Origin of the sequence: Ferrimicrobium sp. (genome assembly GCF_027319265.1) — a bacterium.
GTDB lineage: Bacteria > Actinomycetota > Acidimicrobiia > Acidimicrobiales > Acidimicrobiaceae > Ferrimicrobium.
Window position 1 is genome coordinate 1 of record NZ_DAHVNP010000028.1, and the last position, 57,671, is coordinate 57,671.

Annotated in this window: 55 protein-coding genes, 1 tRNA gene and 1 pseudogene (1 of these 57 running past the window's edge); 23 read left to right on the top strand and 34 right to left on the bottom strand. The window is 57.1% G+C overall.

The genetic code is table 11. The features are described 5' to 3' along the window. From M7439_RS02945 to M7439_RS02955, 3 genes are all read left to right on the top strand, one after another. Positions 1-250 (top strand): hypothetical protein (locus M7439_RS02945; RefSeq protein ID WP_308464376.1); only part of this gene is annotated, 250 nt, incomplete at its 5' end. Next, positions 238-900, top strand: a complete 663-nt coding sequence (locus tag M7439_RS02950; RefSeq protein WP_308464377.1) for a hypothetical protein — start codon at positions 238-240, stop codon at positions 898-900. The genes M7439_RS02945 and M7439_RS02950, both read left to right, overlap by 13 nt. A gap of 22 nt (positions 901-922) precedes the next feature. Beyond that, entirely contained in the window at positions 923-1,135 is a 213-nt protein-coding gene (locus tag M7439_RS02955; RefSeq protein WP_308464378.1) for a hypothetical protein, read from the top strand. Between the two features lie 110 nt (positions 1,136-1,245). Here M7439_RS02955 and M7439_RS02960 read toward each other — a convergent pair. The 6 genes from M7439_RS02960 to M7439_RS02985 form a co-directional block, all read right to left on the bottom strand. Then, positions 1,246-1,323 (bottom strand) — tRNA-Pro (locus M7439_RS02960). Between the two features lie 76 nt (positions 1,324-1,399). Continuing rightward, positions 1,400-2,515 carry a methyl-accepting chemotaxis protein gene (locus M7439_RS02965; RefSeq protein ID WP_298346706.1) on the bottom strand — a complete coding sequence of 372 codons (1,116 nt, stop codon included), beginning with the start codon at positions 2,513-2,515 and terminating at the stop codon, positions 1,400-1,402. Positions 2,516-2,569: 54 nt separating this feature from the next. Further along, positions 2,570-3,484 (bottom strand): MBL fold metallo-hydrolase, encoded by a 915-nt coding sequence (locus tag M7439_RS02970; RefSeq protein WP_298346707.1) that lies wholly within the window; start codon positions 3,482-3,484, stop codon positions 2,570-2,572. A gap of 318 nt (positions 3,485-3,802) precedes the next feature. Beyond that, positions 3,803-5,323 carry an acyl-CoA carboxylase subunit beta gene (locus M7439_RS02975; RefSeq protein ID WP_298346709.1) on the bottom strand — a complete coding sequence of 507 codons (1,521 nt, stop codon included), beginning with the start codon at positions 5,321-5,323 and terminating at the stop codon, positions 3,803-3,805. Positions 5,324-5,359: 36 nt separating this feature from the next. After that, on the bottom strand, positions 5,360-6,724 hold the full coding sequence (gene der / locus M7439_RS02980) for a ribosome biogenesis GTPase Der (RefSeq protein WP_298346711.1): 1,365 nt from the start codon (positions 6,722-6,724) through the stop codon (positions 5,360-5,362). Further along, positions 6,717-8,108, bottom strand: a complete 1,392-nt coding sequence (locus M7439_RS02985) for a DUF512 domain-containing protein (RefSeq protein WP_298346713.1) — start codon at positions 8,106-8,108, stop codon at positions 6,717-6,719. The genes der and M7439_RS02985 overlap by 8 nt, the downstream gene beginning before the upstream one ends. A 76-nt stretch (positions 8,109-8,184) precedes the next feature. Here M7439_RS02985 and ispH point away from each other — a divergent pair, with 76 nt between their 5' ends. After that, a complete protein-coding gene (ispH, locus tag M7439_RS02990; RefSeq protein WP_298346715.1) occupies positions 8,185-9,243 on the top strand; it encodes a 4-hydroxy-3-methylbut-2-enyl diphosphate reductase in 1,059 nt (352 codons plus the stop codon). A 148-nt stretch (positions 9,244-9,391) separates the two neighbouring features. Here the strand turns inward: ispH and M7439_RS02995 are convergent, their stop codons facing one another. After that, on the bottom strand, positions 9,392-10,090 hold the full coding sequence (locus M7439_RS02995) for a 1-acyl-sn-glycerol-3-phosphate acyltransferase (RefSeq protein ID WP_298346716.1): 699 nt from the start codon (positions 10,088-10,090) through the stop codon (positions 9,392-9,394). Beyond that, entirely contained in the window at positions 10,090-10,734 is a 645-nt protein-coding gene (locus M7439_RS03000; RefSeq protein WP_298346971.1) for a d(CMP) kinase, read from the bottom strand. The genes M7439_RS02995 and M7439_RS03000 overlap by 1 nt, the downstream gene beginning before the upstream one ends. Positions 10,735-10,927: 193 nt before the next feature. Here M7439_RS03000 and htpX point away from each other — a divergent pair, with 193 nt between their 5' ends. Together htpX and M7439_RS03010 are read left to right on the top strand one after the other, a co-directional pair. Next, on the top strand, positions 10,928-11,887 hold the full coding sequence (gene htpX, locus M7439_RS03005; protein ID WP_298346718.1) for a zinc metalloprotease HtpX: 960 nt from the start codon (positions 10,928-10,930) through the stop codon (positions 11,885-11,887). Position 11,888: 1 nt separating this feature from the next. Beyond that, complete coding sequence (locus M7439_RS03010; protein WP_298346720.1) at positions 11,889-12,458, top strand: hypothetical protein; 570 nt, start codon at positions 11,889-11,891, stop codon at positions 12,456-12,458. Positions 12,459-12,878: 420 nt separating this feature from the next. Here the strand turns inward: M7439_RS03010 and M7439_RS03015 are convergent, their stop codons facing one another. Continuing rightward, entirely contained in the window at positions 12,879-15,317 is a 2,439-nt protein-coding gene (locus tag M7439_RS03015; protein WP_298346723.1) for a bifunctional diguanylate cyclase/phosphodiesterase, read from the bottom strand. A gap of 186 nt (positions 15,318-15,503) precedes the next feature. Further along, positions 15,504-16,414 (bottom strand): annotated as a pseudogene (locus M7439_RS03020) (IS1595 family transposase); the annotation flags it as partial. Positions 16,415-16,790: 376 nt separating this feature from the next. Here M7439_RS03020 and M7439_RS12995 point away from each other — a divergent pair. Together M7439_RS12995 and M7439_RS03030 are read left to right on the top strand one after the other, a co-directional pair. Beyond that, positions 16,791-17,168, top strand: a complete 378-nt coding sequence (locus tag M7439_RS12995; protein ID WP_374045743.1) for an S-adenosylmethionine decarboxylase — start codon at positions 16,791-16,793, stop codon at positions 17,166-17,168. 150 nt (positions 17,169-17,318) lie between these two features. Further along, complete coding sequence (locus M7439_RS03030) at positions 17,319-18,119, top strand: hypothetical protein (RefSeq protein WP_298346729.1); 801 nt, start codon at positions 17,319-17,321, stop codon at positions 18,117-18,119. A 438-nt stretch (positions 18,120-18,557) separates the two neighbouring features. Here the strand turns inward: M7439_RS03030 and M7439_RS03035 are convergent, their stop codons facing one another. After that, positions 18,558-19,325, bottom strand: a complete 768-nt coding sequence (locus tag M7439_RS03035) for an SDR family oxidoreductase (RefSeq protein WP_298346730.1) — start codon at positions 19,323-19,325, stop codon at positions 18,558-18,560. Between the two features lie 325 nt (positions 19,326-19,650). Between M7439_RS03035 and M7439_RS03040 the strand changes: the two genes are divergently transcribed. The 3 genes from M7439_RS03040 to M7439_RS03050 are packed head-to-tail and all read left to right on the top strand — an operon-like array spanning position 19,651 to position 21,156. Next, positions 19,651-20,298, top strand: coding sequence for a class II aldolase/adducin family protein (locus tag M7439_RS03040; protein ID WP_298346732.1), 648 nt, complete (start codon positions 19,651-19,653; stop codon positions 20,296-20,298). Continuing rightward, positions 20,295-20,690 carry a carboxymuconolactone decarboxylase family protein gene (locus M7439_RS03045; protein ID WP_298335783.1) on the top strand — a complete coding sequence of 132 codons (396 nt, stop codon included), beginning with the start codon at positions 20,295-20,297 and terminating at the stop codon, positions 20,688-20,690. The genes M7439_RS03040 and M7439_RS03045 overlap by 4 nt, the downstream gene beginning before the upstream one ends. Beyond that, the gene (locus M7439_RS03050) at positions 20,680-21,156 is read left to right on the top strand and encodes a MarR family winged helix-turn-helix transcriptional regulator (RefSeq protein ID WP_298346734.1); all 477 of its coding nucleotides are present in this window, start codon (positions 20,680-20,682) and stop codon (positions 21,154-21,156) included. The genes M7439_RS03045 and M7439_RS03050 overlap by 11 nt, the downstream gene beginning before the upstream one ends. A 90-nt stretch (positions 21,157-21,246) precedes the next feature. On the opposite strand, the gene aroA is transcribed toward M7439_RS03050, so the two are convergent. The 9 genes from aroA to M7439_RS03100 form a co-directional block, all read right to left on the bottom strand. After that, positions 21,247-22,557, bottom strand: coding sequence for a 3-phosphoshikimate 1-carboxyvinyltransferase (aroA, locus tag M7439_RS03055; protein WP_298346736.1), 1,311 nt, complete (start codon positions 22,555-22,557; stop codon positions 21,247-21,249). A gap of 8 nt (positions 22,558-22,565) precedes the next feature. Further along, a complete protein-coding gene (gene aroH, locus M7439_RS03060; RefSeq protein WP_298346738.1) occupies positions 22,566-22,928 on the bottom strand; it encodes a chorismate mutase in 363 nt (120 codons plus the stop codon). A gap of 10 nt (positions 22,929-22,938) precedes the next feature. Next, positions 22,939-23,544, bottom strand: a complete 606-nt coding sequence (locus tag M7439_RS03065) for a pseudouridine synthase (protein ID WP_298346740.1) — start codon at positions 23,542-23,544, stop codon at positions 22,939-22,941. 98 nt (positions 23,545-23,642) lie between these two features. Beyond that, positions 23,643-24,263 carry an SMC-Scp complex subunit ScpB gene (gene scpB, locus M7439_RS03075; RefSeq protein ID WP_298346741.1) on the bottom strand — a complete coding sequence of 207 codons (621 nt, stop codon included), beginning with the start codon at positions 24,261-24,263 and terminating at the stop codon, positions 23,643-23,645. Beyond that, positions 24,256-24,957 carry a hypothetical protein gene (locus tag M7439_RS03080; protein ID WP_298346743.1) on the bottom strand — a complete coding sequence of 234 codons (702 nt, stop codon included), beginning with the start codon at positions 24,955-24,957 and terminating at the stop codon, positions 24,256-24,258. Before M7439_RS03080 ends, scpB begins: the two co-directional genes overlap by 8 nt. Continuing rightward, complete coding sequence (locus M7439_RS03085) at positions 24,954-25,442, bottom strand: GNAT family N-acetyltransferase (protein WP_298346745.1); 489 nt, start codon at positions 25,440-25,442, stop codon at positions 24,954-24,956. Before M7439_RS03085 ends, M7439_RS03080 begins: the two co-directional genes overlap by 4 nt. Beyond that, complete coding sequence (locus M7439_RS03090) at positions 25,439-26,686, bottom strand: (Fe-S)-binding protein (RefSeq protein WP_298346747.1); 1,248 nt, start codon at positions 26,684-26,686, stop codon at positions 25,439-25,441. The genes M7439_RS03085 and M7439_RS03090 overlap by 4 nt, the downstream gene beginning before the upstream one ends. Continuing rightward, positions 26,683-27,846 (bottom strand): FAD-binding oxidoreductase, encoded by a 1,164-nt coding sequence (locus tag M7439_RS03095; RefSeq protein ID WP_298346749.1) that lies wholly within the window; start codon positions 27,844-27,846, stop codon positions 26,683-26,685. The genes M7439_RS03090 and M7439_RS03095 overlap by 4 nt, the downstream gene beginning before the upstream one ends. Continuing rightward, positions 27,840-29,303 carry an FAD-linked oxidase C-terminal domain-containing protein gene (locus M7439_RS03100; RefSeq protein ID WP_298346751.1) on the bottom strand — a complete coding sequence of 488 codons (1,464 nt, stop codon included), beginning with the start codon at positions 29,301-29,303 and terminating at the stop codon, positions 27,840-27,842. Before M7439_RS03100 ends, M7439_RS03095 begins: the two co-directional genes overlap by 7 nt. 78 nt (positions 29,304-29,381) lie before the next feature. Here M7439_RS03100 and M7439_RS03105 point away from each other — a divergent pair, with 78 nt between their 5' ends. From M7439_RS03105 to M7439_RS03135, 7 genes are all read left to right on the top strand, one after another. After that, on the top strand, positions 29,382-30,125 hold the full coding sequence (locus M7439_RS03105; RefSeq protein ID WP_298346753.1) for an SDR family NAD(P)-dependent oxidoreductase: 744 nt from the start codon (positions 29,382-29,384) through the stop codon (positions 30,123-30,125). Between the two features lie 184 nt (positions 30,126-30,309). Continuing rightward, the gene (locus tag M7439_RS03110; RefSeq protein ID WP_367184994.1) at positions 30,310-31,374 is read left to right on the top strand and encodes an HD domain-containing protein; all 1,065 of its coding nucleotides are present in this window, start codon (positions 30,310-30,312) and stop codon (positions 31,372-31,374) included. Positions 31,375-31,556: 182 nt separating this feature from the next. Further along, entirely contained in the window at positions 31,557-33,065 is a 1,509-nt protein-coding gene (locus tag M7439_RS03115) for a class I adenylate-forming enzyme family protein (RefSeq protein WP_298346756.1), read from the top strand. 45 nt (positions 33,066-33,110) lie between these two features. Next, positions 33,111-34,115, top strand: a complete 1,005-nt coding sequence (gene pyrB / locus M7439_RS03120; protein ID WP_298346758.1) for an aspartate carbamoyltransferase — start codon at positions 33,111-33,113, stop codon at positions 34,113-34,115. Positions 34,116-34,461: 346 nt separating this feature from the next. Then, positions 34,462-35,712 carry an NAD(P)/FAD-dependent oxidoreductase gene (locus M7439_RS03125; RefSeq protein ID WP_298346760.1) on the top strand — a complete coding sequence of 417 codons (1,251 nt, stop codon included), beginning with the start codon at positions 34,462-34,464 and terminating at the stop codon, positions 35,710-35,712. 18 nt (positions 35,713-35,730) lie between these two features. After that, entirely contained in the window at positions 35,731-36,048 is a 318-nt protein-coding gene (locus M7439_RS03130) for a TusE/DsrC/DsvC family sulfur relay protein (protein WP_298346761.1), read from the top strand. A gap of 28 nt (positions 36,049-36,076) precedes the next feature. After that, entirely contained in the window at positions 36,077-36,544 is a 468-nt protein-coding gene (locus M7439_RS03135) for a DsrE/DsrF/DrsH-like family protein (RefSeq protein ID WP_298346763.1), read from the top strand. 466 nt (positions 36,545-37,010) lie between these two features. Here the strand turns inward: M7439_RS03135 and M7439_RS03140 are convergent, their stop codons facing one another. From M7439_RS03140 to M7439_RS03180, 9 genes are all read right to left on the bottom strand, one after another. Next, complete coding sequence (locus tag M7439_RS03140; protein ID WP_298346765.1) at positions 37,011-38,339, bottom strand: GGDEF domain-containing protein; 1,329 nt, start codon at positions 38,337-38,339, stop codon at positions 37,011-37,013. Positions 38,340-38,618: 279 nt separating this feature from the next. Then, positions 38,619-39,818 (bottom strand): 3-oxoadipyl-CoA thiolase, encoded by a 1,200-nt coding sequence (gene pcaF, locus M7439_RS03145; RefSeq protein WP_298346767.1) that lies wholly within the window; start codon positions 39,816-39,818, stop codon positions 38,619-38,621. Between the two features lie 2 nt (positions 39,819-39,820). Next, positions 39,821-40,246, bottom strand: coding sequence for a hydroxyphenylacetyl-CoA thioesterase PaaI (paaI, locus tag M7439_RS03150; protein WP_298346769.1), 426 nt, complete (start codon positions 40,244-40,246; stop codon positions 39,821-39,823). Beyond that, entirely contained in the window at positions 40,243-40,854 is a 612-nt protein-coding gene (locus M7439_RS03155; RefSeq protein ID WP_298346771.1) for a TetR/AcrR family transcriptional regulator, read from the bottom strand. Before M7439_RS03155 ends, paaI begins: the two co-directional genes overlap by 4 nt. A 3-nt stretch (positions 40,855-40,857) precedes the next feature. After that, entirely contained in the window at positions 40,858-41,664 is an 807-nt protein-coding gene (locus M7439_RS03160; protein WP_298346773.1) for an enoyl-CoA hydratase-related protein, read from the bottom strand. Then, positions 41,654-42,139 (bottom strand): MaoC/PaaZ C-terminal domain-containing protein, encoded by a 486-nt coding sequence (locus M7439_RS03165; protein ID WP_298346775.1) that lies wholly within the window; start codon positions 42,137-42,139, stop codon positions 41,654-41,656. Before M7439_RS03165 ends, M7439_RS03160 begins: the two co-directional genes overlap by 11 nt. 25 nt (positions 42,140-42,164) lie before the next feature. Beyond that, the gene (locus tag M7439_RS03170) at positions 42,165-42,926 is read right to left on the bottom strand and encodes an enoyl-CoA hydratase/isomerase family protein (protein WP_298346777.1); all 762 of its coding nucleotides are present in this window, start codon (positions 42,924-42,926) and stop codon (positions 42,165-42,167) included. Between the two features lie 22 nt (positions 42,927-42,948). Continuing rightward, positions 42,949-43,824: a 3-hydroxyacyl-CoA dehydrogenase family protein gene (locus M7439_RS03175; protein ID WP_298346779.1), complete on the bottom strand. Its 876-nt coding sequence runs from the start codon at positions 43,822-43,824 to the stop codon at positions 42,949-42,951. Next, entirely contained in the window at positions 43,797-44,789 is a 993-nt protein-coding gene (locus tag M7439_RS03180; RefSeq protein ID WP_374045744.1) for a hypothetical protein, read from the bottom strand. Before M7439_RS03180 ends, M7439_RS03175 begins: the two co-directional genes overlap by 28 nt. 185 nt (positions 44,790-44,974) lie before the next feature. On the opposite strand from M7439_RS03180, the gene M7439_RS03185 reads away from it, so the two are divergent. After that, positions 44,975-46,024, top strand: a complete 1,050-nt coding sequence (locus tag M7439_RS03185) for a 2Fe-2S iron-sulfur cluster binding domain-containing protein (protein WP_298346781.1) — start codon at positions 44,975-44,977, stop codon at positions 46,022-46,024. A 428-nt stretch (positions 46,025-46,452) separates the two neighbouring features. Here the strand turns inward: M7439_RS03185 and M7439_RS03190 are convergent, their stop codons facing one another. Next, entirely contained in the window at positions 46,453-47,316 is an 864-nt protein-coding gene (locus M7439_RS03190) for an alpha/beta hydrolase (protein WP_298346783.1), read from the bottom strand. 96 nt (positions 47,317-47,412) lie between these two features. Between M7439_RS03190 and M7439_RS03195 the strand changes: the two genes are divergently transcribed. The 4 genes from M7439_RS03195 (at position 47,413) to M7439_RS03210 (ending at position 52,981) form a co-directional block, all read left to right on the top strand. Beyond that, positions 47,413-50,364 (top strand): proline dehydrogenase family protein, encoded by a 2,952-nt coding sequence (locus M7439_RS03195; RefSeq protein WP_298346785.1) that lies wholly within the window; start codon positions 47,413-47,415, stop codon positions 50,362-50,364. A gap of 88 nt (positions 50,365-50,452) precedes the next feature. Further along, the gene (locus tag M7439_RS03200; protein WP_298346787.1) at positions 50,453-51,781 is read left to right on the top strand and encodes an MFS transporter; all 1,329 of its coding nucleotides are present in this window, start codon (positions 50,453-50,455) and stop codon (positions 51,779-51,781) included. A gap of 13 nt (positions 51,782-51,794) precedes the next feature. After that, the gene (locus M7439_RS03205; protein ID WP_298346789.1) at positions 51,795-52,205 is read left to right on the top strand and encodes a PPOX class F420-dependent oxidoreductase; all 411 of its coding nucleotides are present in this window, start codon (positions 51,795-51,797) and stop codon (positions 52,203-52,205) included. Further along, positions 52,202-52,981, top strand: a complete 780-nt coding sequence (locus M7439_RS03210) for a Sir2 family NAD-dependent protein deacetylase (RefSeq protein WP_308464380.1) — start codon at positions 52,202-52,204, stop codon at positions 52,979-52,981. The genes M7439_RS03205 and M7439_RS03210 overlap by 4 nt, the downstream gene beginning before the upstream one ends. A 376-nt stretch (positions 52,982-53,357) precedes the next feature. On the opposite strand, the gene M7439_RS03215 is transcribed toward M7439_RS03210, so the two are convergent. The 4 genes from M7439_RS03215 to M7439_RS03230 form a co-directional block, all read right to left on the bottom strand. Next, positions 53,358-54,881, bottom strand: coding sequence for a class I SAM-dependent DNA methyltransferase (locus tag M7439_RS03215; protein ID WP_298346795.1), 1,524 nt, complete (start codon positions 54,879-54,881; stop codon positions 53,358-53,360). A 165-nt stretch (positions 54,882-55,046) separates the two neighbouring features. Next, complete coding sequence (locus M7439_RS03220) at positions 55,047-56,177, bottom strand: DUF3048 domain-containing protein (RefSeq protein ID WP_298346797.1); 1,131 nt, start codon at positions 56,175-56,177, stop codon at positions 55,047-55,049. Positions 56,178-56,215: 38 nt separating this feature from the next. Further along, positions 56,216-57,154, bottom strand: a complete 939-nt coding sequence (locus M7439_RS03225) for an EAL domain-containing protein (protein ID WP_298346799.1) — start codon at positions 57,152-57,154, stop codon at positions 56,216-56,218. Beyond that, positions 57,154-57,671: the end of an EAL domain-containing protein gene (locus M7439_RS03230; protein ID WP_298346801.1), read on the bottom strand. Its footprint extends 622 nt past the window's final position; only the last 518 of its 1,140 coding nucleotides appear in the window; the start codon falls outside the window, past its right edge; its stop codon occupies positions 57,154-57,156. Before M7439_RS03230 ends, M7439_RS03225 begins: the two co-directional genes overlap by 1 nt.

Below are 57,671 nucleotides of genomic sequence, written 5' to 3' on the forward strand. Positions count from 1 at the left end.
CAGGCAGGCTCAGGAGTGGGCATCAAAATTCTCTAGGCAACGACCCGAGGATATCTGGCTCGCGGAATGGGTAGAGAGATTGTCCCTAGCCCTGGCATCTGATGACGGACTCGCTGATCTCTATGCCCTCATGCTGTCTCCTGAACAGCATGGGATTGACATGCGAAGCAGTTCCCCATTCGCTGGGGTACTCACACAAAGCGAGCGCACCGCGGTTCTGCGCGCTTTTGAGAGCGAATGGGCAGCATGACCGACGACGAGTTGGAGCACCTCATTCGGTCATCCGGGGCGATTCTTGGCGATGGTGAAGTGCTAATCATCGGAAGTCAATCGATACTCCCGTGGTTACGCAAATACGCTGGGCATCCGCCACGGCAATGGGCAGATGTCTTCACAATGTCGAGTGAAGTGGACATCATCCCTATCGACAACAACGAGTGGAAGTCCGATCTTATCGACGGCACCATAGGTGAGAGTTCGTATTTCCATCAGACCTTTGGGGTCTATGCGCAAGGCGTCTCGCTCGAGACGGTGAGGGCTCCAGTTGGATGGCAATCACGATGCTACCCGTTGCTTAATGCAAACACTGGAGGTGTAGTCGGTCGTTGCATGCACCCCATGGATCTCTTCATTGCTAAAACCATAGCCAATCGCCCGAAAGACGGGCCCTTTCTCGATGCCATGATCGAGTACAGCTTGGTGAAACTGGAAGCGCTACTCCATAATGTGGCTAAAGTTCCGGAGTTGAGCGAGGAAGAAATCGAGACCTGGCAAGCCCTCATAGTGGGTAGGTTCAAGAGAAGCGAGAATCGCCGGGCGGCCCTAAATTCACAAGTAGTGCCGGTTCCTAGTGGGAACATTCCAGACAATCGCAACACCAGCCCATCTCAAAGACTCTAGATAACGAAAAACGGAGACCTCCATGAACGTCGAAATACGAGACAACAAGCTCTACATCGAAATTGAACTCGATACACCTACTCCATCATCGTCTGGCAAGACGTTGGTGGTGGCCAGCACGCATGGCAATACTGTGACCTCGGCGATGATAAATGGCAAGCCGGGGAGCGTTTGTAGAGACCTTCCGGGAGCGACTGCGCGAGGCTACGGACAAGATGGATCAATTTTTCGGTGATTTGTAAGTCACGCAGACCTCTAGCCGCTGTGAAGTGACTTTACAAGTGACACACATTGAGGGCTGTTTTCACCCAGAGGAATTTTTATAGCCGTTGAACTGCCATAATCTGGTCGGGCTGGGGAGATTTGAACTCCCGACCTCTTGACCCCCAGTCAAGCGCGCTAACCAAGCTGCGCCACAGCCCGTGCGCCCATTCTACCGAACGCACCGCGCCAGAAGGTCGTCGAACACAATCCTTCTCACGTTCGATCAAGATCAGATCTACTCACGTACCCCGAACCGTCGTTTTGACCCCTCACCAGCATCCTCTGTTGCTGCCAGAATACCAGACAGTCGATTCGAGATCTCCATGGTCGCCTCTTCCTGCTGCTCAGTGGCACTATTGATGCGAAGAAGCATCTCGCGCACTTGTCGATTCGCGGTAAGGATATCCTCTAAGGCAATCGCAGCCGCTTCTGCGTTGGTTGCGCCACGCAAGGCTTCTTGAAAACTCTCCTCGAAGCCTTCACCGACCTCAATTGTTCCAGAGCGCACCTCGGCCACTCGATTGGTGATTTCGGACGCGGCACCTCGTGCTCGACTCGCCAACTGGCGAACCTCATCGGCGACTACCCCGAATCCCCGACCAGCCGCACCAGCGCGGGCAGCTTCAATCGCCGCGTTCAAGGCGAGGAGATTTGTCTGATCTGCAATACTTTGGATAGTAGACACCATGGCGTCAATCAGCTTTGTCTTCTCGGAGAGGCGTGCTAACGTGACCGAGGTCTCGGTCATGCGCCGCGAGATCTCATCGATTGTCCCTTTTGCCGCAAAAAAAACATCCCGACTTTCAGCGGCTCTCCCATTCACCGAGTCTGCGGCTTCCTTCACGACGCGGGTGTTTGCAGCTACCTCACCAGCGGTCACTGAGAGTTCCTCCACCGCAGCGGCGATCTGACTCACTGCTTCTGTGACCACCGAGGATCGGTGTTGATCCGACTCACGGCGTCGCTGATCGTCGCGCGTACGAGTGGTTACTTCACGCCACTGTACAAGAAAATACTCATCCGATCTGCTCTCAGCGTTGCGGACAAGGTGGATCCTGGCCACGAACGCTCGTCCCTCAACGTTGTAATCGAGCTCAACGTGATCGAGCGTCTGCGTCGTGCGCAGACGCTGCAGCTCCCGGCGAGCCCGATCAGGATGTTGAAAAAGTTGATGCAGCTCCCCAGCTCCGCCAACGGAACTCAGTCGCAGCTGTCGCTCGGCATAGGGAGTCACATACGTGATGTGCGCGTCGCTATCAGGAGTCGCGAGTGCAACGAGCACCTCAAGGTGGTCAAGCACCTCCCTTTCTGGTACACTCGAACGCCGTAGGCCAGCAAAAGCTCTTCCCATGTGAGCTTCATCGGCACAATTGCGATGAGCTTGACCCAGACCGACTATCTGCTGTTAGGCAAAACAGGCCAACGGGCCGCCGTGATAGGCAATCATCGCCCCGAATGCAGCCACCACATCTACCGACCCTCCAGGTGGTGTCCCCGTCAACTCAGCCATAGCCCGGTACAGATTGCCAACGATACGCTCAGGGTCATGCCAGTCGGCGAATTCACCCAAGTCGACACTTTTGGCGGCCTCCAACGGCTGAACACCAGCCTCGATGGCCTGACCCGCCACTTGTTCGACAAATCTGAGGTAACGTTCGATATCCCTAAACACATCCATACCGCACGGTTCGCCATGCCCAGGAATGACCGTTTGCACATCGAGGGAGCGCAAGGTTTCAAGGGAGTGAAGCCAACCTTGGACCGAACCCATCAGGGCAAAAGGAGTACCACCGTTGAAGGCGAGATCGCCAGCGAACAGGATGCGGTCATCCGGGAAGTAGACGACGCAGTCACCGAGCGTATGTGCTGGATGTCCAAGGTGTCGAAGTTCTACTCGGTGTTCGCCCATCTGCAATGCTAGTTCCGAAGCAAAGGTAAGATCAGGAAGCCGAAGCTCGATATCTCCCCAATCTACTGGCGTAAACAATCCCGGTGGCGGCACCGCAAAACCATTGGCCATCTCCTCGGGGACCGTCACGTGGCTCACCAGAAAGCTTGGATCGATCGTAGCATTTCCGTTCGTGTGATCACCATGGTGATGAGTGGCCACCATCCCAGTACGGTCGCCAACCCCAAGTCGACGAGCTTCACCAAGGAGCGCCTCCGTGCGCGCCACCGTAGCTGCAGAATCGATGAAGTAAGAAAGCTTATGATCGGGGATGATTCCCGCGTTGTTGAGGTACCAAGATCCATCACGTTGGATGTAGGCAAAAATCCCATCGCCAATCTCAAGTGTCTGGGTTTCAAATGCGTGAATCATCGAAGCGCCTACGAAACGAGATCCATGATCGCCGTCAACACACACCCGCGCAGCCCATCGCTACACTCCAAGTCGTCGGCCAACCAACTAGAGCACATGGTGAAGCCAAAGAATCAGCTGGATAAGACGATATGTCAAGTACAACACCGTAGCAACAATCAAGAGCTTGAAGTGCCAAGGCTTCTTCTTAGGCGCCGCGATAACGGTGCCACAGCCCGGACAGTGTCCCTCGCGGTCGATCTCCTCTGAGTCTTGAAATCGCTCACAATTCTCGCACCACGGCATACTGTGAGTCTACCAGCTGCTGCCGACCAACCCCTAGACCGGAGGTACGCCGTGCCTTCGACCGGAGAAGAACCGATCCCGTCGACTGGCTCGTTCGAATCGCGCGATAAGTTCTTGCCGCAAGAAACGCCCTTCGATGATCGCATCGATTACCAGGTCACTCGCCAATCGAAGAAGGTCAACGTCCTTCTCATACTCCTCGCGCTTGACGCGTACGAACTCAGCACGCTCTTCGGGATCCTCGATACTAGCAATCTTGTTGTAGTAGACAGCGTTCACGGCGGGCTCCGGCCCCATCACAGCGATGGCAGCTGATGGTAATGCAATCGTGGCCTCAGGAGAGAAGCCTGGACCGCACATCGCGTAGAGTCCGGCCCCGTAGGCTTTGCGCACGATCACCGAGATCTTGGGCACCGTCGCCTCGGCCACCGCGGTGATCATCTTGGCACCGTGGCGAATAATCCCCTGACGCTCTACCTGGGATCCGATCATGAATCCCGGAACATCCGCCAAGAATAGCAAGGGGATATTGAAGGCGTCACAGTTCCAGATGAAGCGAGCTGCCTTGTCGGCTGAGTCTCCAAAGAGGACTCCTCCCTTAGACATCGGGTTATTCGCCACAATCCCAATCGCTGCACCGTTAAGACGAGCGAAGCCCACCAAAATTTCAGTCGCAAACAAGGGTTTTATTTCGAAGAAACTCCCGGCATCGACGAGGGAGTTGATCACCACATGCATGTCATAACCTTGCTGGGCCTGAGACGGAATCATCGAGTCATCAAACTCAGCAACCGGATCCACGGCCTCCTCAAGTGGTGGATCCTCCTCATAACTCGTTGGGAGATAGGAGAGATAGGCGCGAGCCGCTATGAGCGCCGCCTCATCATCGGCTACGAGGTTGTCACCACACCCAGAGACCGAAGCATGCATCCGTGCTCCGCCCATCTCTTCGAGGGTCACCCTCTCCCCGATCACGACCTCCGCCATTCGCGGTGAGCCAAGATACATCGAAGCGTTCTTTTCGACCATAAAGACCACATCGCAGAAGGCAGGGATATAGGCGCCGCCCGCGGCAGAAGGGCCGAAAAGACAACAGATCTGGGGCACCCTGCCGGAGAGACGAACCTGGTTGGCAAAAATACGTCCTGCACCACGACGGCCAGGGAAGAGGTCTACTTGATCGGTAATTCGCGCACCCGCAGAATCCACGAGATAGAAGATCGGCAACATCTCGGCATAGGCCAACTCGGTAATCCGGATGCTCTTTTCGACGGTGCGTGCACCCCAAGAGCCAGCCTTAACCGTCTGATCATTGGCCATGATTGCGACCGGCCGCCCATCGATCGTACCAGTACCGGTGATCACACCATCAGCTGGCAGCCCAGGATCACGCTCGTTGGCAAAGAGGCCATCCTCTCGGAACGAACCCTGGTCGACGAGTAACGAGATACGCTCCCGGGCATGCAATTTTTCTGCCTTCCGCAACTTCTCCTCGACCAAGCGCGGCCAGCCATACTTGATCTGTTCCGCCCGCTCCGTTATGCGTTCATTCATGCTGCTCCCACCTGTATGACCAATCCGCGATCTAGGCTAATCCCTGCGTCGAACCCGCAACTTGACCGGGGTCGAACCCAGGTTATATCGATCACGAATTCGATTCTCTAAGAACTTTAAGTACGAAGCCGTGAGCGGTTTGCTCGCAAACAACGTAAACGTTGGTGGCTCCGTCGCCCCTTGCACAATGTAGAGTATTCGACCCTCTCGCGGTGGATTTGCCCCTTGAAGCGAGCGCAAGAATCGATTGAGCTCACCGGTGGGAACTCGCGATCGATAGGCAGTCTGGGCCTCAAAGATCTTCGGGAGCAACCGATGCACTCCCTTGCCGCTCTGTGCCGATATCCGCATCGGCTCCACCCCAGTCAGGAAGGATAGCCGGTCGCTCACCTGCGCGTTGACCATCAGTCGTGCGTCATGGTCGAGTAAGTCCCACTTGTTGAGCACAAGAACGATCGGCGAACCCGAAAGATCGATACGCTCCGCAAGACGTTGATCCCAGCCGGTGACGCCTGTCGTGGCGTCCACCACCAAGATGGCTACGTTACAACTATCGATGGCCCGGAGGGTGCGGACCATCGAATAATACTCCGTCGCCTCGGCATATCGTGATCGTCTGCGCAGTCCAGCGGTATCAAAAAACCGTACGGGTCCCATCTCTGTCTCGATCACCGTATCGATGGTATCGACGGTGGTTCCGGGTCGATCGTAGACCACCGCTCGCTCTTGTCCCACCACACGGTTAAACAACGTTGACTTACCAGCGTTTGGTCGACCGACGATCGCCACCGTCAGTTCGAGTGCCTCCAGCCGCACTGCATCAGTGAGCGGCAACTCCTCTTGCTCCTCGACCTCGTTGAGATCATCCAAGAGCGGCATCTCACCAGGGTCGGTGGTAGCAAATCCACCAGTGCGCTCACCGAGTAGATCAAGAAGATCGCCCGTGTTCCGCCCATGCATAGCGGAAATCGCCAGCGGATCCCCAAAACCTAACTGTAAAAACTCATAGATCTGTGGTTCATACCGATCATGGTCGACCTTGTTCGCGACAAGAATGGTCGAGCCTGGACGCCGGTGCAGCATCTTGGCGACATCGAGGTCCTCTTCAGTGACACCTGTGCGGACATCGACTAAGAAGAGTACGATATCGGACTCTCGCACCGCTCGTTCTGCCATCTGCGATACCTTCTGGTCGAGATCATCGCCCTTGTCAAGCCAGCCACCGGTATCCATAAACTCAAAAGTTCGACCTCGCCAGTTGGTTTCACCAACCTTCAAATCGCGCGTGACCTTGGCGCGCTCCTCGACGACCGCAACTCGCCTCCCCACCATACGGTTGAATAGAGAGGATTTTCCGACGTTTGGACGCCCCACGATCGCTACCTTGGTGACCTCAGCCACGGGAACCTCCAATCAAAGGGAAGGCCAGCCCCTCAAGGGCCGCCGCCAAAGAAGCACCATCCGTTGGTACCACCTCAACCTCGCGGGGCAATTCACGTGCATCGAGGCCATCGATAAATCTTCCCTCGCTGAGACAGATATCCGGCAACAGTAGTCGATCCACATCCACATCCGCGATAGCTCGAGCGACATCCTCACCACTCATGAGCCCAGTCACCGCAATATTGCCCCCAAAGAATTCGTTGCGCACCTCTATGACATCAACTGGCAGATGTCCGCCATCTGAGAGTATCCGTTCGAGCGCAAGTTTTCCATACACCGAGGTGATGATCGCCATCGACAGCGAGCCCTTTGTACGACGCTCCCCAAAACCCTTCGAGCGAAAGCGGACCGAGCGGTAGCCGAGGGCTGGAGCTCCATCGATGGAGGCAAAAAACCCCGAATGACTCACCGCCTTCGATCGTTCGCGAAGGAGGAATTCGCGTTCAAAAGCCCTTGTCACCCCTACCCCATTCTCTAGTTGCTCGAAGTTCTCATAGGTCGACGGAATCGGAAACTCCACTTCACCTAAGAGATAGAACTCGTCCGAACAGTAAAACAGCGTTTTCCCAAGCATCGCCCGGGCAACGGCTGCATACTCCTCGACGGTCGCAATAGCTTCTTGCGCCTCTGTCTTGGTCATCGGACGCATTCTTGGTTCCTTGGTATACTTCGAGACCCCCAGCGGCACGACGCCGACCGAGGCCAGTTTTGGGAACTGCAACAAAATATCGGTCAACGTTGCACGCAGATGGTCCCCGTCGTTGATGTCCGGTGCAAGAACAATCTGCCCATGGACAGTGACACCTGCATCAAGAAGATGCTCCAACCATCGAAGGGAGGTTGCCCCACGCCGGTTGCGCAACATCTCCGACCGCAACAAGGGGTCTGTGGTATGGATGGAGACATACAACGGACTCAACCGTTCGGTGATAACACGTTCGAAATCGGCTTCAGTAAAACGAGTTAGTGTCGTAAAGTTGCCGTAGAGGAAAGAGAGTCGGTAGTCATCGTCTTTGACATAGAGCGTACGCCGGAGGCCCTTTGGAAGTTGATAGATAAAACAAAATTCACAGTGATTGTCACAGGTTCGGACCTTATCAAAGAGAGCATCTGAGATCTCCATACCAACTAACGTGCCCGCAGGCTTGTCGATCGGGAGCTCTAGTTCAAGACCGGAACGCTCGATGGTGACGATAGGATCCGGGCCATCGACAAGCTGCTGATAGTCGATGATATCCCTCGGAGGGACACCATTGACTGCGACGAGGGCATCGCCGGCGACGACCCCTCCTCGCTCCGCGGGGGAGCCTGGAGAAACACGGAGAATCGAGGGGTGAGGCATACAGGACCAGCCTAAAGGGTGCGACTCGGTTTCAACGGCAATCCCAGGTGTTTCGATCCCGCCTAGACTGAGGAGAGTGAGGGTAGAAAAGGTCATTTTGGCATCCCCGCGTGGATTCTGCGCAGGCGTCGAGAAGGCGATCAACGCCCTGGCTTGGATGGTCCGTATCTTCCCACCCCCCATCTACTGTTATCATGAGATTGTTCATAACAAGCTGGTAGTCGAGACCTTCACGAGAGTCGGCGTCATCTTCGTCCAAGACATCGCCGATGTCCCCAAAGGTTCGCCGATCATGCTCAGCGCACATGGATCAGCCCCGGGGGTCATTGAGGATGCCCGTAGGCAGGATGGAACCGTGATCGACGCGGTCTGCCCACTGGTGACCAAGGTCCACCACGAGATTCGCACGCGTGCCAAGAAGGGGTATCGTATTGTCTACATCGGCCATCGCGGTCATGAAGAGGCGGTCGGTGCTATCGCTGAGGCACCAGGCTCGGTTGACTTCGTTGAGACAAGCGCCGACGTCGATGCACTCGCCAAAGATGATCGCCCGATCGCCCTATTGGCACAAACCACCCTTGCGGTTCCGGAGTGGAGCGCACTGGCCGACCAAGCAAAGGAGCATCTTGGCGAGGTGTGGATGCCAGGTCGCTCGGATCTGTGTTATGCGACCACCAACCGACAAGCTGCGGTTAGCGCCATTGCTCCTCGCGTCGATACCCTCATCGTGATCGGCTCCGAGAACTCATCGAACACGCGCGCACTTGAGCGAGTCGCCAGGAGTCATGGCGTCGCCAACGTGCTGCGGATCAACTCAGAGATGGAACTACCTGACGATCTGACTGGGATCGTCGGCATCACCGCCGGTGCCTCGGCGGCTGAGGATGTCGTCGCGCGCGTCGTCGATCGGCTTGCGCCAGTTGAGGGCTGCGAGGTCGTCACCTCAACCGTCGAGGAGGAGTTCTTCCCAGCTCCACCCGAATTACGAGAGTTACTCAGCGGACTCACCGCGGCAGCGGCGCTCCTTCTTGACAAAGACCTACCACCTGAGGTTGGACGACACGACTCCGCCCGCGATGCGCTTGAGGACCTTACCAATGAGCCCGCTTGGTCGCCCGAACGATCACCCACCTAGGTCATAGGATCCGTACCAGCGGCGGCCTATCGATCGACGCCTTCCATGGTCAACCCTCAGCCGCATGATGCCCATGCTCGATGACCACAGGCGTCCAACGGTCGCCGGGAGATCTTGCCACGTCCTCGCTGCTCCCCCTAAGCGTTTTCTAGAGCGTCGAACGCAGCCGGACCCGCTCATGCTCAGCCTGAGTGCGCAGTCGATTCAACTCCGACCTCAGCTGTTCGGTCAGTCTGGTAATCTCCGAGCGGCGTACCCTCGCGGTGGAGACGTTGCCCGAACGCACTGACAGCGGCATCAGCGAGGCACCCACCTCGATCGCGATGGGTGCAGGATAGATGAGCCTGGCGCCCACCGGCATCGCCTGTTCAGAACCAGCAATACCGACAGGGACAATGGGCACCATGGCCTTGAGTGCCAGATAGGAGGCTCCCTCTTCGAGATCCTCCACCATGGCACCTCTACGGCGTGTTCCCTCAGGAAAGACCACGAGACTCGATCCAGAGAGGAGCGCTGCCTGGGCAATCTCCACCGCATCGCGGTCGGTGCCGTCCCGGTCAACAGGAAAGCCACCGAGAAGCCGCAAAAGTTTGGCGAAGATCGGATTGGAAAAGATGCCCGATTTAGCCATGTACGTCATCGGATCACGGGTGATAGAGCCGACCAACAGCGTATCGATATTCGAACGATGCGTGGGTGCCAGGATATAGGGAGGCTTTGGCATCGGAGTCTCATAATGCACCGTCGCCAACCAGAAATGGCGATTCCAGCCCTCCACGGTTCGCTGTGCCCCCTGATAGAAGCGCCGCTCGAAGGCAGATGGTGCGATGTAGCGCGTTCGATCCATTAGCTTGGGGCCTCGACAGAGGCGCGCTCTGACTGGAGAGCCACGAGGCGAGCCATGCGCTCGACCAGGACTTCGATTGGTTCATCCGAGTTATCCACCAGAAATGCGTCACGAGCCATCCTCAACGGCGCATCACGACGTACTGAGTCCTTTCGATCGCGATCGATCAACTCCAACCCCTCCTCCGGCCGCCGCTCGATGCGGATCTGTTGGCGCGCGACAAGATAGAACTTGCAGATCGCCTCGGGCCATACTACCGATCCGATATCACGACCCTCCACGACGCACGAGCCGAGGCTACTGATCTGCGCCCGCTCCAGCTCCAAGATACGCCGTCGTACCGTAGAGTCCGCTGCGACCAGTGAGAGGATCTGCTGGACCATCGGTAAACGCAGCTCCTCGCCGAGATAACCGTCATCAAGCAGAGCACGATCCCCTTTGACGGTGATCCGGTGATGATCAAACCAATCCTCCACAGAACCGGGCTCCAATCGATCTTCGCTGAGGACAGGCGCCAGGCCCCAGGCGGCGACCCGAAAAAAAAGTCCTGTCGACAACATCGGCACAGCAAGACGTTCTGCGAGCCGCGAAGCGATAGTCGACTTTCCTGAACCCCCTGGTCCGTCGATGGCAACAATTGCCATCGTCACTATGACCAGACTTCCTGAATACGTCGGCCAGAACCCACTTCTACCTTTCGCCTACCAGCTGCTAGAATAGCAGGAAGAGAGCTGGTGAGGCACCTCTTCGTCAAGGATGAAGCGGAGCTTCTCGTTGGTTGTGTGAGCAAACCTACTGCAGGTGAACGGAAGGCGAAAGATCCAAGAAAGGTGATCAATGGCGGAATCTCGATATGTAAAGGATAGAGGGTTAAGTGCTCGCATGGCATTCACGATCTTTCTTCTTGGGCTCGTCTACGTTCTCTTTTTTGGGCTCTTGATCGCGGTTGGTGTTGGCGCCATCACGGTCGTGATCATCGCCGTCGCCCTGCTCGTGGCGCAGCTCTACTTCTCAGACCGCATTGCGCTCTTTGGGATGCATGGTCACATCGTCACCCAGGAACAGGCACCCGAGCTTTACCAGATCGTTGCCCGACTCACCACTTTGGCCGACATGCCGATGCCAAAGATCGCCATCTCTGAACTCGACGTCCCCAATGCCTTCGCCACCGGACGGAGCCCCAAGAACGCAGTGGTGTGTGTCACCCGTGGCCTGATGCGTCGACTACCCCCGCAAGAGCTCGAGGCCGTCTTGTCGCATGAACTCAGCCATATCGCGCATCGGGACGTTGTGGTGATGACGATCGCTTCCTTCCTCGGCGTACTCGCCGGCCTGCTGACCCGATTGATGTTCTACTCTGAAATCTTTGGTGGCATGATGGGAGGAGGCTACGGTGGCGGGCGTGGCCGTGGAGGAGGTCGTGGCAACGGTGGGGGAAATATTATCGCCATCGAGATGACGATCATGCTGATCTCGGCAGTCGTGTATGCCATCAGTTTCTTGCTCATCAGTGCTCTCTCTCGCTATCGCGAATTAGCCGCTGACCGCGCAGGAGCCATCCTGATTGGGCGCCCAGCAGCCTTGAAATCAGCGCTTCTCCGCATCTCTGGAACAATGGGGCAAATCCCTACCAAAGACCTGCGCACCGCACAGGCCTTTAACGCCTTTTTCTTCACCCCAGCCATCAACCCCCGCAATCCATCGCTCGCCTCTGGACTCTTTGCCACCCACCCCAGTATCGAAAAGCGCATCGCACAGCTCGACGAACTCGATCGGGAACTCGGGAAAGCGGAATAGCGTGGGTTTCTTTGCTACCATTTTGGGTAAATCCAAGCAGGTCAATGCAAACCTTGACTCAATCTTTGCCCTGTCGAGTGCCGCCATCACGCTCCAAGTGTCAGCGAACCTTGTACCCACCATGCAGGCGGCCGTGGTCTTCAAGCCGGCCTCCGGGGCGGCGTTCGCCAACACCGAATCCGAGTTCCAAGACGTTCTCAAGGAGATGTCCGACGTCAAGATCTCACTCTCAACCGACTCCTATGGATACCGTTGGGTCGTGATCAACGGCGACGACCTGGAGACCGTCGTAACCGCCTCTCATGCAGTGAACCGCAGTCTTGAGGACCACGGCTTCTCACCGCAGCTCCTCTGTTCGCTCTACCCCTTTCAGGACACGAAGGATCAGAGCATGGTCTACTGGGTCTATCTCTATAAGCGTGGAACGTTCTATCCCTTCGTACCCCTCGCTCACGAACGTCGCGACAACGAAAAGGAACTCTCCCTGAAGGCAATTGTCGGTACCGACCTCCCAGTGGAGACCGACATACAGCGGTGGTTTCCTCTTTGGGATATACCGATTCACCCCTAGCACCACATCAGTCCAAAACCGTAGCTATCGCTCACGCGGGATCACCATCACTTTGAATCGATGGCGCATGCTCGCATCATTCTCATGGCGCGTGACCGCTCCCTCAGGAGGACGAGTCGACCGAGCGCATCACAGTACAGCCAACCGCGGCGATCCACGGGCCCAGCGATCCCTGGCACACGGACTGTTTCAGGTTAACAACAGTGACGAAATTCCTTTTAAGGGCCCTCGCCGCCGGTCTGCCTAGTTCCAGACTCACAATCTGCGTTGATGTCCCTGCCGCACTACTGCCCTCCACCACCAAGTAATTCGTAGGTAGAATACCGATGTTACTGCCGTCATGACCACTACTCCTTGAGCAACCATACCGAAGACAAAACAGCGGTGATGGATCAGGTAGATACGATCGACAGGTGCAGACTAAGCAGATAATCCACCAGAACGATTGAATACGCTATGTTTATCTACCAGTCTCACGAGTTCCTCTCGTGGCACTGGTTTTGAATACAGATAGCCTTGCATGTACTCGCAGCCCAGCTCAGCCAACCGTCGGGCCTGTTGTATGGTCTCAACACCCTCTGCGATAACATCCATGTTGAGCCCATTAGCGATAGCGATGATAGCTGTCACCAACGTATCTGATACCGATACACCGCCACCGAGCGTCTCAACGAACGACCGATCAATTTTAAGCAAATCGACGGGTAACGTCCGCAAGTACGCTAGAGAAGAGTATTCAGTCCCGAAATCATCAAGGGCAACACGCACCCCTCGACTGCGTAACTTCTGTAGTTGCCCATCCGTCATCGTAAGATCACTCATGAGCGATGATTCAGTGATTTCGACACAAACTGCCTCACCGTCGAGGCGCGACTCCCTCAAAGCAGCGACCAGCAAAATGTCAATCCTATCCCTGCGGAACTGTTCGACCGAGAGGTTGACGTTCAGACGTGCACGTGCGAGAGCTGGGTGAGATGCTCTGATGGTGACGAGGTCTTTAACCGCGTTGACAAGAACCCATCTACCAATGTCAATGATCGCGCCGGTCTGTTCAGCGAGCTTGATGAACTGGTCCGGGGCCAGAACCCCATGCTTTGGGTGGCGCCACCTGACGAGAGCTTCAACGGCCACAATAGTATTTGACTTCATGTCGACAATAGGATGATATACCAGGAAGAGTTCTTCTTGGCGAACCGCGTTATGCAGATCGACTTCGAGATCCGCATGGGCCTCTACTGACTTACGAATACTATCAGTGAACACCGCAATGGAACTGGGACTGCTGGACTTCGCTTCATACATTGCAAGATCCGCATTCTCTATGAGTCTCTGGACATCCAATGTGGAATCGATGGTAGCGATCTCTATCCCCACCGCAGCTGAGATACGATAGACCGACTGATGGACATTGATCGTCCTCCCAAGTGCTTCGGTGATGTTCGCAGCTATCGTTATCGCATCTGATGCGTCAGCAATATCTCTTTCGATGACGACAAACTCATCGCCGCCCATTCTGAACACTGCGCCAGTTTTACTACAGGAGGCTTCTAGACGCTGCGCAACTTCACGTAATACAGCATCACCACCGCTGTGACCCAGCGTATCATTAAGCATTTTGAAACGGTCGAGATCAATAAAAAAAATAGCAATTTTAATACCATAATAACGGCTATTAGCCTCATCAACAAGCGCACTAATATATTCATCAAGGTACTTTCGATTACCAAGCCCGGTTAAATAGTCATGAGTGGATTGATAGTGGAGCCGCCGCTGGGCGTCATCTGACTCTCCCAGTGCGGAAGACAATCTGATGAGCGCAAGGAGTGCGACCACAAAAGCCAACCCACCAAGTATGTTCCGAGTGAAAGTAGTCTCGTTAGGAGCAAGCAAGAGAATTGGCATCGCGAGAAAACTCACCCCTATTATGACTAGTCTTGGAATGAGACGAGGATTACGGTTTACAGATGATGGTTCTGTAAGTGTATGTACAGTAGGATCGACCGTCATTAAGATGAATGTCAATAATGAAACCGAATACGGTAGGTTCATTAATCCGAAGGAGAGATTGATCCGATGAACCTCATCCAGCAAATAGAGAGCGTCTCCAATGAACATCGAACACATCGTAAGTAACAATAAGACATCAGTGGTTGTCAGCCGCCTCTGTAGCAGCAGCTCAATTCGCACCGTCAAGGATACCAAGACGGCCGACAGAGTAGGGTATATTGCCAGCACGATGATCACTCGAAGTGAAATATGTTGGTTAGCCAGTGGACTGATAATAAAAGCCCATGCGATTCCGAATATCAGCACTCCGGTCATGAGGGTTTCGATGATCGCACCATTGCGATTTGCTTTCGGTCCCTCCTGTATTTTAAGAATCCCACTCAACACGATCACTAGGAGCACGTATCCTGAGAGGGAGACCACGCTGGGCAACCAAGGCCGATTCGGCGTGAGATTACCGAAGGAGTGCAAGAGTGCCCGTAACGCGGATCCGATCATGAACATAACGAGCGATGTTGCTATGAGCACCCAGACCCATACTTGGTTTGGTCGGTAACGCAGTACATACCGGATGATACTGGCTAGCGTAACGATTCCTAAGAGCGTATAGGCAAGTGTCATTTCAATGTGGAGGAATTCGAGAGATTCGATCAGCACCCATAGGGTGATGAAACCCAGGGCAGCAGGCCGCTTCAGGAGATTACGGGCCTCGTCAGAAACCAGCGACTGGGGATACTTGCGGGCGATCCATTGCGGAAGCTTTGCATGAGGGTCTTCGCCAGTCGCTTGATGCTGTCTTGCAATGGGGCACATAAGTATTCCATCGGCAGCCTGCGTCAGGCGCTTAAGCAACCCTTCAGCGTCCTTGCACTGCCGATGCTCTCCTGAAGTCCATGGTCAACAAAACCCCGTCGTTCTGCGTATGCTATTGCACATAAGGGATATCCATCTGAGCCGGCTCCTGGTCAGGGGGCCGATCTCCAGGGGTGTTCTGCGTGAGGCCGGTCGAAGGTCGGCGGATGCCCTCGTCTCCACGGCGGCACCTTCTTCGACTTGGAGCTGGCGGTAGCGCACCGGGTCGTGGTCGACAGCGAGCTCGAGCAGTCGGTAGAAGAGGAGCCCCCGACTCGTCAAGCGTCGGCGATTGAAGCGCAAAGACCCGCTCGTTGAGGTAGTTCGAGAGATAAGCCTCGTCGAAGCGACCCTGATGAGTGCTCGCGAGCCACCGTTTGGCGAGCGAGGCAACCCGATGCACACCCGGGAGCACGACGTGGGCGGGCTGCCCACTGCGCTTGACATTGATCGGCTTGTGGACGTAGCGGTCTCGGATGGCTGGCGGATAGCTCGACCAGGTATCAGTGACGATCAACGATCCCTCTTCGACGTTCTCGGTGACGAAACGCTCGAACGAGGCCGCAGACGCGTCGGTGAGTACTTCCATGCGGCACCGACCGAACCCTCGGAGCTCGACGGCCACGCCGACCAGGACCTTCTTGCCCTTCTGCTGGCCGCCACGAAGCCCGGGCTCTTCGCCACCGAAGTAGGTCTCGTCAACTTCGACGGTGCCGGTGAGCCGGTCGCGTCCGGGACGGACAAGCACCGAGCGGAGTCGGTGCAACATCGCCCAGGCCGTCTGGTAGGCGCCGAACTCAAGGATCCGCTGCAGGCTCTGTGCCGAGACCCCGTCCTTTACCGTCGCGAACTGCCAGCACACCGTGAACGGCGTCGGTCGAACAGCGTACCTGCCGTCACGGCCGTGCGCCGGTGGCAGCTGGCGCACTTGAAGCCCCCCCGGCCACGACCCAGTCACTCAGGTTCTCGCACTGCGGGCAGACGAAGCCCTCCGGCCAGCGCAGCCACGCGAGGTAGTCAGCATCGGTCTCGAACCACGACTGGAACTCGCCGGTCGAGCGTGGGTAGTGCACTCCCGCTTTGCGATGGGCGACCATGGCTCCAACATAGTCCACTCAGATGGATATCCCTTTTGCACATATACCGTTACGGCTCCGACCAGGGTGACAAACTCCTCATGTGCAGCCAGTCCCTACCTGCACTAGAACTGACCCGCAGAGTTCGGGTAGGCCACGGGTACTGTAGTCCTGCCATTGGGTTCTCCGCTTCGCGAAGATCGAAGCCACCTGGGCAAGGACGCCAGCAACCGACTCACCCTAGGTGCAATCAGCCCCGATTCCACACATAATGATTTCGTCAGGACTGTCAGACACTTTACGCATCAAAGCGGGATCGCTAATCAATTGCTGGAAATCGACAGGACGGGAGACTGGCCTGTAGGTAAAGGCATCAACCAACCACTAGGGTTGGCACATGGTGTTAGCGCAAGACGAAAGCCATGGGAACGAACACATCGATCTAGCCCCTTCGATTTACCGGCAGCGACTGGTAATAGAAGGCCGCAGAGAGCTGCCAATCGGCGATAAGGATATCCAAGAGTATCTCTCGCGCCTCTCGGACGTATGTGGAATGACCCTTCTCATAGATCCCGTAACTCATAGATCCGACCGTTTTGGTTGGGCCGGCTGGGTGCATTGGGAAACCTCCGGCGCCCATTTCTATGCATGGGAGACTCCGCTGGTTTTTTTTAGCGTGGACATTTATACCTGCTTAGCATTCGAACCGAGTACGGCGGTCAGCTTTACGAAGTCCTACTTCGACGCTACCCATATTACATCTAGAGCGTTCTAAAGCGACCATACATGAATACATATATCTAAACTAACTCACTAACCACTATGAATGGGCATCTGACCTTTTACGACAAGAACTTCGGTGGGAATTGAATGCGATATTAACGGTGAACTTTAGGAGCATCCAAGAACTACTACGGAGTCATACATGATTGAACCTACCCCTTTCAGTGTAAACCTGTTTACTACTAATGATCCACGTGTCAAGCCCGCCTTAGAGCTCGAAGCATTAGTATTTCTTCGCGAATTTGGCAACACTTCCAAGGAACTGAATGAGGAATATGGTCCATACGAGAACTATAGCCTCATTTTGTGCGTGACGGATAACTTGACCAATATGATCGCGGGAATGGCGAGAATCATACTGCCTAACGATGCTATTGGCCTCAAGACGCTTAACGATATCGCCCGACAGTGGCCTGAGTTGTATAATGATTCATACTTCGCGGAGCTCTTCCTGTCAACAGATGATCACTGGGACATAGGCACCGTAGCCATTGCTGTTGGTTATCAAGCACCACTAGCTGCAGGTCTCGTGAGCCTAGGATTATATCAGGCAATCACGCAATTAGCTCAGTACTGTCGAGTTGATAGCCTGATCGCATTGCTTGATAGCAAGGTATATCGCATGACGAGATGGAAGTTTCATTCCCCATTTTTGCCGATCCCTGGGGCAAAGGCAAAGCCATACTTAGGTTCTGCAGCCAGTTACCCAGTCTATAGTTGTATAAGCGATTGGGGCGCGCGCCTCAAAGTAAAAGACCCCGCGATCTACGAGATCATCTACGGTGGCACGGGAATAGAAGCTGCTATGTCTCCAATGTCTATTGAGTATGGTGTTTCCCTTATCCAGAACATTGGCTTGATCGTTGATGTGCGTGCCACGACGCCGGATGAGCTGAATATTGCTCCAACACCGATCGTTGATTTATTAGATCCGATACGCTAACGGGAAAACTTTCCATCTCAGTACCTTGCAATACGATGGTAAACTCCAAAAAGCGCTATTTCGTGAGTTATATGGGTGTGACTGAGGCCTCTTTGAGTAAACGGAAAGCCCCTCATGGCACCTCCTCTTCATTTGGAGGCAGCGGTCCATCGATGCCGTTGAGTTTCGCAAGTAAAGGTGCGACAGTTTTAGACTCTTCCATGAGCAAGGTACCATGGTCGTTACATCAAGGCTGCCATTGCCTGACAGTGAATACCGTGAGCAATCCCAACTTGTCCCATGGCGAGTTACACCGAAAACAACAACTGTACTAACGAGAACGCTGGCCCGAACTCTAGCTTCGACGAGAGAGAGCAATATCAGTATCGACGAAACCATCGCTGAACAGCGGAACAAAGCACGTAGCCGTACACCAGATCCACAGAAAAGAACCACGAACTAGAGCAACCCTCTCGTCGCTCCACCATCAACCGCGATCGCCTGGCCAGTGATATAGCCCGCCCACTTTGAGCACAGATACGCGACGAGGTGGCCACAATCATCTGGATCACCGAAGCGACCCATCGGTACTCGCGAGAGCATCCGATCAAGATCGACCCCGGCCTCCTGGAGGGCGACCAGGCGTTGTGTCGCATGAAGTCCGGGAAGGACTGAATTCACCGTCACATCAAAATGTGCCAACTCGAAAGCCGCCGCCTTCAGGTACGCAAGGAGACCGGCTCGCGCCACGTTGGAGGGCATCATCTCCGGATCAGGCTCGCGCACGACATACGAGCTGATTGAGATAATTCTCCCGAACCGACGTGCCCTCATCAATGGGGCTGCCGCTTCCACCAGCTCGATCATCGGTGCGAGTACCAACTCAACGCCCTCATGGAGTTGATCCACTGGCATCGCGCCTAGCGAGGCGTTCTTGGGACCTCCAGCATTCAGCACAAGGATGTCCATATGACCGTGGACATTGAGAAACTGCCGAAGCAACTCTTGCGGTCTCCCAGAGACAGTCAAATCCACGGGTAGATACTGCGCCCCGCGGCCCAGCAGTGAAACCGCCCCCTCGCCAATCTGCTCATCGCGCGCGGCAATCACCACCTCGGCACCCTCTTCCAGCAAAGCTGCGGCCACACTGAAACCAAGGCCGCGAGTTCCACCTGTTACCAGCGCCTTCGCCCCCTTTAAGCCAAGATCCACTACTTCCCTCCCCATCGTCGCGTCCTCTTGGTGACTGCTCGGGCATACGCACGACGATCACCCACCACACCTCCACCACACCTAGCTCCAGCACGGCAGGTGAAACCGGTGGCGCGCCCTAGGCCCACAACCGCTCAGGAACAACTACTGCCCAACCGCTCATCTACCCCAACGGCGCGGCGACAACTGATCCCCCGTTATAGATCGCTACGCCAAGCCTATACCATCGAACTCCCCATGACTGGCCGACCCGCGACTGCGATGAAGGGCCGGAGAAACGGATTGGATAGTGTAGTATTTACTACACAATAACTTGTGAACAAACAGAAAGAAGAGTCCCATGACCCAGCAAGCCGAAAGTATCGTACGTGCCGCCAAGATTCTCTTTGAGAACGGAGTGATGTCCCATACGGGCCACGCCAACCTGTCAGCTCGACTTGGGGACGATAGCATGTTGCTCACCATCGACGGCCAGGTCCGCAACCTCACTGCCGATCGAGTTGCGACCGTTGGACTCGACGGCGTCGTCCGCGAAGGCGATCTCGATCCAACCAACGCTGAGATCATCGCCATGCACTCCGAGATCTATAAACTACGAAGCGATGTTGGAGGCATTATCCACACGCATTCGCCGAGTCTCCTAGCATTCGCAATGGCCAATCAGGCACTCCCCTGCCGCTACGAAGCGCTTCTACGATGGGGCCAGTCCGTCGACGTACCCGTCGCCGCCTGGGCACCGCGTGGATCAGACAAGTCAGTCTCAGCCATCATTGACCAAGCCAAGGCTCACCCCGAGACGAAGGCGGTCATCCTCGGAAACCACGGCGTCTTGGTGTTCGCTAGCGATCCTGTTGCAACCGCACAACTCCTCACCGTTCTCGAAGAGGCGGCCGAAGCAGAGCTGGCGGCAATTGAACTCGGCGGCGCACAATCATTGCCCGAATCAGCCCTGGCTGCTATTCGTGAGTCGATGGCGAGAGTTCGATGACGACACCAGATGTTGCCGCCATTGAGGCTAGTTATCGTGCGTTGACTGGGACCGTTCCTCCCTCTATTGCAGACCGGATACGCATCGCGCGCCTGGCCGATCGGGATGAGAGCATCGTCAGCATCGAAGCGTTGCGAGCCCAGTTGATCATGGACAATCCGCTCGACTCCAAGACCGCGCAGCTCGTTCACTTCGCCCAGCTTCTCGTCCTTGGTGAACACGATGCGGCGACGCTCCACGCTGGTGCCGCCCGTAAAGCCGGGGCGACCCTCAAAGATCTCCTCGGTGTCGTCGAGCTGGCGCTCATCACCGCTGGAATGCCTGCCTACAGCAGAGGCATCGCCATCCTTGCAACCATGTTCCCAGGAGACCAGCTCGAACATGGTGGATGACCTTGGATTCCGACTCGCGAGGGTCGCCCGGCAGTTACGAACGCAGTGGGGAGAGCGGCTGGGAACGCTAGCCCTCAACCAACCGCAGGCGGCGATTCTGCGAACCTTAGCGGGAACTCCGGGCCTCGGGCTTCGCGAGCTCAGTCGAATGATCGGTGCTGATCCCTCAAACCTGCGGCGCGAGATCGAGCGGCTCGCCAAACGCGATCTGCTCGTTGTCGATACTCCACAGCACGTTGGTGTCAAGGCCACGCTCTCCCTCACGACGGCTGGGAAACGGCTGGCCAACGAGACCGAACAACTGGCTCGCACCCAGATGGCATCCACGATAGACCAACTCTCCCTTGCCGATCAAGCTGCACTGACTCGCGTCATCGCCCAGCTCGAGGTGCTCACCGGTATCGCCGAACCAACTCCAGAGGACGAGAAAGGCTCACGATCAACCTCTGGAGTCGGAGCTGGTTGACCGTTGTGATTGGGACCACTTGATCACAACGGCCCGGTAGTCTCGCTCCATCCTCCATCGCGGCAGCTTCGCCTCATCAAGGTAGTTCTCCTAGCCCAACTCGATCGTCGTCGATGAGAGCGCTTCGAGGTCGCGAAAGAAGCCAGGGTAGCTCGTCGCCACCGTCTCAACCCCGTCAATCTCCGTCGTCCCACCGGCCAACATACCCAGTATGGCGGCGGCCATCGCGATACGATGATCAAGCTTGGCGCCCACCCGACGCTGCCCAGCGCCTAATGAGCCAGGTTGGAGTCCTCCATGGACGACCAATCCGTCAGTTAACTTTTCCACTGTAACTCCAAAGGACGTCAACAGCTCGGCGGTCGTCTCGATCCGGTCTGTCTCCTTGATGCGGAGTTCGCCCGCATCATGAATGGTGGTCAGACCACTGGCAAAAGCGGCGGCGACGCACAGGATTGGGATCTCATCGATGAGGCTTGGGATGATCGAACCGCCGACCTCGACACCCTCGAGCGAGGAACCCTGCACTCTCAGGCGCCCATGCTCACGGGTCAAGTGAGCACCCATATGCTCAAGCACCTCAAGGAATCCGGTCCGTGTCGGACCAAGATACATCTCCTCAACATCGAGGTCGGCACCTGGCGTGCAGGCAGCCGCCACAACAAAGAAGGCAGCGGCAGATGGATCGCCCGGTATACGGAGTGAAAAAGGCGACGGTTGCGCGGGGCCCACGATGGTGACGCCGTGCACTTCGCCGTCCTCCGCAAAATCCTCGACAAGATCAATACCGGTCAGTTCAAAGAGCTCCTCCGTGTGTGGCCTGCTCAACACGGGCTCAACTACGGTGACTGGTCCATCGACTCCAAGTGCAGCAAAGAGCAGCGCCGACTTCACCTGCGCAGAGGCCACTGATAGATGAACGGTCCCTGACACTAGCCCCCCACCACACACCATCGCTGGCAGATAGCTGTCACCATTTCGAGCCGAGATTGTAGCTCCAAGCTGGCGAAGCGGATCAATCACGCGCCCCATGGGTCGTTGTCGCAGAGAGGCATCCCCAGTAAAAAAGGAGAGGCCGGGGACCAACGTGGCGACCCCAATCCCTAGGCGTGCACCGGTGCCAGAGTTCCCCAGATCGAGTATCCGATCGGGCTCGATCAGACCCGTGCGACCGGAACTCTCGACCAAGGTCGCCGACCCATCAACCCGCAACGACGCACCGTATCCCTCGATCATTGAGGCGGTGGCGGCCACATCGAGGGCGGTGCTGAGGTGGTCAAGGCGCGATACACCCTGGGCCAGCAACGCCAGCAAAAGAGCTCGATGACTGATCGACTTATCGGGTGGTGGCCGGAGGCTGCCGACAAGGCGAGGCTCGGCAGAGAAGATCCGCGCCTGCACCGTTAGCTCTAAGCCGGGAGGTCGTCACGGAGCCCTATGGCCCCGTGCAAATAGACATGATGAAAAAGCCGACGATCACGATCATCCTCGACGTGCATCATCACTCGAACACAACGCGTCACAGCACCCACTATCGTCAACTCCTGCGCACACATCAGCGGGACATCACCAAATCCAAGTGCCCTCGCTGCAGCGGCAGGAAACATCGAGTGCAGATCCGAAGTGGCCGTGAAGAAGATACTGATCAACTGGTCCTTGTCGAGCTGATTGCGTTCGAGCATGGCACTCACAAGTTCACGCACGTTTTTGTCTATCGCTTCGGCGGTGTCGGCGTCCACCGTCGTCGCACCCCGTACTGCTCGCACACCCATGGCTGACAGGTTAGCGGGCCAACCGGCCGCCGGTGCGCAGGGCGATCAACTCGTCTGTGGTGATATCACGTGATTGGCCAGGCGCCAAAGAGGGATCCACAAGCGTCCCGATGCGGGTGCGAACCAAGCGCGTCACCTCAAATCCACACGCCGAGAGCATGCGACGTATCTGGCGGTTTTTACCCTGTTTGAGAACGATCCTTAAGGTCGTGTTTGAGAGCTGACCAACCCGCTTGGCGACCAACAACTCACCATCGACTTCGATCCCACGGCGCAGTGCTCCGAGCAGATGTGGGGTGGCCTTCCTATCGATCGCAACCAGATACTCCTTCTCGACACCACCTCGTGGATGCATCAAATACTCCGCCAGCGGGCCGTCATTCGTGAGGATCAACAAACCCTCACTCTCGGCGTCCAGACGACCTACTGGGTAGATTCGGCTGTCACATGGCACAAGATCCACCACGGTTGGCCGACCATGAGGATCCTTGGCGGTGGAGACCACCCCAGGTGGCTTATTCAACAGCTTATATTCGAGCGCCTCCGCGATACCGACCGGCGCGCCATCAACGCAGACTGCGTCAGCCGTGACTACCCGACAGCCAAGCCTGGCCACTTCTCCGTTTACCGTAACCCGCCCTGCCTCGATGATCTCCTCCGCGGCACGCCTAGAACCATAACCCCTCGTCGCTAGGACCTTCTGGAGTCGATCCCCTACCGGTTCCGTCGTGACTCCTCAAGCACCTCGACAAGCTCCGCTGATGGGACGAAATCGGCAAGCGCAGGAAGACTCGCGAGATTCTCGAGTCCGAAGCGCTCAAGAAACAACTGCGTGGTCTGGAAGAGGATGGGTTCACCGACACGACCACGCCGTCGATCACCTTCAATGAAGCCGCGATCAATAAGCAGCCGAATCACTCCATCCGAACTGACCCCGCGGATCTCTGAAACCTGTGCCCGTGACACCGGTTGCAGATACGCGACGACCGCTAGCGCCTCCATTGCAGCGCCTGACAGCGCTGGACTCTGTTCTTCGGATAGAAACCGACCAAGTACGACCGCTAAATCAGGTGCGGTCTTGAGCACGTAGCCATCGGCAACCTTGACCAACCTGGTCGCACGGTCATGTGCAACCAGATCGCGTTCCAAATAGTCAAGGGCGCGTTCCACCTGACTCTTCTCGAGTTCGAGGAAATCAGCCAACTCGGAGAGGGTAATCGGACCAACGCCAAGCGAGAGCAGTCCCTCGATGGTCCTCGCCACCACCGGCAACACTACTTCGGCGGCATCGATCCCCGCAGCATCGACTCCTAAGGGGAGCAGGTGATCAACCAAGGGTCCGCACCATCTCGGCCACCAAGCCAAGGCGCTCTCCATCAATGACACCGACCTCGATATCGGTACCGACCTGGCGCAACGCAACTGCACCAAACGCATGGGCTTCAAGCAAAATCACAAAGCTCACTATAATTTCGACACCTGATCCATCGGCAATCATGGCCGAGAATGATGTCATCCGTTCAAGCCGGTCCAAAAACTTCAGACCGATGGCCACAACATCGACCGAGGAGCGCATCAGTGGCGTAGGACCAACCTCCGCATTCATACTCGCCCGTGCCAAGGCACGAGCTATCGCCTCACCGAGGCCCGAGGATGGCAGTACCATCTCCTCTCGATCATCAACCAGATCGGCCGCCTCGAGTGCGACCGGCAATGATTCCGCGGTCCTCTCAAGGCGGGTACGCATCGCCTTGGATGCAGAGGCATAGATCGCCTTTTCGACCAAGCCAAGCAAGACTCCCTCAAGTGCTCGGTCGAGCTCCTCATCCTCGATAACCTCATCATCGTCACGATCGAGGAGCCAATGCATCTTCATCCTCATCAACCAGGTACCAGCTACCAATTCGAGACTGAGTTCGTCGAAGTCGTCGATAGCGAAGAGCTGCTCAAAGAGCGACGCCAACCGTAGATCAGCAAGGTCAAGCATCTGATTACGTACGCGATCAAGACTCTCGGTAAGTCGACTCATGATCGCCTTTGCACCATCAGTACGTGAGGCCCAATCCCCTCAATCACAAAAACCTCTCCAACGACCTCGAAACCATAACGTTCATAGAGGCTACGCGCTGCAACACGGGCATGACACCAGACGGGCGTCACCGACGTAGATCGCGAGGTGGCGCTCTCTTCCTGGGTACCAGTAGCTTCGTGAACGACTTGGAGCAGGCGCAGGAGGATACTTGTTCCAACTCCTCGCCCCCGGTAGGCTTGCTCCACCGCCATCCCACGCACCCGATAGCCCGGCACTCCATCGAGCGGCTCTGGCAGCAGACTTCCGGCACCCACCACCCTGGTGCCGAGACGGGCGAGTGCGTGTATCGCGAGTGGATCATCGTCTCCCGAAAAGTGAGCCGTCGATGGATCAAGGCCGGCTCGAAGAATGCGAGCCCGTAGCTCCAGCACCTCAGGGGAGAGGCGGCCAAGATCGACGGTCAACTCCGCTGAACCGGTCAAGCTTCAAGCGCCTGGGCCAAGAGGACGATCGGATGGAGCACCTCCACACGATCACCGAGCAACGAGTTCAGCTGAATGGCACAACCAGGGTTTGCCGAGACCAGGAGCCCGACCTGGGTGCGCAGGATCGCATCTCGTTTCGCCTCGCCGACTTGGCGTGCAAGCGCCGGCTGGCTCACGGAGTACAATCCTCCCGCCCCACAACAGTTGGGTCCCTCAGTGAGAGCAAGCTCGAGCTCGGGGATGCGACTCAGTACCGACGGTCCGGCCGAACGAACCCCCTGCGCGAAGGCGAGGTGGCAGGGTTCGTGATAGAGAATTTTGCGCGACAGCGGTCGATAGTGGGCAATACTCGTGAATCGATCCAGGAACTCCATCACATCGACCACCTTTGCCGCGAACGCATCGGATCCGTCCTGATGTTCGAGCAGCTCCCCATAGTCCTTCATCATGGCGCCGCATCCCGCGGAGTTGGTGATCACCGCATCGATATGGGTAAGGTCGAATGTCTCCATCAGCGCCCGTGCCCCATGCTGTGCTGGTTCATGCTGGCCAGCATGCGAGGCGAGCGCTCCACAACACCCCTGCCCCCTGGGAACAACGACCGAGATACCCTCGGCGTTTAAAACCTTCACAGTCGCAGCGTTGACCTCGCTGAACAGTACCGACGCGATACACCCTGTGAGCATGACGACCCGCGCACGCTCGTTCGGAACCAGCGAGGTGAAGGTGGTCACTGGCGACGCCGCACGGATGGTCGCCGCCTGCTGCACCAACGCCTGCACCCGCGGCAGATGGGCGAGCCCAGGACGCAAGAAGGACGATCGCACCACCCCACGGGCAAGTACTTGAGCGCTCGGGGCCAATCCCGCAAAACGTTGTGCCTTTGAAAAACTTCTCACCACCAACGAACGCCCAAGTAGTTCGCGCTGAGATCGGCCGACATTCACCACCCGGCGGGCCCGGTCGATCAGCTCGTCATAACGAACCCCGGAAGGACACGCCGGGACACAGGCCTCGCATCCAATACAGCGATCGATGTGTAGTCGGAGAACGTCAGTGACCCTGTTAGTGCGCGCCGCCTCTGCAAGGAGCCAAATCCTCCCACGAGGGGAGTCGTTCTCCATCGCCGTCACCGCATACGTCGGGCAAGCAGCTAAGCAGAAGCCACAGTGTACACAGGTCGCACTGAGCTTGGCGATCGCTGTAAACTCCTCGGTGAGCGACGGGGTTCTTGTCGTCATGATCGGTAAAACCTTCCGTATGGATCGAATGCCATGGCAATACGATCGATCAAGAGCTGCGCAGAGATGGTCGCTGCGGTGCCGACTTCGGAGTCATCGGTGACATGCCGCACAGCTGTGGCCAGCGTGCGTGACCAAGTCTCGTGAGCGAGTATCCCGTGTGGATGCCACGCACGGGCCTCCACAGCACCAGCACCGAGTACTCCTTGGAGGTTGGCTAATCGGTGCTCCTGGTGCTCCGGCTGGACGGAGATCTCCGCCACGCCCGCGCCGACATGAGCGACAAGGGCGACAAGGGCGGGCCCCAACGTTGCCCTGATCGTAGGGAGCAGATCAAGCATCGCCGTACTGCGCGCGGAGAGTGCAAAAACCATCCCCCCCTCCCCCGGGAGCTGAAATCCCCTGAGGCGAGACCAATGAGCCACCGATTCAGCTTCACCGAGGATCATGGTTGAGCTACCCGAAACCGCACGCTCCAACCGCTCGATGCGTTGGTCGATCACCTCGTGACCACCTTCGATCAGACCGGAGAGCGTATCGTCTACAAGGTCGAGAGCGCTCAGCTCAACATGGGCACCCATGAGTGCGATGATGACATCGCGGAGCCGATCTGGCCGAGTGGTGACCAGCAGCGTCCGTTGTGTCTCTGGCAACGGACGCGTACGGAAGATCACCTCGGCGATAATCCCGAAACGACCGCGGGAACCGGCAAAGAGTTTTGCCAGGTCATAACCGGCAACATTCTTAATGACCGTCGAACCGCTATGGGCAACGCTCCCATCAGCCAGGACTACCGTCATCCCGATGATCTGATCGCGGATGCCGCCGTACCGGTGGATGAGGCCACCTCGCGCACCTGTGGCTACCATCGCGCCAACAGTACCGACCCCTGGAGGATCTACCGCTACCCGTTGACCGACAAGAGCCAGCTGATCTTGCAGTGTGGCCCAGGTGACACCAGCCCCTACCGTCACAGAGAAATCATCGACCCGGTGCCCAATACCCGCAAGCGAAGTCGTATCGACCACGGTCAACCCCTCATGATCGCCTGACAGATTAGAGCCAAGTCCCCGAACGACTACTCGACGGCCCGGGTCCAACTCCTTCAACCATAGGCCGAGTTCCTCGACTGAGGCAGGGGCGATCTGCTCTGTCACCATCGCTCCCCCAAACCAGCCTCTTCGAGCGCATGAGGCTGATAGCGACCGGGACGCTCACCGCACAGACGTGGGGTCGGTAGCAACTTCCCCCGGTTACACATCCCGCTCGGATCGAACGCAGATCGCAGCCGTTCAAAGGTGGTCAAGTCCTCAGTTGAGAACATCTCCGGCATGTGACAGACCTTATCGACGCCAATCCCATGTTCACCCGTGAGGGAACCACCCTCCTCAAGACAGAGCGCGAGGATCTTTGCCGCCACCTCCTCCGCCAGAGCCTCCTGCCCTTGGACCGAAGGATCGTACGTGACGAGTGGGTGCAGGTTGCCATCACCAGCGTGGAAGACGTTCAGAATCGCGAGGCCCGACTCGGTGCCGAGATCTCCAATACGTCCGAGGACCCGTGGAAGCGCCGATCTCGGCACTACTCCATCTTGGACAATGTAGGCCGGTGCCACACGACCTGCCGCGGCGAACGCGGCCTTCCTTGCGAGCCACATCAACCCACGTTCCTCCTCATTGGCCGCCTCCCAGACGTGGGAGGAGCCATGGAGTTCCAGCAGTGCGCGTACCGCAAGAAACTCGTGTGCCACTTCATCAATCTCCCCGTCGAGTTCGAGCAACAGGCAACTCTTTGCCGTCGTGTCGAGTCCGGCACCGGTGGCGATCTCGCAGGCAACGATAGCAAGTTGATCCATCATCTCGATGGCAGCAGGGGTGATCCCTCGCGAAACCACATCGCTCACCGCCTCCGCCGCCGCAGCCACCGAGTCAAAATAGGCCAAAAATGTACGGCGGGTCTCGGGGAGGGGGAGAAGTCGACACACGATCCTCGTCACAATTCCGAGCGTCCCCTCAGAACCGATCACTACACCCCGTAGATCTGGTCCAGGTCCATCCATTCCCTCACTGCCAAGCCACAGCAACTCGCCAGTTGGCAAGAGCAGCTCTAGGGCCAACACATGATGGGTGGTGAAACCATACTTGAAGCAGTGGGCTCCTCCTGAATTCTCGGCAACGTTCCCTCCGATGCTACAGGCGATCTGGGAGGATGGATCTGGCGCGAAGTAGAGGCCGTAGAGCAATACCGCCCGCGAGAGTTCAAGATTAACCACTCCTGGTTCGACGACTGCAACGCGAGAAAATGGGTCAATCTCAAGGATGCCTTTTAAGCGGGAGGTGACCACCAACACCCCTTCTTCGTCAGGGAGGGCCCCACCAGAGAGGCCCGTACCGGCTCCTCTGGCAACCCAAGGAAGACCTAACGCGATGACCTCACGGACACACGCCACCAGCTCAAGACGATCAGCTGGTACGACGACGAGTGCGGGAACCGCCCGATGACTCGTGAGTCCATCGCAGCTATAGGCTTGCCGTTCCCCAGCCTCTAGAATGAGCGCAACTGGGTCAACAACGCCGCGAAGCCTATCGATAAGGAGATCGATGCGCGAAGCTACCACGTTGTTCCCTCTCTCTTTCTGGGCTTTGTCGCGAGGAGTGCTGCCCACCTTGAAAGTATAGAACGAAAGGAATTCTCTATGAAAGCCATGATTACCGGCGCAAGCTCTGGCATCGGCGAGGCCATCGCCGCCAACCTCCACGATCTCGGCTACGAGCTCATCATTACCGGTCGCCGAAAGGAGCGTCTCGACGACCTCGCAACGCGTCTTGGTGGTGATCGAGCCACGGTTCGTACCCTCGATGTCACCGATACCGCTGCCATTGAAGCCCTCGCCGGGGAGGTCGGTGCGGTCGACGTCCTCGTCAACAACGCAGGTGGGGCCCTGGGACTCGCGAGCGCCCAGGAGTCAGAGCTTTCGGATTGGCTGACCATGATCGCCACCAACGTCACCGGGCTGACGGTGCTGACACATGCATTCTTGCCAGCGATGGTGGAGCGTCGTAGTGGCATCATTATCAACCTCGGCTCGGTCGCCGGTGAATATCCCTACCCGGGTGGGAACGTCTATGGTGCCGCGAAGGCCTTCGTTCGTCAGTTCAGCCTCAACCTTAAAGCCGACCTCGCCGGCACCGGTGTACGCATCACTGATATCGAGCCAGGAATGGTCGGCGAGACCGAGTTCTCTCTCGTCCGCTTCCACAACGATGCCGAGCGTGCCTCGAGTGTCTACGACGGGATGCAGGCACTCACCCCCGCCGACATCGCCGATCTGGTTCGCTACATCGTCACCCTTCCACCGCACGTGAACATCAATACCGTCTCGCTCATGCCAGTTGACCAAGGATTTGGTGCCTTCAACATCACCCGACACTCGTCGTAACCGAGCCACATGCTCCACACGCCGCTCATCTGCCATGCTCACAGGCGCTGTGGTCGCGCCTGTCATACCCAGGCACCACACTGACAAGAGGAGCGGTCACCGCAGCGAGAGCAGATGTGACAAGGAGGACCCGATGACCACAACTAATTCCCACCGAGACCATCAGGCAGAATGGCTCGCCACCATGCACGGCAACCGTACTGCGGGTAACATCATCACCGCGCATGAAACGCCGATGTCGATCGAGACCACCCTCGCCGACCGACGCAGGACCGAAGAGCATCAGGCCGCGACGCTGAGCAGTGGAGCCACCCTCGCTCATGAGGCAGGAAATCGACCGCAACACGAGGAGCCCGATGTCCTTCGAACCTGCTTCGAGCGCGATCGAGACCGCATTCTGCATTCCAGTGCATTTCGACGTCTCGCTGGCAAAACGCAGGTCTTCATCTTCCCTGCAGACCATCAACGTACCCGCCTGACCCATGCCTTAGAGGTATCGCAGGTGGCAGTCGCCATCGCTCGTCGGCTCCGTCTGAACACCGACCTCACTGAGGCAATTGCCCTTGGCCATGACTGTGGACACGGACCGGGTGGGCACGCCAGTGAGGTCGCTCTTGAACCCTTCTTGCCGGACGGTTTCGATCATGCACCCTGGGGTGCGTATGTCACCCTAGCCCAACTGAACCTCTGCCAAGAGACCACCGATGGAATCGCGAACCACTCTTGGTCAAGACCAAAGCCCATGACCCCAGAGGCGGAGATCGTAGCACTCGCAGATCGCATCGCCTATTGCGCTCATGACCTCGAAGATGCGATCGATGCTGGCCTCCTCCAAAGAAGCGCCGTCCCTGCGGATCTCACGCAACTCATTGGGCCCCACCGCACCCAGCAGCTCGACTACTTTATCACCGATGTCATCTGGACCTCAGTCCATCACGGCACCATCGGCCTCAGCACGGAGGCTGGAGAGGCGTTAGCGATGCTACGCGCCTTTAACTACACCCATATCTACACCACCCAGGCCGCTGAGCGCCAGAGTAAGGCCGTGATCGCGGTACTGCGTTCGCTTACCGACTATCTCCTGGAACACCCGGCAGCATTGCCACAACGCGATCAGTCGCTCTCCGTCGAACACCAGGTGGTTGCCTACGTCGCTGGCATGACCGATCGCTACGCCTTCCGACTCGCTCGTGACCTGCTGCACTGGCCAGCGAACCGGTTGCCATTGGGGATCGACCTGAGTAGTTAGCGCTCAATGATCTCACTTCATCCACCACAAGGTTCATAGGTGCTCCCAGCCTCTTTGGCTGACAGGACAGCAGCGCAGAAACCAGAGATCGCAGAGGGGAGCAACTATCAGAGTCGACTCGTCAATCGATTAACCTTTCGTTGAAAAGGAGCGACAGGGGTCGCCGAGTTTGAGGGGAAGAGATGCATTCATTTCAGGATCCACTGCGGCGTGGGGCAAGTGTGGCGCCACAGAAGGACGCTATCGTCTGTGGAGGAGAACACCTCACCTTCCACCAACTCGACCAGCGAGTACACCAGCTCAGCGCTGTACTCCAGCATTTTGGCCTTCGTCCAGATGACCGGGTCGCCATTATCGCAAACAACTGTCATCGCTATCTTGAGGTCTACCTTGCAGTTCCCTCAAATGGCTTCGTCTTGGTGCCACTCAGTACCCGCTCAACCAACGCCGAAGTGGTCTTCGCGCTCTCTGACGCCGATGTCAAGGTCGTCGTTACCGACCGCGACCTTGGCCCCCTTCCGCCGTGCGTGGAGCAGGTTATTACGATCCCTGAGCACTATGACGAGTTGGTGAGCAAGGCCACCCCTGCCCCCTTTCTTAGCCAGCCCAACGAGGAGACGCTGGCAGGGTTGTTCTATACCGGAGGTACCACTGGAAGATCCAAGGGGGTCATGCTCACCCATGGCAATCTGCTCGCAAACGCATGGACCGCCATCGCCTGGACACATCTGACCGAGGACGATCGATGGCTCGTCATGGCACCAATGTTCCACGCTGCCGGTACGTGCCTGGTCCTTGCCTCACTATGGCTCACAGCGACCCAAATCATGCTGGGCTCCTTCTCGCCCACCCAGGCACTCGACATCATCGAGGGTGAACGAGCCACTGGAACGCTTGCCGTACCAACCATGATGCTCGCCATGAACGACACGATGGCCACCTCGCCTCGCGATGTCTCCTCATTGCGATTGCTGAGCCACGGTGCCTCCCCAGCCCCCCTTGAGATTCTCAAGGCAAGTCACCGGTACTTTCCCGAAGCAGAGATGCTCCACCTCTACGGTACTACCGAGACCTCGCCGATCGCATCGATCTTCCCCCACGAGGAGCGACATCTGACCGACGCACTGGCGGGCTCGATCGGCGTGCCTGCCGTCGGCGTCGACCTCACCGTACTCGACCCGGACGACCAGGCGCTCGGGCCTGGTGAAGTAGGCGAGATCGCCATTCGAGGTAACAACGTGATGAAGGGTTACTGGAACCTGCCAGTGGAGTCACAGCAGGCCCTTCGCTCCGGCTGGTACCACACTGGTGATCTCGGATTTCGAGACTCGACTGGATACTTCTTCCTCATCGATCGGCTCAAGGACATGGTGGTCACCGGGGGCGAGAACGTCTACACCATCGAGGTTGAGGATGCGCTCTATCGTCATCCCAAGGTGCAAGAGGCTGCCGTCTTTGGTGTGCCCGACCCCAAGTGGGGAGAGGCTGTTCATGCCGTCGTCGTCCCACGGGAGGAGGTAAGCGCCGAGGATCTCTTAGCCTTCCTACGCACACAGATCGCTGGGCACAAGCTTCCGAAGAAAATTGACCTTCGCCAAGAACCATTACCAAAATCTGGAGCCGGGAAGATCTTAAAACGTGATCTTCGCGAACCTTTCTGGGTCGGCCACACCACTCGGATCGGCAACTAAAGTGGCCGAGCAACATCGCCCACCTCATCAACGAAGGAGTCAGCTTTGGAGTTCCTAGGTAGCCACCTCCTCTCGGTGGATCAACTCTCCAGAGAGGATGTTGAACTGGTCATCACGGTTGCTCAACGCCTGGAGCCAGTTGCGCGACGCAGAAAAATCACCCGCGCCCTCGAAGGAGCCGTCTTGGCGAGTCTCTTTCTTGAAGCAAGCACACGAACACGGCTCAGTTTTGGCAGCGCCTTTTCCCGTCTCGGAGGCGCCGTACGCGAGACCGTCGGTCTGACGTTCTCCTCCATGGCCAAGGGGGAATCGATCGCCGACACCGCGAGGGTCATCAGCGGTTATGCCGATATCATGACCATTCGGCACCCAGAGGCAGGGTCCGTTGCCCAGTTCGCTCATGCTTCGTTGGTGCCAGTGATCAATGCAGGTGATGGTGCCGCCGAGCACCCGACCCAGGCGCTGCTCGACATCTACACCATCGAGGAAGAGTTTGCCGCCCGCAACAAACGCTTGGACGGTTCACATATCCTCTTCGTGGGTGACCTCAAATATGGACGCACCGTTCACTCGCTCATCAAGCTCCTCAGTCTCTATGACAAGATGACCTTCACGCTCTTGGCACCTGAGCTACTGTCGATGCCCGACCCCATCGTCGAGCTCGTCCAAGCGCGTGGACACCACGTCATCCAGCGAAACGCATTGCCGGTTACACCTGAACAGGTGGACGTTGTCTACACCACTCGCATCCAACGCGAACGTCTCCAAGGAGAACAGATCGAGGGCTACAGCCGCGACTTCCACGTGAACACCGCCTTCGTCAACGAGGTCGGTGACGCCTCGACCATTATCATGCATCCATTGCCGCGTGACTCAACCCCCGCGTCGAATGATCTCAGCACCGATCTCGATGCCGATCCACGTCTCGCCATCTTTCGCCAAACTGATCGCGGCATTCCAATCCGCATGGCACTCTTTGCGCTCATCCTCGGCGTATCCGACAATATCGAAGCGACCTATCGAGACCCGTCCTGGCGGGTATCGCCCTAAACCGCCACCCCACCTCGTTATCACCCATCATCAACACCATGGCCAAAGGACCGGTCAGCGTGCATCACAACCAGCCCCCGACCGCCTCACCACGATCACCCGGTCCTTATCTGATCCGCTCACAGTGGACTCAGTGCACCTCCCCTGATCGACCACAAACCTGCGTTTTGACCCGAGAGACGGTGAGCTGTTCTTATCCACCGGTGGCGACGCATCGTATCAACCACCACGCTCGTTAACCCCCTCGGCATCGATCGACAACACCTTGATGGAGAGGACTAAAGTCACGATAATCTCAAGTCACCGTACTCTATGCCCCTGTAAAGCATCTCCATAGCATACAGGTATGAGAAAACGTATCGTCATTCTTGGGGGCGGAACCGGTGGAACACTCACCGCGAATCGTCTGCGAAAAGCCCTTCCATCCGCGGAGGCAGAGATTATCGTCGTCGATCAAGACAACGAACATATTTACCAACCTGGACTGCTCTTCATTCCTTTCGGGATGGCCACTATCGACGAAATAGCAAGGCCACGCTCGCGTCAATTCCGCAGTGGCATTGAGTTCCGCGTAGCCCCGATCGACCACGTCGACCTTCAAGCCGATGAAGTCTATCTTGGCGATGGCAGTTCACTACCTTACGATGTCCTGATCGTCGCTACCGGTGCGGTGTTGCAACCCGAAGAGACAGAGGGCCTCCTCGGGCCCGGCTGGGGTGAGAATATATTTACATTTTACGATCCACATGGAGCGGTAGGACTGCATGCTGCACTTGAGGATTTTTCCCAGGGAACCATCGCCGTGAACGTCGTCGACATGCCTATCAAGTGCCCGGTGGCACCCCTCGAATTCTGCTTTCTTGCCGACTGGTACTTCACGGAGCGCGGCATACGCGAAAAAGTGAATATACAGTACATCACACCCCTTGACGGAGCGTTCACAAAACCCGTTGCGTCAAAAGCCCTCGGGCAACTCCTAGGGGAAAAAGGAATTGAGATCGTCACTGAATACAATACAGGACAGGTGGACGAGGGACGGAGGCGCTTGATCTCGTATGACAATCGGGAAATTCCCTACGACATGGCCGTCCTCATTCCAGCTCACGGAGGTTCGCCTTACGTTGGACGTTCCCATGGTCTAGGAGATGATCTTGGTTTTATTACGACCGACAAACACACGCTGCAGACTGTCGCGAAGGAGAATGTATTTGCACTCGGGGATGCCGCTGGCGTACCAACATCTAAGGCCGGATCGGTTTCCCACTTTGAGGGAGAGATTATTGTCGAGAATGTTCGACGATACTTAGCCAAGCAACCACTTGATGCAAGCTTCGATGGGCACTCGAACTGCTTCATCGAAAGTGGCTTCCACAAAGCTTTACTCATCGACTTCAACTACGACACTGAGCCATTGCCTGGTCATTACCCAAGTGATATCGGCATGCCTCTCCTGAAGGAGTCGCACTTAAATCATCTTGGCAAACTAATGTTCCAATCCTTTTACTGGCATAGTCTCCTCCCAGGAAGGGACATTCCCGGCATCGGATCATCAATGCCAAAACATGGTAAGCACTTCCAAGCAGCCACAAAGTCATAACAAGAAAGGAGAATCATCATGCCAACTGTCACCTACGCAGGGACTGAGGTAGAGGTCAACGAAGAGGGGTTTTTTGAACATCCAGAACAGTGGAACCCGGAGATGGCGAAGGAGATCGCCAACAAGCTAGGTATCGACAGTCTAAGTGATCGTCACTGGCAAGTAATCAACTTCATGCGTCAAGAGTATCTCAGCAAGGGAACCGCTCCAAGCGTACGTGCCCTCGGCAAGACATCCGGTGTCCAGATAAAGGAACTCTATGAACTGTTTCCTAAGGGGCCTGCAAAACTTGCAGCGATGATTGCTGGAATTCCGAAGCCAATTGGGTGCATATGAAACTGACAAAAGGAAGAGAGGCGCTGAAATGACAGACGAGATCGAAAAAGTAGCGGTCGTGGTTTCAAAGGGATCATTAGAAGGTATCTATCCAGCACTCATATTGGCCAATGGCGCAAGGGCTGAGGGCATAGCTGTGGAGCTCTTCTTCACCTTCTTTGGGCTGGAGGCGGTCTATAAACGACACTACGAGCATATCAAAGTTGCTTCGGTCGGCAATCCTGGTCTGCACGTAGCGACACTCGCAGGTGGACTCCCAGGGGTGTCCAGCATTCTCACCCACTACATGGAGCGCAAGATGGACCGTCTCGATATCCCTCCGATTCCAGAGTTTCTGGAAATGATCGCCGACAGTGGTGCTGGACTCTACGGTTGCAAGGCTACCTGCGATCTCTTTGACCTTACAAAGGAGGATCTCATCGATCAAGTCAGCGCGATCATTACCGTTGGCGACTTCTACCGCCTAGCTGCTGGCGGTCAGATTATCTACACATGACTTAAGTGTCTGATTCACCTGTCGTCTGTGCGCCCCATCTCGAATAATCATCATGTCGAACTCCCTAGGTCTCAGTATCAGCCTGCGCGGACGGAGAGTATGGGCAACATACGCAGGCTGACTACCAATTTTGGTATTACCGCTTGCGAGAACGCGTTCTAGATATTTCTACTCCTATCATTACAAGCGCAGGGGCGACCTGCATCGACCCAGTAGGCCCATCGTCACGAGTAACAGCACTAGTGCACACGGGCACCGCCTTGATGCAACGGTGCCTAATGCGCCTGATCTTTCAAAGCTTTCGGGCTGAAGACATGGGCAGGATAGCAAGTTTAGCCACTTAGACAACACACCATAAGATCCTTCATCTACCCGTATCTCATCTACATCTTTCATCCCTCATGAAACACCTTAACACTAGGCCAAATATTACTTGACGCGATGATGCGGTAATTCGACAATTGCACTAGTCACTGACAAGTTCATGAGTATGTATCATCGTGAGCTTATTGCGCCCAGACTGTTTCGACGCATACATACACTGATCTGCCTTAGCTAACAGCTCCTCAGGATCGCGCAGCTCGGTACCATAATATGATAATCCACCGATGCTGACAGTAACAGAAATTTCATCACTACCAATATCGACCCTCTCCAGTTGAATACTACGGCGAATTCTCTCTCCCAAACTCCTCACATCATTGAAGCCAGCTCCGGGAATAACCACGGTAAACTCCTCACCACCTGTTCTGATGACGACATCACCCGCTCTCACGGAAGAGCGCATGATAGACGCCGCCGAACGCAGTATCCGATCCCCGGCAAGGTGGCCATAGGTGTCGTTCACATCCTTGAAATGGTCGATATCAAGACTCAAGATACCCAACGGTGATCCTGTCCGAGTACTCCGTACAAACTCCTCATTGAGCCTGTTGAGACCAAAGCGTCGGTTATAGACATCGGTGAGTGGATCGAGCGCAGCGAGCCTTTGGAACCTCTCATACATCAGGGCATTGTTGAGCGCTACCGAAGTCGACGGCTGAAATCCTTCCAGCAGCCGAGCGACACCAGGGTCGACATTGTTTGCGAATGCTAGCACGACGGCCCCAAGGGCCTGTCCACCAAACCAGAGCGGAATCACCAAGACTCCCCGAGGAACAAATGATACAACGATGGCATCGATGGCGACACCTGACAGCACCGCTATGGAGGTGATCGCAGGGGATCGAAGCGCATCCTGTAGTACACGGGTATCTCCAATGATGTCGCCAACCAAGCTGCGTTGCGCGGCAACCGAGAGCACTCCATCGCGTTCCACAATGACCGCTCCCGCGCTCGCACTGGCTCGCGCAATGTACTGGTCCAGAATCGTGATGACCAGTTCATCAAGGGCCAGATGGCCAGCCACCGAACCCGCGACCGAGCGAATTGCGGCCTCTGTTGTCCAGGAACTATGCAGTGAGTCAAGGAGTCTGTTGAAGGACTGAGCCACATCGCCTAGCTCATCTTTGGAGTCCACGCTCAGCTGACAAGTATCAGGAGAACAACTAATCGAATCAGCAGCAAAAGTCGTATCCCGAAGTGTCGTACTGACATACTCCATTCGTCTAGAGAGTAAATGCAACCGTGCACCAACCACAAGTCGAACAAGGCCAAAGTTTACCGATCCAACGATCACGCCAGCGAAGAGTGCACCAGCAAAGAAATCTGGCCGCAGCGTGATACGTGGCGGAACTCCAAGAATCGTAGCCACAAACGGAAAGGCAACCCCAACAAACAGCCCAAAACTCGACATCCAGATCGCTAGATCCCAAAAAACTCTCGACGTTAAGCGTGGGCTAAGCCATCGTGACTCAACGCCAATGAAATCTTGTCTGTCAACAACCATGGGTTATCTATCGACTCCGAACAGCCCAAGGTTGAATAACACAAACTTAGGCACCCTCCTGTCTTACAAAGGCGCTCATGAGTCGATACAAACAAGTCATACAAGAGAGGCGAATACTGAGGCGATGAGAGACGGCCATCTTGCTGCCGATCATTCAGATCTGAGACCATCTCGTACCTGCCTTAGCTAACGCACTCTCCGGAGCACCGCCGCTATCCCTTGCCCGACTCCAATGCACATCGTCACCAACGCAAGATCGAGATCACGTTCGGCTAACTCGGTCGTCGCCGTCAATGCGAGGCGCGCACCGCTAGCACCAAGAGGGTGTCCCAAGGCGATAGCTCCACCATTCGGATTGACAAAATCCGCATCATCGGGCAAACCGAGTTGTCGCAGACAAGCGACCGACTGCGCCGCAAAGGCTTCGTTCAATTCAACGACACCGAAGTCGGTAATGCGCAGATTCAGTCGCTCCATGACCCGGCGCGAAGCGGGCACTGGCCCAATCCCCATGATGCGGGGGGGCACGCCCGCGGTTGCCCCCGCTACCACCTCTGCCATGGGAGTCAGCGAATACCGATCAACCACCTGATCACTCACGACGAGCAGCGCACCGGCCCCATCGTTGAGCCCACTCGCGTTGCCGGCGGTGACCGTACCTCCCGGACGGAACGCCGCCTTGAGTTGAGATAGCTTGTCCAACGAGGTCAAGCGGGGATGCTCATCGCGGTCGACCACCATGCTCTGGCGCCGACTCTGGACCTCAACGGGAACGATCTCGCGACTGAGCCGTCCGTTCTCCTGTGCCTTGGCTGCGCGCTCTTGTGACCGCTGCGCGAAGGCGTCCTGATCCTCGCGAGAGATCGAAAACTCCTGAGCGACGTTCTCGGCCGTCTCACCCATCGAGTCGATGCCGTACTCCTCCTGCATGCGCGCATTGATGAATCGCCACCCGAGAGTGGTATCGAACACCTCCATGGAACGATCGAAGGCACTAGCGGCCTTCGGCATGACAAAGGGGGCACGAGACATGCCCTCGACACCACCGGCGATCACAACCTTGCCGTCACCGCTCTGAATCAACCGCGAGGCGGTCAAGACAGCCTCAAGTCCGGACCCACAGAGCCGGTTCACGGTGACGCCTGGGGTCTCAACACCAAGCCCCGCCAACAGACTCGCCATACGGGCGACATTGCGGTTATCCTCACCCGCTTGGTTCGCACATCCCAAGATCACCTCATCGATATGCCCTATCACCGAGGGATACCGGGCGACGAGTGCTCGTAGGACATCCGCGGCAAGGTCATCGGTACGCACCGACGAGAGTGCGCCACCATAACGACCAAACGGGGTGCGAACCCCACCAACGATATAGGCCTTTGGCACGATTACTCCTCCTCTAACACCGGTTGTCCCAATGACCGCGATCGACCATGGAAGAGCGCAACGACCTCGCCCCCTCGTTCAACCGCAACATCATAGAGTCCGTTCCTCCCAAAACGGGTCACCTCACGCGCCCGCGCATCCAACCATTCTCCCCGATAGACCGGAACGATAAACTCCACCGCTGCGCTCTGTGCAACCGTCACCACGTTATAGGTGTTGCAAGCAAAGGCGAACGCGGTGTCAGCGAAGAGAAAGAGATAACCGCCATGACAGATTCCATGCCCGTTCACCATCGCATCCGTCACCTGCATGGTGAGATCCGCCAAACCTGGCCCCACCTCTGCGACCTCGATTCCAAGCGCTTGCGACGCGACATCGCGTGCATACATCGCCTTTGCACACGCCTGTGCGAGCTCCTGATCGGTCATGGTTGCCTCTCTCCTGTCCGTTGGGCCACTACGTTGGCCACTCCGCCCACGACAAACTCGGTGACCAGGCTCGCATATTCGGACAGCCCCAGTTTTCCGGATCCCTCACGAAACCAGCGAGCATGCCAGTTCAAGATACCGAACGTTGACATCGTCAACGCTTTGATGGTCGATGCATCGAGTTCGGGCCCTACCTGCTGCAGAAGTCCTTCCATCACCCGGACCACCCTGCGTTCGTTCTCACGAATGATCTCCTGCTGGGATGATGCAAGGCGTGCAAGATCATTGATCTGGGCTTGGTGATAGGCATCGGCATCGCGATAAAGATAGAGCACCGCTTCGATCACCCGCGATAGCTGCACTGAGGGGGTATCGCCACCTTCGAGGGCGCACTGCACGGTCGACAAGAGCCGCTCGGAGTACCCGAGCAACGCCTCAAAGAGAATCGCCTCCTTGGTAGCAAAGTAGTGATAGATGCCCGCCTTCGAGAGGCCAACATGCTGAGCAAGATCGTTCATCGATGTGCCATCGAAGCCCTTCAGGGCGAATCGGTTCACCGCAAGTCGCGCGATCTCTTGGCGTCGCACTGGCACGAGAGAGTCAACCAAAACTCAACGTCCCGTGAACAAGGGGTCTTGATGCGCTATAAAGGCACGGATGCCCGATCGATAATCACCTGTCGTGGCGCATGCTCCCTGTGCCTTGGCCTCCAGCGAGAGTATCTTGGCGAGGGCGGGCACGCGTTCCTCATTCAGAATGCGTTTGGAGGCAAGAAAAGCCTGGGTTGGCCCTTGAGCCACCTGGCTCACCCGACGGGAGACCTCGTCATCAAACTCGGCATCATCGACGACTCTTGAGACGAGTCCCTGTTCGAATGCACCTCGCCCATCGAGCAGCTCACCAAGCAGAATAAGACCAAAGGCCCGTGCGATGCCAAGGTTAGCAAAGAAGTAATGGCCGCCAGAGTCGAGAACTGCCCCAATGCGGCCAAAAGGAGACCCCCAGCGACTCGTAGTCGAGGTGATGACCAAGTCACACGAGAGTGCCAATCCGAGTCCAGTGCCCAGAACGGCGCCATGCGCCGCCGCTACCGTGATTGTCTCGAGAGCGGCCAGCCGCAGTATCAGCGGGTTGTAGAGCTCCGCAAGGATCGCCTCGGCATCCTCCCCCTCAGGGTTGGCCTCGCCAAGATCGCGTCCGGCGCAAAACGCTCGACCCACGCCAGCAACCAGCAAGGCGCGTGGTGGACGCTTCTCGACCTCATCGAGCGCTTCATTGAACATATGCACCATCGTCTCCGTGGTGGCATTCAAGCGCTCTGGCCGGTTCAACCATACTTCGGCGATCTCATCACCGCGAGCGAAGACCACTGGATCTCGGCTCGCCAGGGAGCCTGGTAGGGCGCGTTCAAACGCCATAGGGACGGATCTCCCGAGCGACGAGAACCTTTAATACGCTGGTACAGACGAGCGTTGTCTCCTGATTGAGTACCTGCCAACGCAATGCAACCACCCCACGGTCTGCGCCCTTGTCATCTTTTGCAATTACCTCAGCTTCGAGATGGATGGTGTCACCCACAAAGGTCGGGTGTGGATAGCGAATGGAGTCAGAGCCGTAGTTGGCAAGAATCGCGGTTGAGTCCGCCGGGACTCCGAGACCGGTAGCCATCGCAAAAACCATGATGCCGGGTGCGACCACTCGGTGGAACATCGACGCTTGCGCCGCATGGGCGTCCGTATGGAGATAGAACCAATCCCCGGTCAGCGCACACCAATTCGTAATATCAACTTCGGTAATCGTACGACCCCTTGTTGCCTGCCGTTCCCCGATCGCGATTTCACCATACCCCTTGTAGAGGATGGGATATCTCTCTGACAACGAAAATTCGCGCATAATCCTCTATAGCCTTTCGCACTCGCTAGTGACGTCGGTCAAGAAACGCCTGCATCCGAGCCTGCTTCTCCTCCGACTCAAACAGGATCGCCTGACCTAAGGTGTCGATGAGTCCGGTCGACGAACGTCCGCCTGCCCCCAAGGCTAGCTTTGTTATCTCAAGGGCACGCCACGGCTTGGTCCGGATGGTCTCTGCCCACTTGCGTGCGCAAAGGACTGGATCGTCACAGACCTCGTCAACAAGACCTGATGAGAGGGCACCAGCTGCGTCAATCACCTCACCAAGGTAGAGCATTTTGCGAGCAATACCCACCCCGACAAGGCCAGGGAGACGCCAATTTCCTCCGGCACCAGCCAGAATACCAAGACCCAACTCCGGTTGTGCAAAGCGAGCTTTTGGTGATGCAACCCGCAAGTCGCAGGCGAGTGCACACTCCAATCCGCCACCAAAAGCAGGCCCATCAATGGCAGCGATAGAGGGCCAACGCCAACGCGCTAGTGCGTCGAAGAGCTCTACATTGAAGGCTCGGAACGCCTCCTCCTCGCCGCGCTCGCCGAGCTCAGCGATATCAGCTCCAGCAATAAACATCCCCGGCGTGCTTGAGGTCAAGAGGAGCACGGCCGGTTGGTGCCGGAGACGCTCGAGCGTTTGGCGCAGCTGATCTACCAGTGCGAGCGAGAGGGCGTTACGCTTTTCGGGTCGATTGAGACTCAGCTGCACTACACCCTCGGATTGGCTCACCATCACCAAAGATTGACCGCGTGCGGGCCCTGAAGGCTCTTGCATCACTCTGCCCCGCGTGCCGTGATCACCAGCCAAAGAATCCCTGCCCCGATTTCTTCCCAAGGTGGCCAGCCTCAACCATCGAGATCAGTAGTTCGGGGGGCGCAAAGCGATCACCCAGTGTTTGTTCGAGGTATCGTGCTATCGCCAGACGGACATCGAGACCGACCAAATCGGTCAGCCGCAATGGACCAACCGGGTGTTTATAGCCAAGCACCATCGCTTGGTCGATATCGGCGGCGCTTGCCACCCCATCTTCAAACATACGGATGGCCTCAAGACCGAGGGCCACCCCCAACCGTGAGGTCGCAAAGCCGGGCGCATCCTTGACAATGATCGCCTCTTTATCGAGTCGTTCGGCCAATGCCCTAAAGACCGCAACCGTCGCCTCATTGGTGGAGGGACCGACGACGATCTCGATCAACGAAGAGGCGGGAACGGGATTAAAAAAGTGCAACCCACCGATATTTTCCGCGCCCGCCACGCCCTGTTGCAGACTGCCAATAGCGATCGCAGAGGTGTTGGAGCCGATCGGCACCTCATCGCCAACCACGAGACGGATCCGTTGCAAGACATCACGTTTGAGTTCGACGATCTCTGGTACACTCTCGATCACGACACTCGCGCCCTCAAGCCGCTCATAGTCAACGACAACCGCTAAGTTTTGGTCGACGACCTCCGCTGAGATGTCGGTGAATCCACGACTGCGTGCCCGCCCCAGCGTGGCGATGATGTGCTCCCTCGCCCGTGAGGCAGCATCCGGCCTGGCCTCAATCACGGTAGTCCGAAGACCGCTCAACAACGATTGGGAAGCGATCGAGGCACCCATCGTCCCTCCACCGACGACCCCAATCGCTGCCTCTTGATCTTGCCCTAAAACACTGGAATGATCTCGTCCCAATTTACGTCCGTGACTTCCTCTCCAGAGATGCCGACCTCCGGGATGGCTGGGAACGGAATATCATAACGCTCCAAGACCCCCTTGACATTAAGCATCGCCTGCCGCCAATTCTCTAACTTCTCATCGTAGGTGGCGACTCCCAGTCCCGCTGCACGAGCAACCTCTTCAATCTCACGTTGTGTAGAGATAAAGTCGTCAGGAAGATCCCAGAAGTCGGAGGGAGGCTCAAAGAGTACACCGGAGAGAAAGACGTAACCCGCCCTAATCTGCTTTGTCACAATCGAACGATCCTCATCACTGATCTTGGGGTAATCGCGCTCCATCAACGACAAACAGATGGCCATGTGTCGTCCCTCATCACGACCGATCGCACGGAACGCCTCCTTGAAGACGGGAATCGTCGTATGCGTGTACATATAATGAAAGAGTGTCGATGACGCCACTTCCCCCATGAGGAAGGAGCTAAACAACACCGCCATGGAGTAGCGAGGGACCGCCTTTTTGTAACCGTTCCAATAGCGCGCACCGTTGTGATAGAGCCATTGGACATTACGCTTCGCCCGGCGTCCAAGGTCCGACTGCGGTTCGTAGTCGAGAGGGCCTCCTGGGGTCAGCAAGGAGATAGCCTTACCACAGACGATCTCGTGGTTCTGCTCGTCACGGGTGATCGAGAAGAACGCCCTACGTACGGGGTCCTCTTCATGGATCTCATAGGCGTGCACCAGCGCTGTCGCGAACACCGGAGGTGCTGAGGCATCAAAGACTGATAGCAACGAAAACCAGTACGCCACTGCCTCCCGTTCAGCTGCTGACATCTGATCAAGACGAAGACCATCCCATGGAAGTCGTGCGGGATCCCAATACTCCTTCTGTGCAGAAGCCCAGATCTCATCGAGTTTTGCGGTCTTTGACTCCCATGAGAGAGGAAAAACATTGGGCTGTTCAATTGGCGGAGGAAACTCCATCGACCCACCCAGTCCGTCATGTGCCTGTGCCACGTTATTCCCCTTTCACACATCGACCGACCATTCGGTCGGGACACTACAATAGTAGCACGGTCGCGCTCGTTATGGTTTGATCCGATGATCCGGTGAGTAGCATCGAATCGAGCCAAGGCCATCGTGTGTGTCGAGAACTCGAAGGAGGCCCCATGTCGATCATTCGACTTTACCCATCCGGTAACGAGATACCCTGCCCTGACGGCATGACGGTTTTGGCCGCCTTGGAGGCCGAAGGTTGGGCCTTGCCCAACAACTGCAGGGCTGGGACATGCGGAGAGTGTAAAGTCAAGGTCCGCTCAGGCTCCTTCGATCAGGGATTCGTCCTCGATATGGCACTCTCGCAGGAGGAACGTCAGCAGGGCTACGGCGCGATGTGCATGGCCAAACCGCTCTCGGACTATCTGGCGATTGAATGGGGTACCGAGGACGCCAAGCCCACCCTGTTCCCCCCTCGAGAGCAGGTACCACATATCGTCGTAGAACGGCTAGAACGCACCCCTTCCATCGTTGAACTGCGACTGCGACCGCTCGGTGACCCTCTTCGCTTTTGGCCAGGGCAGCACGTGCAGCTTGGATCACCACCCGAGTACCCCTTGCGCAACTACTCAATGGCGAACGCACCCCGCCCCGACGGTGAGCTGATCCTCGAGATCACCCGAGAACCTTTCGGCCAAACCAGCACCTGGTTGACCAATAACGTCGCCATCGGCGACACGCTCATGGTCAACGGGCCCTACGGCTCCTTCATCGGAGACCCCGCCACCGCGACACCGGTCCTGCTCATCGCGGGAGGATCGGGGTTGGCACCTATCCTTTCACTCACTGAAGCCGCACTACGCCGGGGATTTGCCCATCACGTCACGCTGCTGTTCTCCGCACGTACGCCAAGCGATGTCTATCCCCCTGGCCAACTCGCGTATCTGACCCATCGATACCCCAATTTTGAACTCCAGGTCACCTACACGCGGCATCCTCACGATCCGAGCTGCGGGGAGATCCCACACTATCATGGGCGCCTCCCCGGCATGCTCAGCGATATCTTTCCTCACCTCGCCGATACCGCGGTCTTCATCGCTGGCAGTGACGCCTTCGTCCAAGATTGCACGCGAGCCGTCCAAGCCTTGGAGCCCGGCGCCGTCTACACCGAGCCCTTCACCGATCAGCAAGGCGACTTCTCCTCGTTGTCCATTCTCGGATAACGACCCGCCCCTCGATCGATCACCCAATGCATCGACACCATGAGGTCGCTTGTCGTGTCCTCGTACCAATTAGTCCTTGTCGGGCCAGCGGGATCCCCTCTGGTACGCACTCCTTGCTACTCGGTGAGCGTCAGCAGACGATGACGCTCTCTCCGCACCCTAGATCTCATGGTGGGCCGACTACGGAGACGATGCCAAAACATCCCGCTAACCCTCACTACCGGACCCAACTGCATCCTCAGGCATCTCGCCTCTAGTCCTCCAAACCGCGAACCGGATCCAACGGCGAGCACATGAACCAGCATGGTCGATACCACCGCTCATGGCAGCATCGAGCAGCCGGAGTGCCGAGTAGTCGGAGTACCAAATGGTGGATCAACAAGCGCCAAAGACCTTACAATCGCACAAAGGAAGGTGCGCTTGTTGTATCAAGCGGAGAGGGCGTCGAAGATAATCGCTGCGATCTGCTCTGGATACTGTGCATGCAGATCATGATCACCCTGAATGGGATAGAGCCAACCCTGGTTGGGGGCCTCGGCTAGCAGTCGACCCGCCGCGACTGTCTTGGCTTCATCCGCCTCCGCCTGCCCCGACAACGCGGGGATCAGCAGCAGTTTGGAACGGAGACGTCCTGCGTCGATGTGAGGCTCATAGTCGAGCAGGTCATTCAGGATCATCATGTGGTCTTCGATGCTCAGTCGTCGATAGGCAAGACCATTGGTGTCGATGCGAAAACCAGCGCGAGCAGCCAGAAGAACCTCCGGATCCCAGTCCCGGTAGCGCCGCTCAAAGAAAGCATCGAGCTCCTCGATCGGCCGCCCGTCGATATCGGTTGGTCGAAGCACCCGTATGGCCTCCTCTCGTGAGGCAAAACTACGAGCCATCGCCTGGAAACCACCATCGACGAGTCCCACCACGTAGGGGCGAACCCCTGGCCGATCAGCGCTCAACGCACCGTAGTGCAACGCGACTGACGCCCCCCATGACTGACCGATGACCCCGAAAGGCTCCCCACTGGGGAGATCTTGCACGACGCTGAGGAGATCGTCCGCACTCGCACCCACCCCCATCGATGTGTGCGCGCCACCCGACCGGCCGTGTCCACGTTGGTCAAGGGTGTAGGTGCAGACCCCCATCGCCGAGAGCAGGCGAGCAACTGGCCACCAAAATTGCGCATTAGATGAGAGCCCGTGCAGCAGCACTACCGAAGCGGTGAGGCTTGGGCCAACTGGATCGAATCGATCCAACACCAGCCGGACTCCATCTCGCATCTTCGCACTCAGCGTCTCCACAACCCGCCACCTCACCTCTTATGCAACCAATTCCTACGAAGAACTACACACCGAAACATCTTTGACAACAGAACGCTTAAAGGGTAGTATGCGGTGATGAGCACAGAGTCCACCACCACTACTTCGCTGGAGTCAACCATTCAAGAGATCGCGGCCGCCATCAGCACCTATGACGGCCCAAGTGGCGTCTATCAGCTCAAGGGACTCGCCTCGCTGGTGATGAAACAGGCCTTGAAAGATCCGGTCTTTCGTGCCGATCTCTTTCGACTTGTTGATGTTTTTCCGACACTAGAGGGGCCCGAACAGATCACCGCGCACGTGCGCGAATACCTCGATCCACGAGCCCCGAAATGGATGGCGACGAGCCAGTCGCTCGCCTCAAAGCTTGGGATCGGCCGCTCCGTACTCACCTCGTTGACCCGCAACAACATCATTGAGATGGCGAACCAATTCATCCTCGGCACCGAGCTCGATGAGATTGCTCGGAAAGTTGGCCAGATGGCCCAACAGGGCTACCTTACCACCGTCGACCTCCTCGGCGAGAAGATTATCACCTACCCGGAGAGTGACCGCTACATCAACCGGATCACCGAGATTCACGAGCGGCTGACCACCTCGGCACCGTTCCTCGCGGTGAACAAGAAGCTAACGGGACCAATGGTCAGTATCAGCGTCAAGCCAAGCGCACTGACACCCCACTATGGCCCACTCCAGCGCGAGGGCGCCATCGAAGAGGTCATCGAGCGCATCACTCCACTCCTGAAATCAGCCCAGGATGCCGGCACGCTGATCTTCCTCGACATGGAGCACTATGATACCTACGAGCTCACACTCGAGGTCTTCAATCGGCTGGTTTTGGACAAGAACTTTGCCGACCTCCAACTTGGATTGGTCATGCAGGCCTACCTGCGTCGTCATGTCACCGAACTGAAGACACTGCTCAATCTCCTCCGTGACCAAGAGTCTGACAACCCTCGCCTTTGGATCCGTTTAGTCAAGGGGGCCTACTGGGATACCGAATTTGCGCAGGCATCAGCCGAATCCCACACTCCCCCGGTCTTCACCGACAAGGCTGAGAGCGACATCAGCTACGAGGAGTCCGTCAGGCTCCTCCTGGACAACCATCGAAGGGTGCATCCCGCCTTCGCCTCGCATAACCTGAGGTCCCTCTCCTATGCGATCGCCTATGCGCGAGCACACGGGCTCACTCCAACCGACTATGAGATCCAGATGCTCTATGGCATGGCAGAACCGATGGCCTCAGCGCTGCTCGCCCAGGGCCAATCCGTGCGGATCTATACGCCAGTGGGTGAGCTACTGCCCGGGATGAGTTACCTCGTGCGTCGGCTTCTTGAAAATACATCCAACTCGTCCTTTGTGCGCGCACGATTCGGCGGCAAGCAGTCGATAGCTCGACTGGTCGCACCTCCAAAACCCACGCATGGCACCAAGCCTCCCGCTGGCTACCCGGTGGGCTATGCTCACGAACCCACGACGGAGTTCCATCATCAGCATGAGATGCGACTCCAACAAGAGGCGATTGACCGGGTCGCCGGTACGCTAGGGGCTACCAACAAGGTTCGGCTCTCGATCGGACACCCCCTCCCCGAGACTGCCACTTGGTCGAACTCCCTCAATCCAACGAGGCCGGCTCAGACACTTGCCACGGTAGAGGAGGCGAGCGAGGAGCAGGTGGAGTCGGCGGTGTCAGCAGCGCTGGCCGCACAACCAAAGTGGGCAAGCGCAACGCTTCCCGAGCGTGCTGCCGTACTCCGCAAAGCAGCAACCTACCTGCGGAGCCGTCGCAGCGAGATCAACGCGGTCGAGGTGATGGAGGCAGGCAAGCCCTGGCTTGAGGCGGACAACGACATCGGTGAAGCGATCGACTTCCTTGAGTACTACGCCATCTGGGCAGAGCGACTCGCCACCGAGCGTCTCGACTCCCCCGCTGGCGAAACCAACCAGCTTCGGTGGCGTAGCCGTGGTCTCACCCTGGTGATCCCACCCTGGAACTTCCCATTAGCAATCCCCATGGGCATGACCGCAGCCGCGCTGGTGATGGGCAACTCCGTCATCCTCAAACCGGCGGAGCAGACTCCAATCACAGCGAGTTACATCGCCCGAGCCTTTGAACACGCGGGATTGCCTGCGGGCGCCCTCTGCTTCGTCCCTGGCCGAGGTGAGACGGTTGGCGCGAGGCTCGTGCGCCACCCACTGGTCTCTACCATCGCCTTCACTGGCTCAAGAGCCGTCGGGCTTGACATCATCGAGGCCGCAGGTCGCGTCGTACCTGGGCAGACCTCCTTGAAGCGAGTGATCGCCGAGATGGGTGGCAAGAACGCCATTGTGGTCGATGCTGATGCCGATCTCGACCAGGCGGTACCTGGCGTTATCTACTCAGCCTTCGGCTTTGCGGGCCAGAAATGCTCCGCCTGCTCAAGGGTGATTGTTCATGGTCAGATCTTTGATGCCTTCGTACACCGACTGACCCAGGCCACCAAGACCTTGATCATTGGTGACCCTCGCAACCCAGCGACCCAGATGGGTCCCGTCATTGATGACGCAGCGCTGGCCAAGATTACCGGCATGATCGACGCAGGAAAGGCCGGCTCTGAACTGCTCTACCAGGGAACCCGACCGGATCTCGACGGCTACTTTGTCCCACCCACCATCTTTGTCAATCCGGATCGCCAGTCCCCGCTCTATCGAGAGGAGATCTTCGGCCCCGTGCTGACGGTGGAGCGTGCAGGCGATCTCGATGACGCCATCTGGCGTGCCAACGATACAATCTATGCCTTAACGCAGGGGGTCTTCTCGCGCTCTGCCCAAGCGATCGCGCGGGTGGCGAATGCGGCCCGGGCTGGTAACTTCTATGTCAATCGTGGAATCACCGGGGCCATTCCAGGGCGTCATCCCTTCGGAGGTTTTGGTAACTCCGGCGTCGGTTTCAAGGCGGGAGGACCCTCCTACCTTCTCCAATTTGCCGATCAGCAAGTGATCTCGGAGAATCTCTTGCGCCAGGGCTTCTCCCCAGACATCAGCGAATAGCGCCTAGGGCGAGGATCAGCCTTCTCGCGACAGGAATACTTGCTCTCTACAACTAGTTTGTAGGGAGTATGTATAGTAGGGCGCGACATTGACCAAGGCTACAAGTTCAGGTTCATGGTTGGAGGTACTCCAGACCAAAGACCTCTCGCTCATCTTTACCGCACGGGTGGCGATGAGTGTGTCGCGGGCGATCGCCGGGATCGCGGTGCCTCTCTACCTTGCCACCCTGGGTTTCAACGGCTTCGAACTCGGGATCCTGTACTTGATCGTCGCACTCGTCGCTGCGGGCATGTCCTCGGGCATCGGCTTTGCCACGAACAAAGTCGGTGCGAAATCCTTCATGGTCATCGTGCCTGCGTTGGTTGCCGTCGCCGGCGTGGTCTACGCCTTCTCCAGCGACACCGCAGTGCTGTTCATCTTTGCGGCACTCGCAAGCTTCGGACGAGGTGCGGGCGCAGGTGCAGGGATGGTCGGCCCCTACCAACCAGCTGAATCCCAATTGATCGTCAACTCCATCAGCCCCGCAAATCGGAATCGAGCCTTCTCGCTGGTCTCGCTAGCCTCGACTGGAGGGGCACTCATCGGCACTGGCCTCGCAGCGCTCTCTGGACATGAGCACGTGCTGCGTACCGCTGCGGTCGCAGTCTTCCGTCCGAGCATGTTGATCGCTTCACTCGCCGCATTGGTAGCGAGCATCATCGCTATGTTCCTGTCAAGCCACCCCGTTCAAGCCAAACATCCGAGTGCCCACAAACAGGAGAAGGTCTTCGCCTTCCCGGAGCGATCCCGATGGCTCCTCTATCGACTCTGGGTCACCAATACCCTCAATGGGGCTGCGGTTGGGATGTTCGGACCCTTTGTCACCTATTGGCTCTATATCCGTTACCATGCCAACGAGGTGACCATCGGCGAGCTGTACCTACTGGTCAATATCATCACCCTAGGTTCCGGTCTCATCGCCCCAAAGGTCGCACAACATTTTGGGACCATTCGCATCACATCCTGGCTGCGCATTGCGCAGGGCCTACTGCTCATTCCTCTCGCACTCTCACCAACCTTCGTTATCGCTGGTGTGATCTACACAATCCGCATGTTTGCCCAACGGGTGGCGCTCCCCTTGCGCCAGTCCTACGTGCTTGCGATGGCAGACCCTTCAGAGCAGGCCCGAGTCGCCGCACTATCGAATCTTCCGTCCCAGATTGTGATGGCAATCTCCCCCACCCTGACCGGTTATCTGCTCGATGACGTCAGCCTCTCCTTACCCTTTGAGATAGCTAGCGTCATCCAGACGATCTCCGCCTTTGCCTACTACTTCTTCTTCCGCAATGCAGCTCCCCCCGAAGAGATTGCACGACTACGTGACAAGAACGACGGAGTACTCGAAATACGCCGCGAGGAACAGACCCCAACGGACTAATAGGATACTTTACATGGCCACTCCGCCCACACTAGAGTTCTTGGCAACGAATCACCATGCAGTTCTTGGCACCTATCGCAGCGATGGAGGAGTCCAGCTCTCTCCGGTCCTCGCAGTAGCGATGAGCCCAACCACCATCGGGGTCTCGTCGCGAGAGACTGCTATCAAAACCCGAAACCTTCGTCGGAACCCCTCCGTTTTCCTCTGCGTCTTTCCCGATTCCTTCTTTGGCAGTTGGATGCAGGCCGACGGGATCGCTACCATCTGTTCACTGCCAACGGCGATGGATCGACTGATCGACTATTACCGCCTGGCGGCGGGTGAACACAACGACTGGGCAAGCTATCGTGAGGCTATGGTGACAGAGCACCGGGTGCTCATCGAAATCGCCGTAACTCGCATCGGACCAACCGTCAGCGGATGACCGACCTCGAGCAGCGTATCGATGACCTCCAGTTGGCACCCATGGTGGCCTTTACCGGTGCTGGTCTTTCGACCGCTGCTGGTATCCCCGATTATCGTGGGCCAAACGGCGTCTGGACCAAAGATCCTTCTGCAGCAAAGCTGTCGCGCGTGAGCCAGTATCGCAGCGATCCCGAACTGAGACGACGTCTGTGGAGGGATCGCCTCACCAACCCGCTCTACGGCGCCCAACCAACGCCGGGACACCAACTTCTTGGAGCACTCGCCAACAGCGGTACGCTCACCGGTGTGATCACCCAAAACGTCGATGGCCTCCATCGACTGGTCACCGGCCACAGCTACCCGCTGGTCGAACTACATGGATGCATCCGCGAGACTCGCTGTCTCTGCTGTGGAGATATCCAACCGATGGACCAAGCGCTTGCTCGCGTAGCCAACGGCGATAGCGATCCAACCTGCCTCCGCTGTCACGATGCCAATCGCAGCGGTGGCTTGCTCACCTCCAACACCGTAACCTTCGGTGAACCAGTCCCACCTACCAGGCTAGAGACGGCCCAAGAGCTCATCAACAACGCCCAGGTCCTCCTCGTGCTCGGTAGCACCCTCTCCGTCAACCCGGCAGCCCGTCTCGTCGCGTTTGCGCTTGAGCGAGAACGACATGTAGTTGTGGTAAACCAGGGCCCCACTCGGTATGACAACCGAGGAGTCATCAAGATTCATGCAGATTGCCAGGAGTTTCTCCGAGTTCTCGCTACCAAAATACACCATGCCGCCTGATGGAGTTCCGATCCATCATTCCCCAAGAAGCGCTGCTCGCGTTACCAGGGAACTCACAACAACGCGGCATAGGTTGGAGAGTACCAACAACCCCATCCCAAACCCCCAGACACCAATGAGACCTGCAAAGGTCTCATTGGTGTTTTGGGCCAAGCAAGCGCTGAGGGGCCAGTTCGGTCGCGTGTCTCCAAATGGCTCAGAGTGCTAGGGATACTCGACTAGAGCCTTGCTTGATGGTTTGCAGGCGCAATTGGCCTCAATCTCCCAGCAATCCATAGCATTGTTACCAGGGAACTCACAACAACGCGGCATAGGTTGGAGAGTACCAACAACCCCATCCCAAACCCCCAAAACACCAATGAGACCTGCAAAGGTCTCATTGGTGTTTTGGGCGAAGCAAGCGTTGCGGGGAAGGCTGTCCAAGCCTGGGGAGCCACCAGGCGAGTAGCTGGGACCAGAGTGCATCGTCAATCTGGTATGCATCGCGAATCGCCCGAAGGTAAGGATCCAGGTTGCCAGGCACCCACGGTGGCCAAAAACGCGCTGCTTGATCCCAGGCAACCCTCGTTATCGGCAACGGAACCTCTCCGAGATCTCGCGCCGAAAACTTCAATGCCTTCGGGCTTAAGGCCGTTCCTGCACAACGATGTTCCAGGAAGCCAGCTGCCGCTGGCGAACCGAGCGCAGCTGCCAATAGCGACAATCCAACCCCTCGTTCATCCTTGGCAAAAAGAGAGATCACCGGAGTGAGCGGCAAGGTGGTGCCGTCCCTATCGACCCAGGGTGCTACCACTCGCTTCTGCGGTGCTATCACCAGCTTTGGCGCCAACAGCCCACGAAGGGATTTTTTCATGGTGCTCATCGCTTGCTCACTTAACGCCGGGTAGAGAAAACGATGTCCTCCGATACGGACGCTGCGATGACCCCATTGCGGCTCACTCCAACCGAGATGCCCGACGGTGAGCACGCGATGGAGCCGCTGACCATCAGCCGGTTGTCGTGCACTTGCCTCGTGTTCATCGATCTCTGGGGTGCCTTCGCCTACCTTGGCAGCTACCTGATAAAACTCATCGCGAAAACCAGCGGTTACTCTCGCCACATCCTTCACGCGCCATCGCGCCGAGAGCCCGAGTGCGGGAGACTCAGCCACCCACGAGCCCCAACTGGTGCTACCCTCTCGGATTCCACCCGTCTCATCCCATACCGACTCCTTGCCCAACCTTCGCACCCAAAGACAGACCGTGATCACCGAGGCATCGAAGGTTTCCTCAGGCAACCGATCGACCCGTAGCAGCTCTCCTTGGGAATCGATCCATCGACGGACCTCGGATGACCCTTCAGCGGACAGACAGGAGAGTGGCAGAATCATACCGCAGACTCCCCCCACCCGTAGATGATCAAAGGCACGAGCCAGAAAGTAGGTCGAAAGATCGGTGGTTGCCCTCGAGATCCCGCGGTAGGTTTGACGCAGTGTCGCCCAATCAACGCTATTAATGCCCTCGTACCTGCGCGAGCGCAGCCGAGGGCTCAAAAATGGAGGATTTCCGATCACCAGATCAAAGTCACCATACTTGCGCGAGAGCTCAGTGTTCAGCGCAGGGTCGAGACCGTCCCCATGAATGATTCGGAGAGTGTTTCCGTTCCGCAAGCTAGCGGACATCTCACGATCGCACCGTTGCGCGACCTCGGCATCTACCTCGACGCCTATCAAACGCATCGGGCTCGGCAGTGTTCGATCGGCTGCAACGAGAAAGGACCCAGCACCAGAGGAGAGGTCAAGTACCCGTCGCACCTCAAGATCATACCCTTGAAAGAAGGACGTCAACAGCTGGGTCGCAACCTCCACCGGTGTGAAATACATGCCATGGGCCCGTTCATCAAGGCTTTTCTCGCCGCTCATGACCATCCGTGCGATCGATCGGTCACACGCTGGTGATTCACCCAATCGAGGTCCACCCAAACCCACCTCGTACACCCTGGGGCGATCGGTTCCGTCACCAAGACCTCACCTGCAACGCCCCATAGGCGAACTGCCCGACCTTGGTCGGTCATCACGGCATCACCGCTATGGTGCCGGGGTCTCTGAGGCCTGGACCCAATTGGGAACCACCTCTACCCAGGTTTGCCCTGGCGCTAATGTGATCTGCTCACCATTGGAAAGGTAATAGGAGGTCGGTTGCTCCAACGTGCGTCGTTCCCAATGTCCTTTGAAGATCTCACCATTGCGCAAAATCCAAACAGAGCCTTCGCCAACCGTCTGCGAGTGCACGCCCAGGCTGTCGGGGCCGCTCTCGTTGTATTTACCAGGAGGAGCATTGACAAACTGCACCACAACATTGGTCGCACTCAACTGCTCGCCTCCGTTGCCGTAGGCAGGTTGTCCTGAATAGAAACGCAGGAAGCGACCAGCACTTGCGCTCCACTCCCAACTGACGTCTTCAGCCGCCGAAAATGGGAGAACCACCGTATCGACGCCGTTGCCACCTGCGGGGACTTGGGTCGAGAAGTCGAAGAGGCGCGGAGGCGGCGTCTTCGACCCTACCAGCTTCCAAATCTCAGCGGTTGATCCATAGAGATTCTCCGGCGGAACGCGCGAAGTAATTCTCACAAATGGTGCTCCCACATAGGAAAGCGCATCGATATAGTGCAACCACCCTTGGGCTTTGACCCCTTGGATATCGGGAATGATGCCACCAGCAGAGACCAATATCGGATGCCCTAGCTGGTGCACCACATGCCAGTCGACCCAACGAAGTGAACGGATCGGTCCCACCATCGGTGGCGACTGACACTGGAAGACTGCAATAAAACGAGTGATGCCTCCCTCTGCTTGGACCTCATACACCACATCAGCCCCACTCAGCCCACTCTGCGGTCGTGCACCAGGATCATTACCAACTTTGATAGCAAGAGCCGGGCGCTGGGGAACTTGCCCATTGGGCGCTGGGAGATCTGTCAGCGGACATCGCGCGCTGGTGGAGGTCGCCGTCGCAGGCGGTGTTGATTGCACGGTCTTCGATGTCCCGACCGACCTATCCTTTACAGGGATCCTTGCGTTTGGGCTAGTCCGCAACGAGTCAAGGGTTATGGCACCAATCACGATGACAGCGATGGCAAGAACACCAAGAACCTTGATAAGTCTGACTCGCCTCTGCTGTCGCCCTCTTCGCTTTTTGGCACGCGAATGCTGCGCCATCCCACCTCCCCTAGTGGCACTCCTCGTCGATGCCCGGCCTAACCACTCCGAGCAATGCCGACCAGGTCACCGAATTTTACCCAGCCTAGCTCGTAGCAACCATCGCTCACCCTCGCAACGGCATCGAGGGATGCTACCCCGTGTCGTAGCCACTGACTCAATCCATAGGAAGCTGAATCCCCTACATGAAGGACGAATGCCCCGCTGATCGGGATTGGCCGGTCCCGCAAGACTGCTCCGATCGAGCGGCGTGAGCGCTCTACGAGCATAGGTTGCTCAAGATACCCCTGCCAACCATCAACATCCTCTTCCATCAAATGTGCGAGCTGCACCTCTTGTTCGACACCAACACCGATCACCCTCGCACCAATCCGGTGAGCCATTGTTGTCAAGTTTCTGACGATTGCGCGACCTGCACTCGAGGTCACCATCCCACCAACCAAGCGGCGATCCAGCTTGACCCACTCGGGCTCGAGCGCTACGAGAAGCGAGAGTCCACCGTAACCAACGCCTGCATTGTCGAGCGCAATTTCGGCACCAAGCTGTCGAAGCGGGCGAAGAGAATCAGCCAGTCCCTCTGGATCCCGGATAATACTCTCTTCAGAAATCTCGATGATCAGTCGGTCACTCCAAGGTGCCATGAGATCCTGCACCGCCGCAGTACCAACGATCGACGGAGATATGTTGACACTCAATCTCGCCTCTGTCTCTTCGGCACCAAACCGCTGAAGAAGCCGGCTAAGCGTGCAGAGCTCCAAGGTGACATCCAGCCCAAGGGCACCAGCACGGGCAAAAAGCTCCTTCGAGCCGACCCGCGGACTACGGGTCAGCCCCTCAATGGCCAGCAGGTGCGCCGAGTGACAGGAGTTCACTGGCTCAAGAACGGTCGTCAGCTCCTCAGGTGCTGCCAACGTTCGACGAACCTCGGCCTCCCAGTCCCACTCACCAGTGCGGGCAATAGCTATCTGCTTGACCATCACGACGCCTCCACACCCTGTCGCTGCTGATCGCCGCTAAGCAGGCGTTCAAGCCGCACAACACCGAGGACACGCCTTGTATGGTCGGTCACCACAAGGGGATCAAAGCGTGTCTCCACGCCCCTCGCCAAACCCCTTCGCAGACACTCCCGCAGGGATGAGCCGCAAGCAACCTCCGTTACATTTCGAACGTGCTCGACTCCATCTGTTCCTCTCGACCAGAGGAACAGCGGGCGACCATAGTGATCGACACCGATACCAAACGGCTGATCAGGAAAACTCGTACTGCCGAGCGCAGTCGCAACTGATTCAGTGACCTCGGCGAGTTCTCGTCCGAGGGTGACGTTGCGCTCCTTGCGGCTCGAGTGCGACAGCTTCGCTGTGTTCACCCTTGGGAGTCCTGACCCTGGTCGAGCAATCCAGTAACCCTGGCCAAGATCGATCCCCAGTCGGGAGGTTTCGTCGAACTCAGCCCGAGTTTCGATCCCCTCAGCGACAACCTTAATGCCCCTTGATC

What these genes read in the sequence shown, in the direction of transcription:
- M7439_RS03125 (WP_298346760.1), top strand. Translation starts at nt 34,462, where the DNA reads ATGAGAAAACGTATCGTCATTCTTGGGGGCGGAACCGGTGGAACACTC.
- M7439_RS02965 (WP_298346706.1), bottom strand. Translation starts at nt 2,515, where the DNA reads ATGGGAAGAGCTTTTGCTGGCCTACGGCGTTCGAGTGTACCAGAAAGG.
- M7439_RS03165 (WP_298346775.1), bottom strand. Translation starts at nt 42,139, where the DNA reads ATGCGCGAATTTTCGTTGTCAGAGAGATATCCCATCCTCTACAAGGGG.
- M7439_RS03220 (WP_298346797.1), bottom strand. Translation starts at nt 56,177, where the DNA reads ATGGCGCAGCATTCGCGTGCCAAAAAGCGAAGAGGGCGACAGCAGAGG.
- M7439_RS03105 (WP_298346753.1), top strand. Translation starts at nt 29,382, where the DNA reads ATGAAAGCCATGATTACCGGCGCAAGCTCTGGCATCGGCGAGGCCATC.
- M7439_RS03185 (WP_298346781.1), top strand. Translation starts at nt 44,975, where the DNA reads ATGTCGATCATTCGACTTTACCCATCCGGTAACGAGATACCCTGCCCT.
- M7439_RS03210 (WP_308464380.1), top strand. Translation starts at nt 52,202, where the DNA reads ATGACCGACCTCGAGCAGCGTATCGATGACCTCCAGTTGGCACCCATG.
- M7439_RS03095 (WP_298346749.1), bottom strand. Translation starts at nt 27,846, where the DNA reads ATGGTGACAGAGCAGATCGCCCCTGCCTCAGTCGAGGAACTCGGCCTA.
- M7439_RS03030 (WP_298346729.1), top strand. Translation starts at nt 17,319, where the DNA reads ATGATTGAACCTACCCCTTTCAGTGTAAACCTGTTTACTACTAATGAT.
- M7439_RS02995 (WP_298346716.1), bottom strand. Translation starts at nt 10,090, where the DNA reads ATGGATCGAACGCGCTACATCGCACCATCTGCCTTCGAGCGGCGCTTC.
- M7439_RS03000 (WP_298346971.1), bottom strand. Translation starts at nt 10,734, where the DNA reads ATGGCAATTGTTGCCATCGACGGACCAGGGGGTTCAGGAAAGTCGACT.
- M7439_RS03160 (WP_298346773.1), bottom strand. Translation starts at nt 41,664, where the DNA reads ATGGCGTTTGAACGCGCCCTACCAGGCTCCCTGGCGAGCCGAGATCCA.
- M7439_RS03225 (WP_298346799.1), bottom strand. Translation starts at nt 57,154, where the DNA reads ATGGTCAAGCAGATAGCTATTGCCCGCACTGGTGAGTGGGACTGGGAG.
- M7439_RS03045 (WP_298335783.1), top strand. Translation starts at nt 20,295, where the DNA reads ATGACGACACCAGATGTTGCCGCCATTGAGGCTAGTTATCGTGCGTTG.
- M7439_RS03040 (WP_298346732.1), top strand. Translation starts at nt 19,651, where the DNA reads ATGACCCAGCAAGCCGAAAGTATCGTACGTGCCGCCAAGATTCTCTTT.
- M7439_RS02955 (WP_308464378.1), top strand. Translation starts at nt 923, where the DNA reads ATGAACGTCGAAATACGAGACAACAAGCTCTACATCGAAATTGAACTC.
- M7439_RS03140 (WP_298346765.1), bottom strand. Translation starts at nt 38,339, where the DNA reads ATGTCGAGTTTTGGGCTGTTTGTTGGGGTTGCCTTTCCGTTTGTGGCT.
- M7439_RS03130 (WP_298346761.1), top strand. Translation starts at nt 35,731, where the DNA reads ATGCCAACTGTCACCTACGCAGGGACTGAGGTAGAGGTCAACGAAGAG.
- M7439_RS03110 (WP_367184994.1), top strand. Translation starts at nt 30,310, where the DNA reads ATGCACGGCAACCGTACTGCGGGTAACATCATCACCGCGCATGAAACG.
- M7439_RS02975 (WP_298346709.1), bottom strand. Translation starts at nt 5,323, where the DNA reads ATGAATGAACGCATAACGGAGCGGGCGGAACAGATCAAGTATGGCTGG.
- M7439_RS03215 (WP_298346795.1), bottom strand. Translation starts at nt 54,881, where the DNA reads ATGAGCGGCGAGAAAAGCCTTGATGAACGGGCCCATGGCATGTATTTC.
- M7439_RS12995 (WP_374045743.1), top strand. Translation starts at nt 16,791, where the DNA reads ATGGTGTTAGCGCAAGACGAAAGCCATGGGAACGAACACATCGATCTA.
- M7439_RS02950 (WP_308464377.1), top strand. Translation starts at nt 238, where the DNA reads ATGGGCAGCATGACCGACGACGAGTTGGAGCACCTCATTCGGTCATCC.
- M7439_RS03080 (WP_298346743.1), bottom strand. Translation starts at nt 24,957, where the DNA reads ATGAGTCGACTTACCGAGAGTCTTGATCGCGTACGTAATCAGATGCTT.
- aroH (WP_298346738.1), bottom strand. Translation starts at nt 22,928, where the DNA reads ATGGGTGTGCGAGCAGTACGGGGTGCGACGACGGTGGACGCCGACACC.
- M7439_RS02985 (WP_298346713.1), bottom strand. Translation starts at nt 8,108, where the DNA reads ATGCCTCACCCCTCGATTCTCCGTGTTTCTCCAGGCTCCCCCGCGGAG.
- M7439_RS03135 (WP_298346763.1), top strand. Translation starts at nt 36,077, where the DNA reads ATGACAGACGAGATCGAAAAAGTAGCGGTCGTGGTTTCAAAGGGATCA.
- htpX (WP_298346718.1), top strand. Translation starts at nt 10,928, where the DNA reads ATGGCGGAATCTCGATATGTAAAGGATAGAGGGTTAAGTGCTCGCATG.
- M7439_RS03180 (WP_374045744.1), bottom strand. Translation starts at nt 44,789, where the DNA reads ATGGAGTTTCCTCCGCCAATTGAACAGCCCAATGTTTTTCCTCTCTCA.
- M7439_RS03195 (WP_298346785.1), top strand. Translation starts at nt 47,413, where the DNA reads ATGAGCACAGAGTCCACCACCACTACTTCGCTGGAGTCAACCATTCAA.
- paaI (WP_298346769.1), bottom strand. Translation starts at nt 40,246, where the DNA reads ATGACCGATCAGGAGCTCGCACAGGCGTGTGCAAAGGCGATGTATGCA.
- M7439_RS03170 (WP_298346777.1), bottom strand. Translation starts at nt 42,926, where the DNA reads ATGCAAGAGCCTTCAGGGCCCGCACGCGGTCAATCTTTGGTGATGGTG.
- M7439_RS02970 (WP_298346707.1), bottom strand. Translation starts at nt 3,484, where the DNA reads ATGATTCACGCATTTGAAACCCAGACACTTGAGATTGGCGATGGGATT.
- M7439_RS03050 (WP_298346734.1), top strand. Translation starts at nt 20,680, where the DNA reads ATGGTGGATGACCTTGGATTCCGACTCGCGAGGGTCGCCCGGCAGTTA.
- M7439_RS03035 (WP_298346730.1), bottom strand. Translation starts at nt 19,325, where the DNA reads ATGGGGAGGGAAGTAGTGGATCTTGGCTTAAAGGGGGCGAAGGCGCTG.
- M7439_RS03115 (WP_298346756.1), top strand. Translation starts at nt 31,557, where the DNA reads ATGCATTCATTTCAGGATCCACTGCGGCGTGGGGCAAGTGTGGCGCCA.
- M7439_RS03205 (WP_298346789.1), top strand. Translation starts at nt 51,795, where the DNA reads ATGGCCACTCCGCCCACACTAGAGTTCTTGGCAACGAATCACCATGCA.
- M7439_RS03090 (WP_298346747.1), bottom strand. Translation starts at nt 26,686, where the DNA reads ATGACGACAAGAACCCCGTCGCTCACCGAGGAGTTTACAGCGATCGCC.